Below are 57,671 nucleotides of genomic sequence, written 5' to 3'. Positions count from 1 at the left end.
TAATGGGTTTACCCGTGGACTCATTGTTGGCAAATTACCCTCAGCTTAAGCATTGGGTTAATCAGCTAAGCCAAAATGCGCCGGAAATCTTTGAGAGAAGTCCGGAGAACAGGAAAACTTGGGATGAGCAAATACAGGTAATGTATGGTGACATTATTTTGTCGTCAACTTGTGATTTAATCATCCGAAATTACCAATCTGCTCAAATTATTGATTGGACAGTTTACCCAATTCACCAAGAGTATCTAGAAAACAGTTGGCATACACAGCTTAAACTCTATCTTTTAGCTGACACTGACACCTATTTAGCTGAAGAGATTTCATTAACCTATTGGCTCCTCACAGATGAAGTGTCACCCAAATGTCTGAGATTTGGCTACAGTCAGGAACAACACGATGCATTTAAAGACCGGCTTGAAGCAACCCTGAGCCAACTGAGGGAGCCAAGTGGAATCAATACGTCTACCCCAACCGACCAAGACCCTCTCACCGCGTTTCTTCAAGGTCAACTATCTGCAAAAGATTATGTAGTTTCCATTCCAGAAGTTGAACTCTAATCCATGACTCAAAACTCAATAACCGTCAAACGAATTGATTTGACTCCTGATGGGTGGCGATTTAACATCCTCTCGAAAAGAATTGCCACCATTACCGCCCCAGATGGTTCCAGAAAGGTTTCCTATTTTGGCTTTGAAACAGAGACGGAAGCCAAAACCTTCAGGGATGCTATTCTGACTCATTCACTCTGCACCAGTGCTGTTGTTAGACCTTCGGAAAGGCTGACCACAGTTTGGGAATGCAAAGCCTGGGGAATCCCCACCGAACTTATTTGCTACTTAATTAATCGCAGCAATCCCCACGGTTCAAAAACTAACGCTTTGAACTTTATCGCCCAGCCATCCGATTAATTTTTACTTCCTAGTGCTTTTTACACCCAAACAACTCCTGCGATGAGCCAAACTTTACCTCTATTCAACCTAGAAACATCAGCCTCTACTCCCTGTCTCAGTCCAAGTACAATAGCTGCCATTAAAGCCCTTCTAAAAATGGGGATGGATAAGCAATTTTCCGCTTGTTTGCTAGAATTAGCCGGATGCAGCCTTCCTCACCAAAGATACTTAGCCGGACCTATTATTACCCACAATAGCGGTTGGCAAGATACGATTCCCCAGTGGCTACTTGAAGCCATTCCCCTAGCTCGATTTGAATCAATCGCCACCGAAATCGACGCTGGGGAAATCGGTGAACTAGCAACGCCTGAAGAAGCTCTGGCAGTTATGTACCCTGCCACCATGCAAGCTCCGTTATCACATCGCTGGTACGAAGTTTATATGTATCTGGGTAATCAAGTTTTGACCCAACATCAAAAACTGCCACCGGGTCAAACATTCTGGGAATTAATGGGCATAAATCATCCTATTACTTATGCCCAAATTCGTCAAGACTATGAAGAATTAGCACGGGACATCCGCCAGCGAGTGGTACTCCTCGCCGCTGAGCGAGGAGTAGGAAAGCGCCAGCGCAAATCCTTAAGAACAAATCAACACCAGCCAGTCGAACAGGTACAACCCGAACCGACAAGTTTCCAGCAGTTATCCTTGTTTGATTAGCCACATCTAATTTTCAATAGTTACCCAAAATGCAGCCAACCAATAAACCTTCAGTTAATTGGCAGGAATTCTTTGAGACTTTAGGAGCTATATACTGGCATATCGACTACTATCAATTCCTCCAATTAACGGGTTTGGATGAATCTGACTATGCCCTCAACAAATTTAAAACCATCCAGGCAGCCATCAAAGGGTTGTCCTGTCTAGATAATTATTCATGGCAGCGATTAATCCAGGGAATTGAAGGTATTAAAAATGAAAAAATTGCCAGATCCCGTGAGAGACTTTCTCAAACAAACGGGCAGAATACCACTGCTGACTGAGGAAGGTGACTCCGAAGAAACAATAACGCTCATTAACCCATGATTGCAACGACCAGCGCCCTTATCAAAGCGGGGCAATTGCCTCTTTTAGGGCGCATTTCTTCGACCTCAAATATCCCAACCCGCGACGTTATTGCGGTGTACTCTACAACCCCACCCTCACGACAAGAACCCCTCACCAACTCAGGGGGATTTGAGCTAGGCGATATGGTAACCCAAGGAACCCATTATGGAGTGGTAACTAAATTGGATAACTCCTATCGCCCCGTTACCATTACTTGGGATATTGTTAAAGGTGAAACCCAGCCCTTCTCCTTCGCCTATACCCTAGATGAAATTCAAGTTCTCAACATATCAAGAGTTCCCAAATACGTTGCCAATGAAACGCTTGTAGAACTACCACATTACACCACAATACAACTTACTTCTGGAGAACGGGTACAATTTAGGACATCAGCTTACTTCTTAGTTAAATTGGATTCAGAACAAAAGCGTTAGCTAAAGCCTGGATGCGTCCCGTTAAAAGATTAGTGGGATATCTGGGGCATCTGGTTGAATGCTATTGTCCCCAATTGCAACATACTGGCAAAAAATACGAATATTGGGTTGAGAAGCCCCGGCACAAAACCCTCAAAAAGAGGTTTGAGTATTTGCAAAAAGTGGCTGAACTTGACTTGGAAAAGATGCCCACAGATTAATGTGACGTACCCAGCACCGCCTGTTCCTTCGCAACTCTGGCGGAGGACAGCGTGGGGCTTCCGGCGTATCATATTTACCAGACTGTCCCAGTTTCTGACAGCTTGTGGAACTGAGATGAACTGCCCAGCTCAAACATCAACTGATGACCGACCCCAAGGATTACGACGTCGTTATGGGTGGGCAAACACCCAATCCTATCGGCTCCTTAGTTTTAGGAGGAATTGACGGAGTTCAACAACAACTTGCCAGTTCTAGTGAGGAAACCCGATGTGCTGCTCTTTTCAAAGCATTGCAATACCCAGACCAAGGGAAAACCCTTGTCATCAAAGCATTGCACGATTCGGCGTGGCAGGTACGGTGGACAGCGTATCGCTTGCTGATGCGCCTGGAGGAAGTCGATGGCATTAGCCAAGCGGATGCAAACGAAGCCAAATATCGCCAGCACTACCCAGATTTTAGGCGTTCTGAATCAACTGAAGTACATTCACTTGCCAAAAATCACCTGAAGTCCTATTTGGAGGAAGAACTGGGGCAGTACAGCGGTGCTATTGTCGGTACTGATTTCCCCCTGCGTGTAGCGCCTAACCACGATAGGATTGCCGATGTTGTTGCTATATTCCCAACCGGGTATATGGTTGCGTTAATGGTAGCAACAGAACCCATCAAACCCCAAGAATTAAACTATCAATCAACGGCATTGTTTAATGCTGGAGTTGATGTCATCTGGTGGTTAGGCGAAAAAGCGGATACCTTGAGGAATAGGCAATGGTCATTCCAATACTGTGATTGGACTTATATTTTGAATTTCTCAACCTGTCCGATTACCGACAACAGAAAACAATCTGAGGTAGAGTTTAAGGAATTAAGTCAATATAGTTTTAATCATTTAACTGACAAAATTAAAAGAATTAATTGGCTCCTCCAGTATATGGATTTTGGGAGTTATCCGGAGGAGTTGATGGAAGAAAAAGAATCCTTACAAAATTTATTACAAAGTGGTCAAAGCACCAACGGGCTGGGTCACTCAATTTTTATCCGAGCCATTCGGCAAACTTTCCACACTTGGAGACGGCTGAACAATGCCCAGTTAAAACGAGGGTTGCTGATTCAGAATAAAGGGATAAGAAGTTTTGGCGGCGTGCTGGGTTCACTCAACAGTCATAACCATCATACCAGAGTAACAGCGATCGCTAAGATGAATGATGGATATTGGCAAGTCACAGACGACGAGCAACTGATGAATTCTTATTTGGGGTTCCCGCGCAAGTTATTCCCTCCAAGTGGTGTTCAAGCCATGAAACACAGAGCGCATACTATTGCCAAAATTAAAGCAGCATCCCAGGCTTTGATGGCTAAGGATTGATTGTTAGTAAGTCTATTTTTACTTTCCCAATCGGCGAGGGCGCTGTCGCGCTGCTACTTGTGAACAGAACCCAAGGAAAAATGATTCTTTCTACAGTAGATGTCAGTGAACCCCCAGAAACTGGCGAACTAACCCTCACTGAATTAGAAGCCCAATTCCGTACCTTTACCCTGAGAGAACTCTGCTTTGAAGCGGCAAACCTAGCCGAACTAATTGTAGCAACTCCCGATGACCAGTTACTCAACCAGATTCAATCTTGGATAGCCGAGGCTACCGAATCCAAGGTGGATGGGTATTGCTTTGCTGCTGATTCTATTAAGAATGATATCGAACTCTGGAAGCTTAAGAAAGAGCATCTAATAAAAATGTGCGACCAGATAATTGAGCGCAAAGAGTCAGAGTTGGATGCTATGAAACAGGGTTTAATCCAACTTGAGCAAATAGGTCTGGTTGATAGTTATCTGGTTGGCAAAACTCGCACTATTGAAATCCGCGATAACAGCCGACCCAAAGTGACGCTCAAACTGTCGCCCGATAACCCACTGTTTCCCGACCAGTTCAAAGCTACTCGTACCCGCACAGTTGCCCTCACAGATGAGATTGCGGCTGCTTATGCAGCCGGAGTAGACGTTAGCGCCATCGCAGATGTCACCCTTGGCAAACAAGTGCGATTCAAGCTGCGACCCAAACGAATCAAGAACAAGCGGTGAAGTCAACACCCAAGTGTTCCTGTATCCGAAATTGACTTAAACAGGAGCTATATTCATGATTAAATCCATTAGTTATCAAGAGGGCTATCAGCAAGCCTTACATGATTTTGGCATATCAGACTTACTGGGGAAATTAAGCACTTTTTTGGAAAAAATTAACAAGACTCAGTGGCAACAAATTCAGGAAGATGAACCGGATTCAATCGCCGCTTTGTTGATTGAACAGTTAACCTCTAGTCTCCAAGATAGCGTAATCTCTGCCTACCTGAATGCAATTCGGCAAGGAGATAGTCGGGGAATTTCTGATTTACCTTTAGTTGACAGAACCTTTCGGATAGCAAGCCCGAATCTCACCAATTTTAGTATCCCCCAGTTTGAATACGGTGAGTCTCTTCGCTGGAAGCCATTGCAAGGGTTAGCGGAAACAGACTTTGGTGTGGTCATTGGTCGTTTTATAAAGCCCGCACCTCACCAGGGTTTTCAGTGGAATTGGAAATATCTGATTCTCCTGGATAAAGGCTCAATCAGTTCAGCCATTGTTACTGCTGATACGGCTTGGGAAGAGGATCTAGAGCGTCGCTTGGTGTAACCCCAGTTGGCGTATCTTCTGCCTTTTGACTTTTGACTTTTGACTTATTATGACCCGAAACCGTCCTTTAACTCAACGAGAGCGAGATCTGATTCAATTCTACAGCAATTGCCAACTCGGAATGACACCTCAGCGGTTTTATGCCAAATGGCCCGTGACTCAAGAGATACTCGCTGCTGTATGCTCTCGCTCAATTTCTACTGTTCAGTGTTGGTTTAGTCGAGGTCGCAGCTATCGCCGTCCTCAACCTGCTGATTTGCGCCATCTTGCCCTAATGGATTTCGTCTTGGAGCATTTTGAGGAGATTCCCACCGAACTGATCAATTTACTCTGTTTTCCCAATCAGGAGCCATGAAAGGCTTTATGCACAAATTGAACCAAATTTCCACCTCGATCCAAGGTGTTTTTTTATTGCCATTCTTAATACGTTGAAAAAAGACCATCAACCAGAAGCAACGGAGTTCGTTGCTTGTGTGTGAAAGCCTGAGTCGAGTTCAAAGATGCCTATGCAACATTGAGTGTGTGATTTAAATATCTAATCTATAGGGTCACCAGCATCGGGCGATCGCGTTTATGGGATTTCAGGAATAGTGCTAGCGATCGCCTTGGGGATCACGAACAGTAACCCACTTACTCATTTACTTTTTTTACTGACTATGAAGCATCGAGACTGGCTTCGCCTTCGGGAGGAAGGCGAGAACCTTTGTGCTGTCCTCCGGCAGCAAGGCTATCAATGCCTTAAACAAAGCCGTCGCCTATCTTGGCAAGTCATCAAAGAAGGCAAACCTTACATTTTGACTTGGTTACCCGCACCCGTGGAAGATTGGACTATCCTTCCTAATGATACTAGCCCAGCATGGCAGCGGCTGGTATCGATTGTGCAAAATGGTTTGACATTGAGGAAGGGAGAAACAACATCCCAGCGAACTCAACCTCTAGTAAACTTGACTCGTCCTTGGGCAATTGTTCGACTCCTACCCAATTGTCAAAGGTGTACCATAGCTCGGTTCTTTAATCGTCAAGATGCCCAGGATCACGTCAGAGCTTTGAATCGGTTTATCCCCAATTCTTGTTTTGAAGTTGTCTTTGAGGCTCCGGAAGTTCAGGATGATGAACCGGATGAAGAGCAGCTATAGCCCTGATACTCTTACTTTGACAAAGTAGGCAGTTCCAGGGAAATCACTTGGTCTGCTTTCTTCTAGAGGACATATTCCTAGACTATCCTAGGCATAACCTCACCCTTGGGTGAGACGGAACATCAGCCTTCATCGCCAGTAGACATGGAAACGGGTGAGGAAAGCAAATCCTCATCAATCACCGAAGGGTGAGGTTAGACCAGATGGTAATGTCCAGCTTTATCTAGGTTTTTAGAAGCTGTTTCCCAGTAGTGAACATTGAAAAATGCAAATCTACAAACGAGTGAGTTACGTGCAAGTCGCTCAGGGGTGGCAAACCTATGTCTATCCAGTCAATGGTGGTTTCATTCGCTACAAATTGCTGACTTCTACTGAAGCCTTAGCTGACGCGATCGCACAATGCCAAAAATCCGGCTGGATTGTCAACAATGCCACTACCTTGGTTCGGCAATTGAACGCCAAAACCCAATGCGTGAAGACGTGAATGATTTCGTTTTTCTGCGCTATCGCGCCGATAACCCAGTAATTATCGGAGCAACTTACAACTATTATGTCGCAGAAAACCATCAAAAAAAAGCATCAGGTCAAGCCCAATATTCCTCAAACCCATCCACAACAAACAGCATCAGACTCGCCCTCGTTCGCCTGTACGCTCACCTCAAACGTCGGCGATACCGTATCAACCGACGATGAATCAACGCTACTTCAACTAGAAGAAGCTTGGGACTATTCCCACTTGGGGTTTGCGGACTACGACCTCCATTATTGAGCAAACTTTCTTTCCTCAAAAACTATGGCTAAACAAACAACAGCAACCCCTCAAGAAGTTGAGGTACAAACCTCTGTCAACAATCCCGCAGAAGATATTCCTTCTACCACCGAACCCGTAGCCGAACCCGCAATCGAACGGGACGAATTTGCCTCTCCCGAATACCTCGACCCCAACGCCCGATTGCCGAAAATCCAGGCATTGCGTGGCACTACACCAAAACTTTGCGGCTATTTCGTTCCCGCTGCCCAGATGGCAAAAGCCGGATGGATTGATTTTGATGAATCAAAACTCATCACCTACACCTTCGAGTCCTCTGGGGAAGAAGAACAAGGAATTCTCATTCCCCACCCCCGGATGCTGGTTTGCCCCCGCACGCCTTGCCTCGCCTATGACAAGGAAGCCTCCAAAGCCGCGAACCAGCCCGTGATTTTGGGCGTTTACACCTCCGAACACAAGAATGACGATAACATCGGCAATACTCAATACTTCGAGGTCATCGTGCTGGACGACAAGAACCAGCCTCTCCACCAAGTCCCCCTCTCCTACCGCGCCTCTGGTGCAAACCAAGCCACCTTCTCATCTGAATGGCAACAATTCATTGATGAGATTACAGCCTGCCACGCTATTACCAATGGTATTGCAGCACGGGGCAAAGATGCTCGGTTCAAATCCCTGTGTGTCTTTGCCTTCAAGACGGCTCGTGAACAAGTGGGCAAGAAGCAAAAATCCTTTGCTTGCCGAGTAGTCAGCCACAAAAAGCCGACATTGGAGAACTGGCGCAATTACTTCGTGGGCTTCGACGGAGCCATGAAACATTTGGTCTGGGAGAATCTGCAACCGACCTTACCTTTAATGATTCCTGGCGCGTCCGAGTTACCAACGCTTTCGGGTAATACTCAGTCTACCACAGCGCTTCCAGCTCAGTAACTTCTCCAACTATCAGCTATTAGCGATTGATTAATAGCTGATAGCTCTGTTCACCATTGCTTCTTCTGCTTAACAACCATGAAATTTCACGCCCCAACTTCTGCCTTAAACACCAGCCTTTCTCTAGTAACGCGAGCCGTTCCCTCCAAGCCTACCTATCCCATATTAGGCAACGTCTTACTAACCGCTTCGTCAGAAGCTCAACAGGTACGGTTAACTGCCTTTGACCTAACACTGGGAATTGAAACTAGCTTTGAGGCACAGGTCGATGCTCCTGGCAAAATTACTCTACCTGCCAAACTTTTAACCAATACTGTCTCCCACCTCCCCGCAGGCGAACTCACCTTGGACGTTGGGCAGGAGTTCAGTGATAATCATCAGGATAATCAGGGTGATCATCACCAATTATTTATTGCCACGATTACCAGTGAATCCGGGCGTTACCAAATCCGGGGAATGGATGCCCAAGAGTTTCCCCAACTCCCAGCCATTGAAGGGGGGACGCAGATAACCGTGCCAGCTTTCGCCCTCAAAGAAGGATTGAGCGGCACGTTATTCGCTGCCAGTGACAACGAAACCAAACAGGTACTCTGTGGCGTTCACCTAACCCTTGAAAACAATACCCTAGAATTTGCTAGCACGGACGGTCACCGTTTGGCTGTGATTAAAACCAGCAATCAGGTCGAGCCAAATATTGAGGTAACAACTGACCCAAACGAAGACTCAACTGACCTGAAATTCGAGGTAACTGTACCCGCTAAAGCGCTACAAGAACTGGAGAAACTGCTAGGAAACACCGCCCCTGATACAGTAATTGCACTCTGGGTTCAAGATAACCAAGTGCTATTTCAAGGGAACTCAACCTTGACAACACGCACCTTAGAAGGTCAGTATCCCGCCTATCACCAGCTCATTCCCCGCCAATTCAATCGCCAAATGAATGTCAGTCGCCTTCAATTCTTGGCGGCTGTGGAACGGGTCGCTGTCATGGCTTCTCAGAAGAATAATATTATCAAACTCGACCTCGATAGTGAAAACCAACAACTTACCCTATCGATTGATGCAGCCGATGTGGGGAGTAGCTTAGAAGTCCTCCCGGTTCAACTATCAGGAGAAAGCCTGTCTATTGCCTTTAATGTCAAGTATTTAAAAGAAGCTATCAAGGCTATTCCCGCATCGGAAGTGAAGGTGCAACTCAATACTAATACCTCTCCTGTGGTTTTGTCTCCGGTGGTTCTTTCTCAGAACATTATGGCAGCATCCATGCTACTCATGCCCGTACAAATTAAAAGCGAACAACCCCTCAATGAGCCACAAAAAACGCCAGCCAAACAGCAATCAAAGACCAAGACTTCTCCGAATAAAAAGCAACGAGAACCCGAATTAGCGGCAGTTTAACCAGAAAGGTAGAAGGCTCCAGGGCAATTGGGCATAAAAATAAATTTTCTGCCTTCTGCCTTCATTCTTCTGCCTTCTTCAACCGCCCGTACAACCAAGGATGCGTGAATAACCATGTATAATCCTCTACATCACAAATATCGTCCCCAAACCTTTGCTGACTTGGTGGGACAAGACGCGATCGCACAAACTCTGACCAACGCCATTACCTCCAACCGCATCGTTCCTGCCTACCTGTTCGCCGGTCCGAGAGGGACTGGCAAAACCTCCAGCGCCCGAATTCTCGCCAAGTCCCTCAACTGTCTTGCCAGCAACCAGCCTACTTCTGCGCCTTGTGGGGAGTGCCACGTTTGCCAGGGGATTACCCACGGTTCTCTTCTGGATATCATAGAAATCGACGCCGCCAGTAACTCTGGAGTTGAGAACATTCGAGAACTGATAGAAAAAGCTCAGTTTGCCCCGGTGCAGTGTCGGTATAAAGTCTATGTGGTCGATGAATGCCATTCGTTAAGTGGTAGCGCTGCCCAAGCACTGCTGAAAACCCTTGAGGAACCCCCTCAGAACGTTATCTTTGTGCTTTGTACCACCGAACCGCAAAAGCTGCCCAACACAATCATCTCCCGGTGTCAGCGTCACAACTTCCGCTGCATCGCCATTGAACCCATGGTGCAGCACTTGAGAGCGATCGCCAATTCTGAAAACATCGATATTACCGATGAGGCAGTCTGGGTCATCGCTCAACTTGCTCAAGGCGGACTGCGGGATGCCGAGACGCTTTTGGAGCAACTCTCCTTATTGTCGGGGCAGATTACTCAAGAGCAGGTGTGGGATTTAGTGGGTGCTGTGCCAGAACAGGAATTGATGGAGTTACTGGATGCGATCGCCCGCAAAGAACCCCAGTCCGTTCTCAACCTGACCCGAGCAATTCTCGACCGGGGGAAAGAACCCATGGTGATTCTCCAGAATCTTATCGAATTCTACACCCATTTGGTCATTGCCAAAACCTCTCCCCAGAGCCATGAGTTGGCACAGGTAACTCCGTTGACCTGGGATTCTTTGGTAAAACTAGCCAACTCTTGGGATACGCAGGAAATTCTTAGCGGACAGCAACAGTTGAGAACCTGTGCCGTCCAGGTGAAATCCGCCAGTCAACCGCGTCTGTGGTTGGAGGTGACTCTGTTGGGACTGCTATCAGAAGCCCCACCCACTACTGCACCTTCTTGTGCACCAGCCGCAGGTTCTGCCTCTCTCTGGGAAGCCGTGGTTGCCATGCAGCCTCCAGCCATCAGAGCCTTACTAACCCAACACGGCACTCTCGCGGCTTTCGACGGCACCAATGCCTGTATCCGGATGAGGAGCGCTCCCCTGCAACAGAGAGTAGCCGGAGACGTTGCAGCGCTGGAAGCGGCGTTCGGTAAAGTCGCCAGCAAAAAAGTCAAAGTCACTGTAACATCTTGACACTCCCCGGTCTCGCATACGCGGGGATTTTGCTGACAGAGTAGACTGTGGCAAAGCCCACAATCTGGCTCTCGCTACGGTCGTATTAAACTCAGCGGGGATGTCACCATCCTCGCTGGTCTTCAAAACCGTGCATGAGACTTTCGCCGAAAAACGGGGTTGGTAAGGGGAAAACTGGAAGCCCTTGTCGTTCACGATATGGAGGAAGTTTTCCCCTTACATAAACAACTGAGCGTAAGCGAATCATTGTTGATATGAATATCCATCGCTCCTATGAATAAATGAACAGTATTTGTTATTGATTCCAGCTACTCGACCTGTAACTGTGGTGATATCAAAACTACCTGTTGCTCGGCACAAAACTCTACCAACATAAGTTCCAACTTTCTTGCCTTTAGTAACAACAGCCTTAACAATATCGCCAGTCTGAAAACCAAAGTGCTTCTTGGTGTTCGAGCGATGTCGTATTGGAAAACCGTATTTGTCAGTACCACACATTTTGCGATTGCCGTGTCCTGTCGCTTTAATAATCAAGGGTGAGGATACCAAGATTTTTAAGCCTAGGGGAGTTGAAGCCCCTACATTCGCCGCATCTAACCAATGAGTTTTACCCAAAGATTGACGACAACGATTATATTTAGTTCTACCACCTGTTCCCGTTTCAACAGGTAAACCCAATCCTTCAAGAGAGTTAAACAGTTTCCACCGAGTAGCATTGACGGCAGCAGTATCGGCTAGTGGCTTCTTGGCTTGAGCGAGGATTGACTTAAGCAAGTCGGGTTTCTTTTTCAGAAATTCCTCAACGGGTTTATTCCCTTTCTTCTGGTTACATTTGGTACAACTTAAAGTTAAATTAGAGACTCGATTAGAACCTCCTTTTGACCTAGGAATAATATGCTCAATCTCTAATTGAGTATCAGTAACACCGCAATAAGCACACTTACGATGCCATTTTTCGAGCATATATTCCCTTAGCTCGTATCCAGCCAGTACACCTTGTTGGTACTCAATGCCAGAGATTTCAGGGTTCTGCATTAACTGAGTGTCGAATCGTACCAATTCAGTTGAGATAGACGTGATTGAAGATAGCCGCAATAAACGCTTGACCCAAGTCAAGATGTTATCGACTCGACTGATAAAGGAAGGTGGCAACCATCCCTCATTGCGCTTTCGATTGTTGAATCTCGGTTGGCGATAGCGAGTCTTGCGATTTCTGCGAGAACGCCTTGACTGTCTTCTAGAGGTTAGAGCATCTCGAATCTGGAATCCTCTATGGGTTAGTTCAGCAGCCCACAAAACTACCTCATTTCTCAAGATTGCTATCCCTGTAGTTTTTGCACCCGGGTCAATCTTAATTCTTAGAGGTTGATTGTCCGGTTTTTTGACTTCCTCCTTCAAGATGATGGTACAAGGATATCTCTTAAACACAGCAGCTTTACCTGTTTTGAGCAATTTCCTTGCTCTTGCCGGATGAGTCGGGTTTAAGGGTTCCTTGTTACTGTTTAAGACGAATACAAACATGAGTTTTAATCTTCCTTACGGAGTAAAGTGAACCTCGCCAATGTTTAGAGTCGGTACTTTCCAAGCGGCACTTCCTTAACCCTTGTACAGATGTTTAACCGACTTGGTTCTAGAGCTACAAACTGGTTCATGCATTCGTAGGTAGGAACGTTAACTCTTCCTCTAAACGTAGACCTCGTGAGTCTTAGGCTGGTCATGTAGGCTTGAAAAAATATTCGAGCATAGCAAGAATAAAGTCTTACAAGCCTCTGCCTTTAGGCATGGGGTTCATGACCAAAGCAGAAATCCTGGCAGTATCTTGGGATAGGGGTTTATCTGAGGGCGATGATGCCTCCCCAAGCGCTGATTGTTTGCGTTGTTTGCGGATTTTTGCCTTGCGTCCCATCTGCCCTATCTCACACTCTCAAATCAATTTTAGAGATTGCTGAAGAAAAACTGCTTCAATTTTCTCCTACGGTTAGCATCAGACCAATTGTTATCCGTCCAACTATCACTCCCTCCTGCGGGAAGAGGGAACCCGCCTCACCCCCTAAATTAACAGCAATGCTTGAATCTCATCAATACTCCCTTCTTCTTTTCCCCCAAGAAGCACTCTCACCCAACATTATTACAATCAACCAACCCCGATTCAGTACCGCACTCAAAACTTGGAAAACCTGCTCTCAGTTTGGCTTTGACATCGAGACATTCTCGAAAACCAATGATGCAGATGGCGCACTCAACCCAGAAACCGGAGAAATCCGATTAATTCAAATTGCCATTCCCCAGAACCCAAACATCAACGTACTTGTCATTGACCTCGGCTGGACTTCAAAAGAACGCTCACTCATTCATCAAAAACTAGAAACCCTTGGCTTCTGGGACATCTTGAAAGAAAAACTCGCTTCTCACCCTGTAGAAGTCGTTGGACATAGCTTAGACTTTGAGCAACGCTGGATGCTTTCCAAATACAACTATCCCATCCGCAACATCCGGGATACAAAGCTCATGTCCCAGGTATACTGGGCAGGACTCGACCCCTGGCTCGACAAACGGCATGGGAAACCCCATTCCCTCGAAAGCATCTGCCTACGCCTGGGTTTAGATATTGACAAAACCCAACAGACTTCAGACTGGGGTTGGGGAGAACTGGGGAATGGACAACTCAGTAATAGCCAACTCAACTATGCCGGCTATGACGCAGAAGTTGTTCTCAAAATACACGAACGCTTAGAACCCCTACTCAAAGACATTGGCGTTTGGGACAGCTACTTAATCGAGTGTGGGGCTTCACCCGCATTTGCCCAAATGTCTCACTACGGAATGCCCGTAGATGAAGCCGTGCTAGCTGATGTCACCTGCCAATACGAAGCCGCCTATCAGTCTTTGCTGGATCAACTCAAATGTACTTTTGATGAATGCATTCCCCATCTTTACTCGCCCAAAAAGTTAGCTGCGCTTATCAATCGCCAATTTGAACTCAATCTCACATCAGCCAAAGTTGACGACTTAAGTAAATTTTGGACTATTCCCGAACTCCGATTAATTAGCATCATTAAGACGACAAAAGTCTATGTGGACTACCTACAAAATATTAAAGCCAATGTCACAAATGGGTACACTCAAGGCAATTATACCCAAATCAATCGTAAGGGATTCGGTCGCAGTAGCTGTTCAGATCCCAACCTACAAAACCCTCCCTCCCCTTCCACATTTCCCCCAGAGTTAAAACCCTATAACCTACCACCGATTCGGTCAGTCTTTCGCACCCATCCCGGACGTGTTGGCATCTGGTGCGATGCTTCTAAACTTCACGCCAGAGTAGCCACCCAAGCCTCCCTCGACCCAGAGTTAATGACCCGATTCAATAGCGCTCACGGCGATATCTTTTGCTCGATAGCCGAGAAAATCGCCCAATTAGAAACCATGGGTTCTGAGTGGATAGAAGAGAATATCCGGGTATGGGATAAAGACAAAAATCACCCCAACCATCCCCTAGCGGCTCGCTTGAGAGCAATGTCCAAGTCCGTCCACTACGGCAGCCAAAACTTGCAAGGATTCCGCACCTTGCAAAATACAATCCGCACCAAATCAGGAATTATTCTATCAGATAGCAGTGCCAAAAACTCTATCACCGCCTGGAAAACTACCTACAAAGTCCTGGCTAAATTCCAACGGCAAATTATCCAAGACGCTAACAATTGCCTACCAACAGTGCTGGGAATTGAGTCAATTTGTCCGCGCACTAAATTTGGCTTAGGCTATGTCCGTTGCCTAACGGGTCGCGGCGTATTCCTGCCTAAATGGCCACAAAAATATTCCGCCCATCGGGAGCTATCAGTCAGAGGACCCGATGCCAATGCCGCTTACTGGACAATGTGCGAAGCTGACATCATCAAAACCTTTTTGGCGTACTGTATAGCTGCCTTTGATACTCATCCGGAATGGGAAGCATGGGTAGGAAATTGCTGTCATGATGAAGGGGATTTATTTGGAAAAGAAGAATTTGGAATTGAGATAGCTAGCGCCGTACAAAATGCCATGCGCCAAGCGATGCGGACAGTTATTAAAGATATTCCAGTAGATGAGGAAGAAAACCCAAAGAGTCTGTTGGGAAACTCTTGGATAGACAAATAATTAACTTTTTTAGGGGGTGATTTAGCCACTGATGTATGCCGGGTTTGGTGCTAACGCACTCCTTAAGTGACTCATTAGCAAAAAGCGAAACTATGCCAACTGACCAAACCCCCAATACTCCCCTTTTTGTCAACTACATAGGCTGTCAATGCCGAGTTGTAAAAGAACATTACGAACACGGAGGAGGAGTCTGCTTGAGACTTGTATCAACCGAAGGGGAACCCATAGCAACGGCTACAGTCAATGTTCCCAAATCCAATATCCCCCAAGACTTCGTGTTGATTAAAAACTACAGCGAAAACCAAGGGATTCTAGAGATTTTAGCCCAAGCCAATATCGTAACACCAACTCCCATCAAAGTTACAGTTGGTTATTGTCAAGCTGATCTCTGCCAGCTCAACATTTAACCATTTCCATTATTCCCTACCCGAAGGCAAACTGCCCGCCTCCGGGTGTGGGATTTGGAATTGGAGTGATAATGGACAAACAACAACTATTTTCCGGAAAAATTTGCCCTTATTTAAATCGCCTCTTATTAAATTAGAAAAATGCCAATTCACATCTATTTTGGCGATGATGAATTCCGAATGGAACGCGCCATCAAACAGCTTCGCACCCAAATCATCTCTCCCCCATGGGAATCGTTCAACGTTACTCACTATCCTCCAGGACTCCAAAGCCTTCCCCAAGCGCTTTCGGACATCATGACTCCACCTTTTGGCAACGGCAATCGCTTAGTGGTCTTGCCCAATTCCAGTATGCTAGAGGCAATGGATGACCAGATGCTAGGGCAGTTAGAGCAAATTCTGCCAGCTATCCCGGAGTCTAATACCCTGGTGCTGACTCGTATCAAGAAGCCTAATGGTAGGCTAAAATCCACCAAACTCCTGCAAAAATATGCCCAAATTCAGGAATTCTCCCTGATTCCAGCTTGGAAAACTGACCCGTTAGTGCAGCAGGTGAAAACTGCCGCTGAAGAATTAGGAGTAGATATCACCTCCACGGCTGCCAAAGAATTGGCGTCGGCGGTGGGTAACGATACTCGACTTTTGTACAGCGAATTGGAAAAACTGGCAACTTGGAGCAACGGTTCTTCCATAGATGCGAACCAGGTAAAAGAGGTTGTGGAGATTACTACCCAAACAGCCATAGCCTTAGCCGCAGCTATCCGCACTGAGGATACCACACAAGCCTTGCAGTTGCTTTCTGGGTTAAGGAGTCGCAATGAGCCAATGCTAAAAGTTGTTGCGACTCTCATCACCTTATTCCGCCAATGGCTGTGGGTAAAACTCCTGACATTAGAAGGAGAAACCGACAACCAAATACTTGCCAAATACACAGAAATTGGTAATCCCAATCGAGTCTATTATTTGTGCCAGGAAGTTAGTCGTATTTCTCTGCCTCGGTTGCAGCGAATCATGGCGCAGTTGTTGGAACTTGATGTGACGCTCAAAAGTTCCTCTAACTTCTGTGCCGTTCAAAGCCAAATCGTTGAACTCTGCTTTTCTTAAGTCAAGCAAGAGCGGCTCTCTTGGATGAACGATTGAATGACAAGGAAACACCAATGCCTTGGATTAAAAACTGGTTTTCCAATATGTTGCCGTTAGATACTCCCTTTGAGTATCAGGGAATTCTGTTATCCACGGTTGAAAACTTTTATGTGGCAATGAAAACTCAGAAGCATGAGGTTGAATTACGAAAGCAGATTGCTGCTATGCCTCCCCATGTCGCCAAACGCTTTGGACGCCAACTGCAACGGCGTCCTGACTGGGAAGATATTAAACTCCCAGTTATGGAATTTGCCTTGCGGATTAAGTTTGCACCGGGTACGAATTGGCATAAAAAGTTGATAGCAACTGGGGATACAGAGATTGTAGAATACAACAATTGGGTGGACAAATTTTGGGGCCCACGGGGTTTTAACGGATTAGCGGCGGTCGTAAAACTGGATTTCAATGAGCCTCTTTTTTGGAGCTGGCGTCGGGTACTCATGACCACCTCTGCTGTCGATGAAGTCGGAAGTACTTTCAATAATAGATGAGACCGAGCGCTCGCACCCTGGTTTATCAAAAAACTTGACAATTAATGGACTCAAGTTTTGTCCCTAGGGAAGTTTATCAATTATGAATCCTGAGTTACAGAGGCTTTTGCAGCATAATCAACGTCTCGTAATAGTTATCGAGCGAACGCGGACGAGCATTCCGATTACACTTATCCAACTGAATATCGTGAAGCGCATCGACCTCAAATCCAACCCGTTGTGCTTCATCAGCGAGGATCTCAGCAACGTTAACAACATAGAGTGGCTTACGGGTTTTAAATTGATAAAATGTGCTAGTTTTTCCACTAATGACTACCGCTTTTGCCCCAGGACGTAAAACCCGGTACATCTCGGCAAACGCTTGGCGCATATCCAGAAAATATCTGCCTGTCGGCTCTGCCTTTATTTGCCGTAGTTTATCTCTGTGCAGCCACTCCACCAGGTCACGTTCATTATTCGTCAACGCCCCAACATCTATGCCATTGCCGTTCATCGAACCGATAGAATTGTCAATTAAATCCTCTACATTATCAAGACCCAATGCAATTAATGACAAAGCTCGCGCCTTCGCATAACTCTCCCGTCCACTCGACGCCGGAAGGTAAGGTGGTGATGTTACTAAAATGTCGAACTGTCCTAAATTACTAGGCAAATGCTTACTATCAGCCGCTATCACCTGGGCATCAGCCAACCGTAAATGAATCCTTTGCTTTAACCATTCACACATTGCCGCCACCTTGACATATTGCCTTAAAGAATCCGTAAAAATAGTAAACAGCGGCTTCTGCGCCAACGTGAGAGAAAACCGTCCCACCCCCGTCCCCATAAAACGCATCCGAATCTTGCGGGATATCGCATCTGACATCAGTACACAAAGCAACTTATAAAGTCGTGGATCAGATCCAGTAATAGCCGACTGAACTCGATTAATTTCTCCGCTTAACTCAGTGGCAATTTCCCCAGTCATTTTCCGATTTTTCATCAGCCAATCCGGAAAAATCATCGTCATTTCATCGGAGTCACACCGCCCACCGAATCGAGTTTCGATTATCTTATTCTCTATTGCCTGGATAATACGTGCCGCTTCCGTGGCTAACAACTCGCTATCCATGTCCACAGCATCCAGTTTTGCTTGGGCAATCATGGTCGAGAGTGGATCAATATCGAGTCCTAGACTAGGAATTCCTAAAATAGAGGCTTCTAAAAGCGTTGTCCCACTGCCCACAAAATTATCAAGGACATGACAACCTTCCCCTAACTCTGGCGTACAACTATTGAGGATAGAGCGCACCATCCGGGGAAAAAACTTGGCTTTGTAATAGTGGATATCATGGGTTAAATGAGACGTCGTAGACCGTGCGGATAAGGCAAGGGTGGTCAATTTTATCACTGATTTATTAACCGTTCTGTCCAACAGTGCATCAACCAATCCGTCTAAATTCCGCTTCGTATCATCAACTCCCTGGGAATGATTAGCGACGACTTTAGATAACTCAATCAGGGTATAATGAGGGATGGCTTGAATAATCAGGCGATTGTCCACCACCTGGTTCTTAATAATCGAGCCAACTTGGTGTACAGTATCAACTAAAAAAGCTTTGGTGCTTGGGGAAACTTGAGTAACACAATAAATTCGTTGAATAAATGAAACCCGCCGAATCAGGTGAGGCAATAGCTCCAGTGAACCCTTAGCGACATAGGCTTGTTTTCCATTTTGCCGAACATGAGCATCTAACCGTCCCAACCCTTCAATCTCCGACAATTCAGGTATGTTTGGGATAATGCTTTTAATCTCCATTAAATCCTGAACGCTATCTGGCAAAAACGAATCCAGCTCCATCTTGGCGAGTAACAAATCACCTTCAAGAGCTATATTTTGACGTAACTTAAAAACGAAAATAGCCGTTGACTCACTCATCAGACATCTCATCGATTAACCGGGTTAAACTTAATAGTCTATACAAATCAGCATCCCGGTATATAGAACGGGTTAAGCACAGCAGTGCATCATATAAGTTGAAAATGCTATCTGCCTCAAAAGCAACAATGTTATCGAATCCAATATCTCCGGGTAGAGACACAGAATACTTATCCTTCGTCCAAATGACATCTTGTACTTCAGCCAGGTAACTAGCATACCCATGTTCCGGTAAAAAATTAGATGCCAGGACAGCGCGAATCCGACGACGTGGACATTTCTCTTTATAGTAGGTGCCAAACTTTAAAACTTGGTATGTTCCTTTTTTGATATCATCAGTACGCTCCATACCTGGTGCATTCTTAGAATCATCAACCGAACTGCCACAACCACACATTATCCACCGACGCGAATCCACCGATTTTCTCTTAGTTCTCTGGCGGCTATTGATATACAACTCGTAAAGTTGCTTCCAGGCTAAAAGAATAGTCGCTAAGTTCTGAGGATCGCAAATAAACTCAGTAAGCGGTGTATAGGGCCAATTGTCTGGCGTATAGTGATTTAATGGAATTCGTAAGTCAATGTGAGGGATATAAAATGACAAATTGGATTCACTTATCAACGCCGTTGCCATAGAATGATCTCGTTTAGAGACAAGCTCACCCTCTCGAACCTCAGTCATCGGTTTCGTGAGTCTAATTTCCAGAGGATAGACCACTAAGGGTGACGACTTAATTTCTACTAAGGCGAGCATATCCCGATCATAAATTACAGCATCTATATCTCCTTGACGAACTGTAGATTTACCAATCTTGGCATCGGGGGCAATTCGACGGGCGACTTCAGATAAAATTAAAATTGTCGTATCAGCCGCCATTCGTCCAATAGCATCCGAACCCGGTTTGTTTGACTTGGCTGATGGCTTGATCCCACGCTTAACACTACAGCGAGGACAAGTCTTGAGAAATGGAAAATATAAAGAGGGATGCTCATCTAATTCACTACCAGCACAGTAAATCCATCCCCCATCTGCAACCATTCGTTCTACGTATTTAGCCGATAACACCAAATCAAAAAGCGCCGGGAGAGCTATACTGGGAGGATAATTTTCAACTCCATCCCGGGATGAGCGACACAAGTCCTGATAAGTGTCAATAAACGTGCTGGTTAATTGAGTGGCTCCATCTGCGGGTAAAAGAGTTAGGGAATTTTGCAACGAGATCATCTTACTACGAATCTCACAGCGAGTCTCGCAGGATAATCCACAAGGTAAGTCAGTAAAATTAGAATTCATGCTTAAGTGTTTGTCTACAACCTGGATTTATTAGGACTACTGAATCGGTGTTATCGAACCCCAGTCCAGTAATCAAATTATCTACTTAAATCCCCAAAAATGGTAACATAAATATACCAAATATCCCCTCTTTTTAGTTTCTTCTTGAATAAGAGCGGGTTTTGTTGAAGGGCTATCAGTAACCAACTCTCCTAAGATACTTGCGCCAGCCCCTAAGATCCTTCACAACCTTCGAGGGCATATTATGACCACTAACTGCTATTACACCGACTGACGCTCTAGGCGCTTTCGCGCTACCCGAGTGACGAATAGCCTGAGCAAAACTCACCAATGCTAAAACTAAAACTAACAAAAAGTGGAATTATTTGCCTAAACAAGCAGACAGCTTTAGCCATTCAAAACGTCCTCCACATTATACCCCAAAAAGTAGGACGAAGCGGACAACAAATCATTAAATGTGACCGAAAAAACTACCAAAAGCTAGTGCTTAATCTCTATAAAGCTGGGTTTGCTATTAGTCTTGTCCCCCCCGCAATGAGCCGCCAACACCACCAAGCTACACCCGCTATTTAATGACTCACGGAGCGACCTGACCCAGTTCTTGGGGTAGAACTGGGTAGTTCACTATCCAACCTCAGACCAGATAAGCTGTCGTGCCTTCGAGTTGATTGAATAGCGAAGCTCGGCGTTAGCCCAAGCGTGAATTTCTTACCATGAGCATTCTTCAATTTTTTCCCGACCCCGGAGACCCCGACGAATCGCTAATTGACCCTTTCGACCCAATCGTCGGACAAGACCAAGCCATCGCCCTATTACAAGGAGCAATTACCACCAACCGCATCGCCCCCGCCTACCTCTTTGCCGGACCCGCCGGCGTCGGTAAGCGCCTAGTCGCCCAATGCTTTGCCATCGCTCTGTCTAATGGCTTCCCCACCACCAACTTCCTCAACGAACGTTTACACAAAAGCAACCACCCCGACCTGCTGTGGGTAGAACCGACCTACCTGCATCAAGGCAACCTGGTAACCACAACAGAAGCCCATACCCAAAAATTGGAGTTCAAAAAACCTCCCCAAATTAGAATCGAGCAAGTCCGGGAAATTGTCAAATTCCTCTCCCGACCGCCCTTAGAAGCCTCCCGGTCTATTGTGGTCATTGAGCAAGCTGACACCCTGGCTGACTCAGCGGCTAATGCCCTGCTCAAAACCCTAGAAGAACCGGGTCGTGCCACCTTAATTCTGACAGCTTCCTCGACTCACTCCTTACTGCCCACAATTGTTTCCCGCTGCACCCACGTCCCCTTCCGCTCCCTATCCCGAGGCGATACCAAACGGGTCTTGCAGCAGACTGGCCATGGGGAGATTTTGGCAGACAATACGCTATTGCAACTCTCCTGGGGGAGTCCTGGAAAAGCCATCGCATCTTTCAATCAACTCAATTGCATTCCCCAAGATTTGCGACGCGCCCTCACCGAATTGCCCTTAACCACCCGTCAAGCCTTAGAACTAGCTTTTTTTATCGACAAAACCCTGGATGCACAGACCCAACTTTGGTTAATCGATTACTTACAACACTGCTACTGGGAACTCCACCATCAACCCAGTATCATCCAACACCTAGAGAACGCCCGAAACTATCTCCTTAAGCTAGCGCAATCCAGACTGGTTTGGGAAGTTACCCTCATGCAGGGGTTTGATACAGCGCCTTCACAGGCGTATTCAGTGAAATATGTATCAAAAAATGAGGTAAAAAACTCATGACCTACACCCAATCACTTCCCACCTTTACTGTTGAATTTAGCCAACTCAACGACCTAGCCAAACAGCTCAGACAGCTTGGTGCCAAATTCAATACCCACACAGACCGCGCCACCCAGCGGTCTGTTCTGAGTTTCAAAGTATTGCCAAAAACAGCTTTGAAACTGCTGGTCAAGCCCCCTGCTGAAGCACCCGCTATTGCTGACCCTTGGGACGAACCACTGAAAGAAGCTGATGTCCCCGTCGCCCCAGTTGTCACAGCCTCTGCCCCTAGCAAAGCAACACCCATGCTACTGCTACCCCCAGGAACTCCCACACAGACGTGGGCATCCACAGAGCAACTCCAAGGCTTGAGCAAAACTCGCCTGAAAAAGTTGGCTAAACGTTTCCGCATTCAGGGTCGCAGCCAAATGGATACCGAGCAGTTGGTCGCCGCCCTGGTAGGACAAGTAAGTGCCGCAGAGCTCTAGGAATTCAATACCCATCCCATCAACTGTATCTAGCCGTTGGGGGATGGGACAAGTTGAACTTCGCCCTATCGGGCGGCAGGCAGTGACAAAAAAGTTAGGAGATTTAACCCATGTCTCTCATCAATTCAGTTAGCTTAGTCGGTCGCCTCGGACAAGACCCCGAAACCCGCTACTTTCCCTCTGGCAGCGTGTTGGTCAAACTGTCTCTGGCAGTAGATCGCCAGACCGCGCGGGATGAACAGCCCGATTGGTTTACTTGCGAACTCTGGGGCAAAACAGCCGAAGTCGCTGCCAACTATACCAGCAAGGGCAGCTTGATTGGTGTTACTGGGTCTTTGAAGCTGGAGACTTGGAGCGATCGCAACTCTGGCGAACAACGCACTAAGCCCATTATCAAAGTAGATCGGCTGCAACTATTAAGTGCCAAGTCTCAAGATGCTGACTCATCAGCCTCCCCTAGTGATGACTATTATAACGGCACTGACTTCTAACCTTCACCCATCCTGTTTCCCACAACGCCACGGGATTGCGGGATGGGTGTCACCGCTTTGGGGAATTCCAAATGTGGTGCTACGCACCGCTTTCGTGACCAAAAACACAGCAAAAGGAAACGCACAATGAACCACACGACCCAAAAAATCCGCATCGATTCTCTCAATGCCAGCCATACGCAAGAGGGGACACTTCACGTTTGGGGCAAGTGTACGTTTCAGTTTTATGATCGCGGCTCAATTCAAATGGCTCCACTTCAGTTTACCAGCTACGGTAACTGTGCTGTGGCTTTAAATGAAGCCGGAGTGGGTGCAGTTGTCTTGGGCTTGGGACGACTCAATATGAATGTGGTTGAGAAAGCAGACTACAAACAAAAAGTAGTCGCTTTCACCATCACCAATGCCGAAATCATTCGCCAAGGCAGCACCCAGACCCAACCCGTTCAACCTGTGTCCCCCACTCCACCCCAACTGACAGCAATTGCTGGCGGTAATAGCAACAGCACTAATGGTAACGGCAAAGGGCAAGTCGCTGACTTATTGGACATTCCCTTTTAAATTGTTCAATTAATAACTAATCAATCAACCCCTGTGCCAACGGCATGGGGGTTATTTTTTTTAAGCGAATTCCCTTCCCTGAATAATAGAGCGCTATGCGCCTGATTAATGACACAATTCAGGGCAATCAACGTGAATAATACTACAACCATCTGTGGTTTAGCTGGAGAAAATTTATTCAACCAGCTCGTTGCGGCTTGTCACAAACTTAAACGAGTGAAATTCAGCTCCCAAAAACTCATTCAAGTTGCCAATAATTCGGCTATCGGACGCCAGCGTTTGGCGCTCTCCCTGCCGTATCTTTTGGCAGAATACGGAATTCCTGTACGCCAGGAAAATCGCTATTACCTTCATCTTAACTGGAAATCGGTTCCGGCGGAGGTTATCCTCGATTACGTCTACGGAATCGACTCCTGCGTGCAGCTATTTGGCTGGATTGTCGCCTTGGATATCACCACCAACCCCAAGGCCGTTGAAGCCAAACAAAACAAACTTCAACACCTTGCACCATTATGGCAAGCGCTCGGCATTGACCGCACAGCGGTCTTTTTGATGGACAAACCGTGTCCGCACGACCGAACCACCGACTTGGTCACTGCCCTGCGACAGGTGATTAAAGGGCAAACGTCCATACTTGTGGGTTCGCGCATTTAGCTTATTCGGCGATAGGTTCCCCATCCTATCCCTATTCTTAGCCGCCCTTAAGGCGAGTCAAATCGGGGTATTCCATGTCCCCGATTTGACATTTATCAAACTGTAGTTAGCACTACCCAATCATTTAATTTTCTAATAGTTATCTAGTTTATCTGATAGTTTGATGCAAGTAAGATAATGTTTCGTTATTTGACATGGTGGGGGTAGCTTCTGGGGGACAATAGAAACGGCGCTCTCCTTCGATTTCCCATGCCGGCTCAACCCGATTCGTCTTTCCCTAATCCTCAAGCACCAGCATCGGTAAAGAGTGCTGGTCTGATTGATTTGCGGTATGTGCGGGTTGAGGAATTTTTGAGAGCGCGATCGCTAACTGCCAACAGCCAAAAAGCTTACCGTCGGGAACTGCGACGCTTTTTGGTGTGGACGGAGCGCCCGATTAGTCAAATTACGCCCCGGCAAATTGTTCAGTATAAGGAGTATTTGGAAAAGTCTTTGGCTCCTAGTTCGGTGAATCGAGCCCTTTGTGCTCTGAAAAGTTTTTTTAGTTGGTTGGTTAAGGCGTATCCCGACACGATGAATAGCAATCCCACCTCCTCGGTTGCACTGCTTAAGTTGTCTTCGCCACCAGCGTTTGACCTGAGTGATACGGAAGTTGATGCACTTTGGCAGGGGATTAAACGGCTGCCGCTAGCTAGTCAATGCCGAGAGGCGGCGCTGTTGGCGGTTCTGCTGCACGGGCTGCGAGCGGGAGAGGTGGCGGCGCTTTCTCTGGGAGATTATGATGGGATACGCTTGACGATTCGCCAAGGGAAAGATGACAGTGGTGGGACGGTTCCCCTCAACCGACAAGCCCGCGACTGTTTGAATGCTTACCTAAAGGAGCGACGGCACGCCGGAGAGCGCTTTTCGGGATACCGACCCCTGTTTTTGTCCTGCTCTCCGATTCCTTCAAAGGGAGAACGGCTGGGATATCAGGGGATATATTATACGATTAAGGAGTTGGGGGAATTGGCGGGTATTGCGAACCTGACGCCCCATCGCTTGAGGCACACTTATGCGACAAAGCTCCTGCTTTCTGGTATTGATAGCCTTCATGCTCGTACCCTGACTCGTCATAAGTCTGAGGCTAATTTTAAGCGTTACGCTAAACGTGCTCTGGCGTCAGCGGCGGAGCGGGCTTTTTATGAGGCGATTGGGGAAGAACCGCCGACTGTTTGACCGAACCGTCGCAGATAGCGTGGATGTCGGCTATGAGGTATCCCAACGTCAAATTGAAATTGACGGGTTACTATTTTGGGTCTTCCGTACTTAGCGTGCTAAACTGTTAGTTTGATTTGCCGGAATATTGGACAGCATAGGCACGCCTACTTAACTCGCTCTCACTGGTTATGCAAGGCGGAAGCAACCAGTTGGTAAAGCAGGCAAAGCAAGTTTTGTTTCTCGTCACACTGGCATGACTTCGACCTTTAAAGCCAACTTCATTGCCTGCTCAAGGCAAACCTTAAGCCGTTCTGCTAAAACTCGCACATGAGGCTCCTTGACAAGGGTGTAGTGATTGCCAGAAATTGTATGAACCTTCACTCCACCGTCCGTTAACTGATTCCAACCCATTGCCGGGTCTGAATTCTCTAACCAAAACGATTCCTCCGCACGAAAGAGAGTAATCTGGTTTGGATAAACAACTGGCGTGTAGCTGCGTTCAGCTTGACGATTTGCCAAAACAACCTCTAGCAAACGGCGAATTTCAACCACTCCAGCATCAGGAAGCACAACGTTAGCCGCCCTCGCCCGCTTCAGCACATAGCTCAACTGCTCATCCGGCGCAAGAGACTGGAGAGCGCTAACCGATACATCAAGCTCCTTCCCAAAATAACTGCCCAAATCCTTAGCAAACCAAGCTAGTGTGGCAGCAGTATCAACCTCCATCGCTTGACTGTTGTGGTGGGGTGCTGAACTATCTATCAAAGCAAGCAGCGCTACTTGCTCACCAGATGAGTGCAACTGTTGAGCCATCTCAAACGCTACCACTCCACCAAATGACCAACCTCCCAGCAAATAGGGACCTTGTGGTTGAATCTCGCGGATTGCCTCGATATAATAACTAGCCATATCTTCAATCCGGCTGTTTGGCTCTGCTTCCCCATCAATCCCCGATGCTTGCAAACCGTAAAAGGGCTGGTCTTCACCCAGATGACGAGCTAAATTTAGGTAACAAAGCACATTGCCCCCAATGGGATGAACGCAGAAAAAGGGAGGCTTTGTACCATCTGGCTGAATCGGTACTAAAGGAGAACTCAAGCGAGAATCGGTCGCCTGACGCAAAATGCTTGCCAGATGCTCAATCGTCGAATTGGGAAAAAGCGTCGCTAGCGATAACTTCTGTCCAAAATGCTGCTCAATCTCCAGCATCAGGCGTACTGCTGATAGAGAGTCACCGCCCAGGTTAAAGAAGTCGTCTTTCACGCTGATGGGGTGAATACCCAGCACGTTTTCCCAAATATGAGTCAACTGAAGTTCCCAAGTATCGCGGGGAGCTATAAATGCAGTTGGTTCTATGCGTCTGCTGTCCCTGGGAGTGGGTAGTGCTTTGCGGTCAACTTTCCCGTTAGGATTCAGCGGTAGGGACTCCAAGAACGTAAACCCTCCAGGGAGCATATAAGCTGGTAAGCGCTCTTTCAAGTAGGCGCTTAGGCTTTTATCGCATAGCTCTACAGGAGTCGGTTGCTCGTTTAATACTACCTCTGGAGCGAATAGGCGATCGTAAAATAAGTTGCTCTTTGAGGGAGTTTTGTAGAGAAAAGAATCGTATTCAAATTCAAGGCGTTCTCCACTCTGTTTAAATAAATAGCCTCGAATGTGATAATCAGGATTTAACTGGTCTTCACTCAACCGAGCGCTACAAACGGCTTCAATTTTGTCTCCAGCCGCCACTTCAATCCCTGGATAAAACACTGGAAAATAAACAGGTAGCCAGTTGCCGACGTAAGCTAGACTGTCAATGACTTCATTCTCAACCGTGTGTAAATTAAGCCATAACAAAAATCCATCAATTTTGCCACTATGAGTGATAGTAAGACTTATCTGTCGGTCATATTCGGGATTAGAGACTTGATTGAAATCCAAATCCTCAAAAACATCTACTGTGGAGATGATATTTGATTGAGGAAAATTTCGGAAAGAGACCCTTAAGGGTATTTTCCCTCCGAGCTGGTTGAAAATCTGCTGAGTGTAATAACCGGATAGTTCCGAAAAGTGAGGCTGACTGGCAAACGTTTCAGGAAGATAAACAGCAGCGATGTTAGTCACGCAGCGCTGGGGAATCATTATCCCATCTTCCTTGAGAAACCTTCTCGCATCATTGAGAATCGAAACCGCCCCTTCTGAATTGCCGATCGCGCCAATCAGTTCTGAAACACAGAGATCGACTTTCTCAGGGAGTTGCACTTGGGTGGCATCCCCATGAATTACCGATATTTTGTCTGACAACCCCAGAGATTTCACATAACTCGTTGCCTGTTTGTAAGCTTCAAGTTGCATCTCAATGGCGTAAACTTTCTTAGCGCCATGTTCGGCACAGAATTTCGCCCAAACAACATCCTTACCCGTGCCAATATCTACAACAACTTTGTCCTTAACAACTTTTTTAAGTGCCGCCTCATAACTGTGATTTCTCACATGGTCATAGGTCATGGCATAGTACATGATGGCATCATAAACTCGGTAGTCTCCCGGACAAGGCCATAGTTCTACCTGAGTGTTTTTGGGTTTGGGAATGACATAGGCGACGAGGCGTTGCTTGCCTGATTTTTCTTCGTGAGCCACTACCACACTGTCTTGCACCAGTGGGTGCTGGTTGAGAGTTGCTTCGATTTCCTCCGTTTGGATGCGGAAGCCGCGTACTTTCACTTGGTTATCAATGCGCCCCAGGATTTCGATGTTACCGTCGCTCCCGATACGGGCTAAGTCTCCAGTCTTGTAGAGGTGAGAATCGGCTTCATCACTAAAAGGATTGCGGATAAACCGCGCTGCCGTCAATTCGGGACGATTGAGATAGCCTCTTGCTAAACCAAGACCGCTAATATATAATTCAGCCGTCATCCCTTTAGGCACAGGCTTTTTGTTTTCATCCAACAAGTAAATCTGGGTGTTGGCAATGGGACAACCTATAGGTACAGAGTTGACATCCGGCAATTCTTTCCAGATATCTGGTTCGTAGAGCGTGGATGTGATAGTGGTTTCAGTCAGTCCATAGGCATTAAGCCAGCGGATGCGATTACCCGCGATTTTCTGCCAACTCATCAATCGCTCTGGTAAAACCTTTTCATTGCCAACCACAACCAAGCGCAGCGTGGAAGGTAATTGCGCCTGTGAACTAGACAAAGCAGATACCCATTCATGCCAGTAAGAAGCAGGCAGGTTGAGAACAGTCAGCTTTTCCCGCTCTATCAGTGCTTGAAACTCTGCAACAGTTGGAGTCACAGAACCAGGACGGAGAACGACAGTACCTCCGCTTAACCAGGTGGGGAATAACTCTTCTGCTGCAACATCGAAACTAATCGAAGCAAACTGTAAAACCCGATCCGTTGTCTGCAAATTATAGTGCTTGGCAATGGAAACACTGTGGTTGGCTAGAGCTTGATGCGGAATCAGAACTCCTTTTGGTTGCCCTGTAGACCCTGAAGTGTAGATGACATAAGCTAGATTGTCAGATGTCATGCGGGTGTCAGGGTTCTGCTCGCTGTATTGGGCAATCTCCTCCCAATCAGCATCTAAACAGACTACTTTTGCCTCGTGTGAGGGAAGATTTTCTAGCCACCGTTTTTGAGTTAACAGCACTGGTGGTTGAGCATCCTCTAGCATCAAGGACAGTCGCTGTTGCGGGTAGGTTGGATCTAGGGGGACGTAGGCACCACCTGCTTTGAGAATACCCAGCAGTGCGATCGCCATTTCTAAGGAGCGTTCCACACCAATCCCAACGAGAACTTCCGGTTCCACTCCTAAAGAAATTAGGTAATGCGCTACCTTGTTGGCTCGATGGTTTAATTCCCGATAAGTGAGGCTTTTCCCCTCAAAAATCACGGCGATGTTGTCAGGAGTTTGTTCTACTTGAAACTCAAATAACTGAGGAATGCACAATAGTTGAGGCGTTGATGAATCAATATTATTTGCCATTTGTTCTCTTGGTAGTCGCCGTTAATCCCTGCAATACACTGTTTGTCTAAAATTGAAAGAAGAGCGCAGTTGAGTTTTCTCGCATTCCCCTTGCTTTTGTTTCTATTTCTATGATGTTTTACTTATTTAGCATAGTTTATAAACTTTTTGCTCGGCTTGCTTGAATTAAAATAATTTACTCCTCACAGATGAACCTATATTCTTTCCTTGTGAGAGAATGCTCCTCTAAAAATCTCTTCATTTTACGTTTGCCCTCTGCCATATTTTGAGAGCAAACCGCTACAGAAGCATAGGGAACTTCATATTTTTCTTCAGCGGGTATTTCTTTCTCTAGAACAATTACATAGAAATCTGACTCGGATGACAATTCTTTCAGCTTTGCTGCATCTATCACATGCTTATGCAATGAGGCGTAACAGAGAAAACCATTGTGGTATATACGGGGTAAGCTGTTTTTATTAACAAACGGTTTGATACCGCAAGCAATCAGGTAGGAATACAGGATAAGGTTAATATCCCATACATTAAATACCCATTTAGGAAAATAAAAACCAGCCATCCTAGCATTGATTTCTAAAATTTTTACTCCCAGCGGTGTGTAGATTGACTCTACGTTAAAAACACCCTGTTTTAAGCCAACGCTGCGGCAGGCTTTCCAGGCGATGTGAATCAAATTCTCTTGCTTTTCTTTGTCCAGTAAACTAGGCATAATAGCCGTCATCTCCTTACAGAGAGTAGGCAGAGTGGGTCCATTATCAGTTACATAACCAGCTACCAACTCACCATCAAACATGATTAGGTCAACATCATGTTCAGACCCTTGCAGGTATGGCGTGACAAATATTTGATACTTAAAACTTAACCCAGCACCATACTGTGTGGCGGTTTGAATATAGTTTTTATAGTCTTCAAACTTAGCTAATAATTCTTCTTCTGTTTTAATTACCTCTACACCAAAGGAAGCACTTCCAGTATCTAACTTAATTACTAAAGGATAGTAATGTTGTGGAATATTTTGGACATCGGCTACATTATTTAAGACCCGAAAATCTACGCCATTGGAAAATCCCCTGGATTCAAAAAATAATTTATTGGACTCATCAGCTAGGATTTTTTTATGAGTCAATAATTTGCTTTTAGCGATGCTTGCACTCTGATAATCGTTGGCTGGTTTACCTAAAAAGCTAGCGACTAAAGAGGACAAAGGTACATTATCTTCCCAAAACGTAACTACGCCGTCCACGCTGATGCAATGATTGCGGACAACTTCCACAATTGCTAAAGCATTTTCAATATCTTTGCTATGGTCGTCAATGTCAATATTGAAAAACTGGCTGCTGTAACTAGCAGCAAAATGTTGAGAGTCGCCATCAATTAAAATAATATTGATACCTACTTTATTGGCAAATTCAAAAATATTCAGCTTTGAGTAGCCTCCACCTCCAATCATCAATATATTCTTGCCTTTTAGCATATATTGATAGGAACGGTACAACATCGTTTCCACCCATTTTTCGAGGATATTAGTCCTGTTGGGGGAATGTTGCACTTCGTATAGCTGCAAAGTGCTAATGCAATCGTCATCGTTGACTTCAATTAGAAACGGTTCTAATTGATTATTGTGATTCCTTAAAAAAATATCTAAACCAATGAAATCCGTTTGTTTGTTTTGTTGGGTGACATGGGTTGAATATTGCGTTTCGTAGCCAATAATAGACTCTAGTACCGCTTCACCTAATCGGTTAATTTTTTCAACAAGCTGATTCTTATCCTCGTTTGTCAACTGGAGCAAGTTACACAGATAGTCGATTGAAAAACTTTCGGAAGTATCTCCATTAATGGGTTGGTCAATATAACCTAGATTGCAGATAATTCCAGATGTTTCAACCACATTATTGGGGCGGCGGGTTACAAACACCCTCAGTCTCGCACCCAGGTTACTATTCTCAGTAATGCTTGAATCGATAAATTCCTCCACAAACAGACAATCATTGTCCTGGAGGGAATCTATACATTTCTTAAAGTTTTCAACAGCCCTATCCAGATTATCTTTTGATTCGATAGTGCATAGTCGGCTTCCCATCCACCTTGCTCCAGAAGGCTTAATCACAAATTTAGAAGCGGGAAATGCCGTCAGATGTTCTCGGATTTCATCACTAGAAAGATTTCTGGATAGGGAAATCAATTGAACTTTTGGAGTGATGGGATGATGGCTATATTTTTCTAAAGAAAAGCCAAAAGCCATCAGTTGGGGTACATTGACATTTCTTGCAGCAGCAAGTAAGCGAGTATGCAATTTGTCATTGGTATATTCTTCCAGTTCTATACCACTTGACATCGGGCAGTCCGCCAGTCCTTCATAGAACTGAAATTTTTGAGCCTTCTCTTGGTGGACTGGTTCATAAAAACTGAAACCTGCTTCGGTGCAAAAATTACATAAAAAAGTTATCCTCTGAGGCGTTTTGAATTTGGTGTGAAAACATTGACCAAATTCATTCATGGTAATCCCTTCAAGGATGTATAATACAGATTTATCGCCTTCTTGAATAACTTTTACCCAAGTCGGTTCAGTTACTATAAAAGCACTTTCAGGTAAAATTCTACTTGCAGCTAACAGTAATGTAAGCCTTTCGTCAGCTAAAGTAAAGAAAACAATACAGGGTTTGCTTTCATCTGATTCTAGTTCCGCCTCAGCTTCTTTAATCGGCTTCAGCTTATAAGCTTGGAGAACTGAGTTGAGTGTCTCAAACATATTTGACTATACTTTTCTGAAATGGCTGTTAGCTAATCAAATCGAGGAATTCTTGGGAATTTTAAAAAGTTGGTTAAAACTCCCTATATTATTCCAGAGTTGCTAATTCTATTGTTTCGGACTGCCGATGCTATGCTCAAAGCAGTTCTTCAAATCAAAGCTGGCGCTTTCACTATCACTCTTAACTGTAAGGGCTTGCGAAGGGTCGAATAGAATTTTGTTCTCGTAAGGGGTCAAGGTTTGGTGGAAAAATTCTTTACAGCGATTTTGCTCATCTGCAACAATAACCCGCGCTGTATGCCCTGTGCGTAAAATATCAGTGCGATCGCACCACTCATAGGAGAATATAATTAGGATGTCTCCAGGCTGGCACAAAAGCGCTCCCCCACCATTGGGACAGACGCAGCCTGTTCCTGCCTCTCCTGGCAGAGCATAAGTTGACCAACGGTTGCCGTTGCTGATGTTGACTATCTCCACCTCTTCGAGGGGCAGTATTCCGACTTTCTCCAATAACTCTTGGTCAATGGTGATACTGCCCACATAATCGCGCTTGGCATCGGTCACACGTACTCGATGAAGTTTAGCGTGCATCAGTCTGATTGTCGCCATATTACTCCTTTTGGTAGTCATCTTCTTTTATCTGAAATGCGATCGCACTGATTGAGAGTTTGGGTGGGTACTGGGTTGCTGTCAAATGCGAAAATTGGAGAGAAGCAAGTCTACCGTAAGCTTGCTTTATAATTCAGGGTGTTGTTAACCACTTCCTTTCCAAGTTTCAAAACTACATCAAGAGTCTCCATCATGGCTCCCAAACTCCGCCCGCGTTAGTCGGACAAGTCGGAGCGTTGCGTAAACTTTTATACATTACGAAGATAACTTATGTCTTAAGGAGGATGTCAATCAAAATATAGCTGTAATATGTAAATCTTCCGTGAATACCTTTTTTGAAGAGAAAATAAATTGAACGATTCAAGGATTAAAGAGGCGAACGCTTGACGGATAAGTAGTGCGATCACGCTCCGGTTAAAAGGGTTTGATTCAAGATGAGTCGGCGATCACTAAGGAACCTGTTGCTCCTTCATCTGGCTGGTGGCAAAAATTTATTTATCAAATGCCACACTCCTTCAGCAAAAATGTCGCAAGCGACGAACTGACGGAATAGGGGATTGGGGATTACTCGTTCCGAGCAATCCCCTTCACTTGACTTCCGTGATGGATGGCTTTCTGGCGATACCCGTGGCTTTATAGCATTGCTAGCACTTGTTGGTAGTTAGCGGCAAGTGACTGATTGTATTTTAGGTCTAGTATAAGACTATCGCCGTCCAATTTTGCTGTGAGAACGCCCTTGTTCATTCCGCTGGGAAACTTGACTTCTAGGGGACCTGCTATGACATTGCTGGAGATGACCGTTCCCAATTCCAAATCATTAAAGAGACCGACATAGTAAGTAGGAGTGACTTTGAACTGAGCACTGGAACCATCTAGAACCTTCTGTTTGTAAACTGCTGGACTCCCAGACATACCGACACCAGGATTGGCTTGCACCTTCGATTTGTTTACGATCGTTATATATCCATCTTGCCCCGCTCCAGCTTCTTTAAGCTGCTGCACACCTTCCTCGTATACAATCTCCCACTTGCTTCCCAGCTTAGCTGGTAACTTTTGGCTGGACTTGTAAACCCCTATTCCCCCGTCTTGCTTGTAATCAGCAATCGAAACCAGGTAATCAATCTCCCATTTGACTCCACTAGATCCGCCTTTAGGGGTGGTTGTTTTTTTCCATGCTACACTGTCCAAGCCTATGGAATCGGGTAGTGTTTGGTAAACCACCATTGTCCAGGTACGGTCAGTTTCGTTTTCAAAGTCAATGTAGTAATTTGCCATGATTGTAACTTCCTTTCTATTTCTAGTTGATCTGCTTAGTTCATAAATTTGTCATTTGTAAGACGATTCCAGTAATCAATTTCTGAATTTTTCGACTTAGAGGATTTTTTTCTGACTCGATGTACTCCACGAAACGATCACCATAACCAGAAAAGGGGGCAATGCCCCCTCATCCTCAAACTCCACCAGCCGCGATCGCACCCCTTCGTCTCCAACTCAACCAAAAAGCGATCGCCTTCCATAAGAAAGAGAAGCGATCGCCCCTCATCCCCAAATTCTACCAAGTGCGATCACACCCCTTCGTCTTAAGCTCAATTAAAAAGCGATCGCCTTTCACAAATAAGAGAAGCGATCGCTTCATGTCGATTTACCTACTGATGATACAATACGACTGCCCCCACTCCTCCGCCTCCATTCTGGTCGATTAGCTCCAGTGTTTGTTCGTCCTGCGCCAAGATCGCATCGTAGGTGTGTCCGTTTGTAAACCATCCCTGTTGATATCTGTATACTTTTTTCTCTCCTCCTGGCGTATTTTTTTCTACTTGGATTTGTCCCCACAGGGCTTGTGCATTTTTTGGGGCTACCTGGGGAACTTCGATATTATCATTTCCCCAAAAAATCAATATCCACGACCCACCCTCCTGCGGATCATAGGCTGATATGTTGAATTGCGGGTCTATTTTTTGTACCAAGCTAATATTCATTATTGTCTTTTATCTCTACATTTTTAAGACGATTGCTAGAGACAATTTCTGAAGGTTGCGAGTTAGAGGCGTTTTTCTAACTTGATGAACTACAAGACACAAGCGCGAGAACCAGAAAAGGGGGCGATCGCCCATGATCCTCAAACTCCACCAGCCGCGATCCCACCCCTCCGCCTCAAACTCAACGAAAAAGCGCTCTGCTTCCTGTATTTCCTATATGTTTCTCATGTTATGTTGTAGCCGTTCGGATAGTCGTTCGTATTTATTAACGCTGTAGTCGTTGTAGGTGTGGCCCATGCAAAATATTGCTTTAAGTATCCAACGTTTTGGTATGGCTTGAGTTCTGTTCCTCGATCCGTTACGATTTGTATTGTAGGACTGAAATTTTGGTCGTCTGTAAAATAAACCCAGACTGAGACATTTTTGCGATTTTCTACACGTTTTGACATTGGTTGTTTTCCACTGAATTTTTGTGTTTTTTGTTACGTTATTTTTCGTTTTGGGCTGTCGGGAGACTGCATTGATTGACGACTAAGTACTGCTCTGACTTTGGCAATAAGATATGTTAGGTACTTGCCGAAACCAATAAAAGTTATCTTTTCATCAATCCGCATTTTGTTTGGAGTTAGCTTTTACTTGTTGTTACATCTTTACATTTCTTTTCTTCGCATTTACATCCTTGCGTAACAAATCCGCAATCCGAGTCCTGCTCACACTTTTCACCTACATTACAATTACCTCCATTAGCGACACAGGTTGTTAAAATACTGTTTCCAATCTGCATTTTAGGAGTTGATGTGATCGTCTCAAGCTTATTTAGGGATTCTAGTTGTATGCTAGGGAATTTTTCTGTTGCATTAGCCTGCGAATAGCCAGAAAAAATTATCACTAAAGATGTAATTAGTGCTATTAAGTTCGTAAGCATTTTGATGGACTCCTTTTGTTTCTACACACTTACTAACGCTTCCAAATATCTATAGCAGCCCTAAATAGGTCGCAACAGATATAATAGTAATAATAACCCCCTAGAAAAAACACAAATGAACATTATAGATGAACTAGCGGATTTTATCAAGGAAACAAAAGAGTCAAAAGAAATCAAGAGAGCTTTGGCGGTAAAAATGATTTTGGAAGGAAAATCTTATCAGGAAGTCAAAGAACTATTAAAAGTTTCTCACAGTTTTATCAGCCAATGGAAAAATCAAGCGCTTTTTCAAGGCGTAGAAAGTTTAAAACTTCAATATAAAGGAAGGCAAGGTTACTTAAAACCAGAAGAAAAAGACCAAACAATTCAGTGGTTGAGGGAACAAGAACATCTAAGATTGTCAGACTTACAAAACTATTTACAGGAGCAGTATGATGTAGTTTTTGAGTCGAATCAAAGTTATTATAGCTTATTTAAAGAGGCTCAAATAAGTTGGAAAAAGACTCAAAAAAAGAATCCGGCTAAAAATGATGAATTAGTCAAAGCTAAAAAAAAAGAAATAGAGGTAAGGCTAGAAAAATGGAAACCGGAAATAGAAGCTGGAAGCCGGACGGTGCTTATGCTTGACGAATGTCATCTGCTGTGGGGTGATTTGTTAGGTTATGCGTGGGGAAGAACAGATGTAAGAATAGAAGTTCCTCTCAAAAATGAAAAAGAAAGACAGACTTATTATGGGGCTTTAGATTATCAAACCAAAGAGTTTATAGTCAAAGAATATAAAAGTGGAAACAGCGAAAATACAATCGATTTCATCGAGTATTTACAAAGGAAACGACCCGGAAAAAAATTATCGATATTTTGGGATGGTGCAACTTACCATGATTCTAAGCAGTTTCGAGAATACTTAAAGACAATTAATCAAGATTTATCAGAGGAAGACTGGTTGATAAGTTGTACGAAATTTGCTCCGAACGCTCCCGAACAAAATCCAGTCGAAGATATTTGGTTGCAAGTTAAAACTTTCATTAGACAATTTTATCATCTTTGCAGCTCTTTTAAAATAGTTAAGTGGTTATTTAAGTTTTTTGCTGATGGTCAAATATTCGATTTTCCAAAAATATTTCAGTATGGAAAATTGCCACAATCTATTTAGGATTGCTATATTACTGAATTCTCAGTTTTCCAACAGCTTGCAAAAATACACAACAATCGCCAAAAGATAAGCTTGGGATAAGGCAGATTTGAAGAAGTTTGACTCAAAAGAAACGAACCATCATCCCCGACAGACTCTTGGCTAGGGATTGAAAATTGGGAAAACAATACCAAGGAGGAGAGCGGGACGAGCGTACAAATTTTCCCGCAACTTTCCCCACAAGAAACTGTTGTTGCCTCCTCAACACCACCAAACAGGAATTTCCCCAACGTCCAGCTTCTTCCTCAAATTGTGCCAACGCCAAAATCGGTGCAAGCACCCTTTCACCCAGCGCCGCCTCAACACACCGACAATCATCACTCTTTACTTCTAACTTCCCATCATTAGTCGTTGCACTCATCACCGACTCAGACTGCTGCACATCACACACTACCTCCTGCGCTTCCTCATCCCCAACACTCTCCACTTCCTCCACCGCTTCCGGTAATGTCACCGTCTCCCCTCCTCCCGCTTCAACTGGCGCATTCCCCTGGGACATTTCCTCAATTGCCGACTCAGTTGCTATCGGTGGAACAGATTTATCCCTATCCGTCCCCTCCTCCTTGATAAAATATCCCCTCAACTCCTCTTGTAAAATCTTCCGTGCCTGCGAAATACGCTTGCAGACATTCTGGTAGGAAATCTCTTGCTGTTGGGCAATCTCTGGATAAGACAGTTCTTGATAAAAATGCAGGATAAACGTCTCGCGCAATCTTGTTGGTAAATTATCAATCGCACGACGAATCACAATCTTTTTCTCGTCAGTCTCCATTGCACAATAAGGCGTATCCTCACTCCGTACCAGTCCTTGCTCCTCACAAGAAGCGTAACCTTCTATATCCTCAACTCGATTCGCCCCCCGACTGCGTTCACGATAAATGTCCACGCACAGATTGCGAGTCAGCGTCGTCAGCCATGCCTTAAAATTAGAAATTTCCCCCGCCGCGTACTTTTGCACCTTCTCCCAAGCTTTCAGCATCGCCCGACTCAGGGCATCTTCAGCATCAGTCGGGTTCCCCCCCATCCACTTAATGCAGCAACGGTAAAGATAATCTTGATACTGCTGCCATTGCTGCCAAAACCCTTTCCCTAACTCTTCAGAGCAACTCCGCAGGTATGACTCACTAACTGTTTGAGAATTTGACATAAATCAATAACTGGTAGCGTACCCAATTGAGGCAAGATAAAACTATTGAAACAACCGTCCCCACTCGAATCCAAATGTCAGCAAAAACCGCGCCAGCGCACAGCAAATATTGCCGAAGATACATCGAATAGACCAACGAGTTTGTTCATCAAACAATCCGCTCATCTATTATGAGTCTTCAAAGGCTTGGTGGTCTTCCGTAAAATTACGTAAAATCAGCTTATTAGTGATCCAGAACTGTTTTGTTCACCACGAGTCTAACCTCTGCCTCAAGGGGGGTGTCAATAGTAATACGCTGGTAATACTAAAATTTTCTGTTTGGGTTTCGTACTACAATGCTTTAAGCATATACTAGACAAAGGCTCCAGATAGAACGAAAGGGAATTTTAACTGTTTGTAAAGGTTTAGGAAGAAGTCAGTTTGGACTGGGCGAGTTGCAGGTTGTATCTGGGGGTGACGTTTCAAGCGATCGCTTTGCCGTGTCCCTTTTGGGCGATCGCGCACAGTGTGGCTCTCTCATGCTCACGCGATAGCGCAAGCGCTGCCGCCTACGGCAGCGCACTATAGCCGCAACAATGCACCCTCTCCCCAACGCGATCGCTCTTTCCTTCTCATTCGTCTCCCTTGAGCCTATTTTCCTCCAAAAATCGTCTCATTTTACGCCCTGCCTCTGTACCATTACTGGCACAGGTAGCAACAGAGATATAAGGTTTCTCGCCTGTTTCAGCTTCGGATATCTCTTTATCAAAAAGGACTACACACAAATCCTGCTCTTCTGACAACGTTTTTAGCTTAGCCTCATTTATCACATCTTTATGCAACGAGGCATGACACAACAAGCCACTCTAGTGGATTCGAGGTAAACTGCTTTTATTGATGAATGGCTTGATACCAAAGGCTATCAGGTACTTATAGAGGATAAGATTTACATCCCATACATTAAACAGCCGTTCATCAACATAAGATGCAGAAATATGGGGATGAATTTTTAGAATTTTCACTCCCAACAGGGTGTGGATGGCTTCTACCTGAAAAACGCCATCCTTTAAATCAATCTTGTGACAAGCATTCCAGGCTGATTGAACCAGATTTTCTTGCAGTTCTTTGTCTACCGAACTCGGCATTATGGCTGTTGTTTCGCGACTAATGTCAGGCGTATTTAGTCCCTTATCGGCTACATAACCAGCTAGCAATTTCCCATCAGAAATGATTAGAGTAATATCGTGTTGAGAGCCTTCAAAGTAAGGGGTGACGATTATCTCGGAGTTAACCCCTACCGAATCCCCTTGAGGTGTCAGAGTTTGGAGGGAGGTTTTATAGTCTTCAAATTTAGCTCTTAATTCTTCTTCTGTTTGAATGACTTTTACCCCAGAGGCACAAGCTCCACTATCTGACTGGATTACCAAAGGATAGTAGTGTGGCGGAATATTAGGAATATCCGTTACATCCTTCAAAGCAAAAACTTCAACAAAATCGGACTTGACTAAAGCTTCATAAGCTGGATTATCCGGATTATAAAATAAACTTTGTTTATGAGTGAGAAACTTACTTTGAGCAATGCTTGCCGAGAGGTAGTCATTCACGGGTTTCTCTAAAAAGTTAGCTGCCAAAGTGGATAAAGGAACATAGGCTTCACAAAATGTAATTACACCATCTACAGGGATGCCATGTTTACGAACAACTTCCACAATTGCTAAGGCATTTTTTAGGTCTTTGGTAGAGGGGTTGATATCAATATTGAAAAATTGGCTACTATAACTAACAGCAAAATGGTTAGGATTGCCATCTATCAGGATGATATTAATACCTACTTGTTTGGCAAATTCAAAATCATTCCGTTTTGAGTAGTCTCCCCCGTTGATAATCAATATATTCTTGCCTTTGAGCATATATTGGTATGAACGATACAACATCGTTTCTACCCATTTATCGAGAATGTCAGTTCTGTTAGGGGAATGCTGTACTTCATAGACCTGTAAATTCCCTTCGCAGTTATGGCTATTGACTTCAATGAGAAATGGTTCTAATTGACCCTCCTGTTTTTTTACAAAAACATCTAAGCCAATGAAATCTGTTTGTTTATTTGGGGGGACATGGGTTAAATGCTGTGTTTCATAGTCAATAATAGACTCCAGTACTGCTTCACCTAATCGCTTGATTTTGTCAATCAGTTGATTTTTCTGGTCGTTGGTTAATTGGAGTACATTACACAGATAGTCGATTGAAAAACTTTTAGAGGTAGCTCCACTGATTGGTTTGTCAAGATATCCTAGATTACAGATAATGCCGGAAGTTTCGACAACATTATTGGGGCGGCGGGTTACCAATACTCTCAACCTTGCACCAAGGTTGCAGTTATCGTTAATGCTTGAATCGATAAACTCGTCTACAAGCAAAGAATCATTGTCCTGAAGTGAATCCAGGCATTTTTTAAAGTTTTCAACAGCCCGATCTAAGTTATCCTTTGACTCAATCGTGCATAGCATACTTCCCATTAGATTTGAAGGCTTTATCACAAACCTATATGCGGGAAATGCTGTCAGATAGTCTCGGATTTCATCATCGGAGATATTTTTTGATAGGGGAATTAACTTAACTTTTGAATTAATAGGATGATGGTTATATTTTTCTAGAGAGAAGCCAAAAACCATCGTCTGGGGTACATTGACACCTCTGGCAGCCGCAAGTAAGCGGGTATGTAATTTGTCATCGGTATATTCTTCTAGTTCTATACCACTTGATATCGGGCAATCCGCCAGGGTTTCATAAAACTGAAATTTTTTAGCCCTTTCTTGGAGGATGGGGGGGTCAAACTTGTAAGATTCCTCGGTGTAAAAGTTACAGATAAAAGTTATTTTTTTAGGAGTTTTGAATTTAGTGTGAAAACATTGACCAAATTCATTCATGCCAATCCCTTCAAGGAGATATAAAACAGAGTTATCGCCTTCTTGCTCGACTCTTACCCAAGTGGGTTCAGTGACGATAAATGCACATTCAGGCAAAATTTTACTTGTTGCCCACAATAAAGAAACTCTGTCTTCCTCGGAAAAGAAAACTATACAGGGTTTCCGTTCATCTGATTCTTGTTCGATTTGATATTCTTTAATAGGCTTCAGTTTATAAACTTGAAGAGCTGAATTTAGCATTTCTAACATATCCAAATCCTCCTAGTATGAATTTTTTCTTCAGGTTATGACCGTAAATATCGGTACAAGTTCACGCTGCTTTGTTTACCGAGCGCGACTTGGTAGAATGCCGAGCAAAAGCCTCCGTGATGATTTCTGACATCAGTTGTGCAAACGGAATACCAGCCAAATGCAAGATAGTGCCAAGGGAGGTTTGGTTTAGATCAGAGAAGTCAGTCAGAGGTATAGAAGAAATGGCACAGTTAGCATTAACTTCCAGAACAAAAAGCTCTTGAGAATCTTTGTCCATGCGGATATCTACTCGCGCATATCCGTTGCCACCAACCGCACAATACGCACGTTTGCTGAGATTGCAGAGTCTTTCACTCAAATCCGAAGCTATCGGTTGGCAACGGTAAAACGGTTCCGAGGATGACGATGCAGATTCTTCAAGGTGTTCTCCCCAGAAGTTATCGTAAGACCGAAATTGTTCGGTTTCAGGTAAGCTAGACTGAAAAACCAGTTCAATTGGCGGATAGATTTTCAGGCTTTCCGGTTGCTGGGAATCACCTAGCAGGAAAACTGTAAATTCACGACCGCTGATAAATCGTTCTACAAAGATGCTGTCCGGTGGAAACTGCATCTCGTGTACCCCTTGCAGCAATCGCTGAACCTGTTTACTTACCTGTTCATCACTTTCGACAACCGACTCCAGTGAAATACCGATACTGCCATAGGCAAGTGCTGGTTTAACTAATAGAGGTGTGCCAAGGCGATCGCAAACTCCCTGAACTCGGCTGGGGTTTGAAATAACTTCGTAAGGAGCAGTAGCTACACTCGCCTCCCTAAAAGCACGTTTCATCCAAATTTTGGATGTGGTGAGATGGAAAAAATTAGAATCTGCACCCGTAAAAATGATCTCTTTTTGTTCCAGCAGTTTGATAACAGAAGTACCAGGGTAGCCATCAATCTCATCATTACCATCACAATAGTTCAGTACCACTGGTATATACTCATTGCTGGAAGCCGCTACCTCTTCTACAACCACTTGCCTATTTTCCAAAGTGATCGGTTGCCACTTCCACTTCAAGCTGAGTTCGGCAAAAACATCTACTAGTCCCTGACGATACCCAGGATTGTCGTATTCGCTGATCAACTCTTGTCCTTGAATGCGGTAGGGAATAAACACCCAGACAAACAGCTCACTGCTAGGTACAGGTAATCCTTGTAACATTGATATTTTCTCTATTAATTGGTTGCCAAAATGTGACATAAATTACTCCTTATTGAATCATTTTTCAGGTTAACCACTAACAACGAGACACCCTTTATTCATCACAAAAACTGTGTCCGCACGCAACGCATGAGCCATGCGGTGGGTAATGACAATCACCGTACACTTCTTGGCAATACGCTCTAACGTTGTCATGATTTCCGCTTCCGTCGCAGGGTCTAATGCTGATGTAGCTTCATCCAGAATTAGAATGGCTGGATTTCTTACCAAGGCTCTAGCTAGAGCCATTCTTTGCCGTTGTCCCCCTGATAACTGTCCCCCCCTGTCGCCAACAGGTGTGTCATAACCTTGAGGTAAAGTCAAAATAAAATTGTGAATTTCTGCGGCTTTAGCGGCGGCTTCTACCTCTTCATCACTGGCATCCAGATACCCCATGCGGATGTTTTCCCGCACCGAGCCATTAAACAAAATCACCTCTTGAGAAACCAGTCCGATTTGAGAACGGAGGGAGCGTACAGTGCAGTCGCGTAAATCAACGCCATCAAACAGAATACGTCCCTTATCCGGGTCATAAAATCGCGTCAGCAAATTGACAATTGTACTTTTGCCCGCGCCACTCTGACCGACAAATACCACAAAATCACCTTGGCGAATCTTCAGCGATAGATTTTTCACCCCGCCTCTATCAGAGGAGTAGCTAAAGCTGACATTATCAAAGTAAATATCACTCTGAAAATGTGGCAAATCAATCGCATCCGGTGCCTCATGAACTTGAGGAATTTCCGCCAAAATATCGCCGATACGTTGCAGTCCTGTTACTCCATCGATTAAATAAGGCAATCCCCAAGTAAAGTTGAGGATAGTTGAATGCAAACCCAGCAGTAGAACCTGATACGAGACGAGTGTCCCGACTGAAATCCAATTCCAGTAGGTCATCACGGCGCTAAGACTCAAAATAACCAACTGCACTAAGACAAAAGCGAGACTGGGAATTCGTTGCACTAAGCTAGATAGAAATTTCGCCCGGACGTAAACCCGCTTCAAGTCATTCAACTGGGCAGAAAAATCTTTTGACACTCGTTTTTCTAGACCGAATATCTTGACAACGGATTGGGAGAGCAGATTCTCTTCGATTACGCTGGCAATGTGTCCTTCCTTTTGCCGCAGATGATAGCCTTCTTTGGTGGCGCGACGCGCAATATTTACTGGTGCAATTGCACAGACAGTCAAACCGATGCAACTTAGAACCGCTAACTGCCAGTTAAGGGAAAACATAAAAATTCCCGAAAAAACGATGTTACTCAGGCAAAAAATAACAACTGGCAGACCAAGAATAAGACTATTTTCTACCTTCTCTGCATCCGCCTGGAAACAGTTAATTATATCTCCGGCTGAACGTCGCCCAAAAAACTCCATTGAAAGGATCTGGATGCGCTCAAATAGAGAACAGCGGATGTTGTTGAGTAACAAAATGCCCAATTTGGCTGAGAAAAAGTCACCCAGTAAACCGACAACGACAAATACAATCGCTCCGCCTCCTAGGAGCAAGAGAATCAAAACCAGAAGACTATAATTTTGGGGAACAATGGCTGCATCGATAATAAACTTGAAGCTTATCCTCATCCCTGATTCAAATAAAGCCTCAAAAATCTGACTGCTACAAAGGAAAATAACTAGCCATCTACCAGCAGCGATATATTTATTAATTTGTTTGAGAAACCCAAGACTATTCATCTAGATTATCGAGAAAATGGAAATTACTAGGAGAATTACCTGATTAAGAAGAATTAGCTAGGTAACTCAAACAGCTTCACCAGGCTCTAAATCAAAAGAGATTTGAGAGGATTAAGTAGCGCATCACATGAAGTATTTACTCATGCCTCCCTGAAAAATTATGACATTACTTGTGCAAACGGAATGCCAACAAGGTGCAAGATAGTGCCAACAGAGATAGCGTTCGGAAAAGTTGTCATAGGTGTGTATCCTGATATCAAGGAATCATGTCAACTAAGTCTCCAGTTATTTTCAAGAATTGCTATAATCAAGCTTTTCAGCTAATCTAACCCAGGCTTACTAGCTATGGCTTCAGTAAATTTCCTGATCTAACACTGATGTACGCGCTCCATCTGCAAATCACGAGCGAAAAAATATCCGTACTCTCACTCAGATGTACAGTCGCGCACCCTCTAGACAATGTGGTAGTAACTCGGTAGAAGTCCCTTATGTAGGGTTAAACCCTGATTACAACCGTGTCATTGAGAAGCTATGTGACTCTGTTAATTACTTCAAAATGTTTTGAGACTGCATCTTATCTCTATGATGCTTCATCTCCCCCGCCCCTGTCAGTCGGAAAAGTCGGATGTTGCATAAACTATCGAACTCAGGTTACACGAATACGGCAAAAAAATAGTTAGCACGGCGAAATCAAAACTTCTGTTCCAGTAGCCTGATATCTCTAAATTACCAACTTTTCCTTCTGCTAATCGTTGCTCAATGAGCGTGAAGACAATCAACTTCATATCAATTGGACTCAACATTTAATTTGCTCTTAAATTAAAGAGCATTTCTTTAAAAGTCGAATCATGAGTTGGTTATCTACGCTACGAATCTAACATCCACCTTATGGGGGTGTCAATAAAAATACACCTGTAATACGTGTTTTTTTCGCCAATTATAGTTTTGATCAGAGCATAAATTGAACCGGATGGAAGTGACCATGCGTAAATTTTGCATTCAAAAAAGGTTAGTATCGCTGTCTTGGCTGAGGAGTCTGAGTACTCAGTCAATAACCTTCAAAACGCTCAAAAACCAAAAACTTGAATGGCGAGAGGGGCTAGCGTCTATTGCTGACCCGACATAACAACTGAATTTATTCCCATCTTAGAGGTGAACCTATGCCAATTCGGGAAATTGATGGTCAGGGCGATCACATTGGCTGATTTCCCCTTGGCTAAAAAGAAGACTTCGTTGGCGGCTTAATCCAAATAGCACAACGCCCTTTAAGTTCCTTCGAGTTAGCCTTACACACCGCGATCGCTCCCCGATTCCACTCCCATAATTTCTTGGCTTCCCTCCCCTCAGAGGAAAGCGCCCAGTCCAATGCCTTGGCTTCTTCCAAAGATAACTGCCTTGGACCGGTTGGATCTAATTCTGGTGGCGAAGCCAATTGGAAACCACCCCATCCCCCCACTAGCAAACAACCCAGCACCGCCGCCCCACCAACCACCACAAAGAGCCAATTATCCGACAATGTTGCCCAAAATTGGCGGGATTTCTGCTTTTCGATTTGCTTGAGCGCATCTTCTACCGATTTCACAAACGCCCGCCGCTGCACTGCCATCATCGACTCTTCATAATTCTTCAGCGCTTCAGCTACTGCCAAAAACTCTTCGTGCAACGCCTGGAGTTTGGTCTCGAACAATTCCTTAATCGCTTTGGGAGACTCATCCAATAGTACCTCTAGAGAACCCGTTGCCGCCAACAGCACAAACAGCGGGTCTTCTGGCTCAATGCCCGATTGATAGGCAATTTCCAACACTCGCGCCTTGACTGACTCTGGCTTGCCCTCAAAGATAATATCTGGAACTGTTGCACCTTTATGGATTCCCCCGGCTTGTGAGATATCTGGCTGACCCACCATAATTCAAAATTCTTACATTCAAACTACTCTTTGAGAAGGGCTTGCCCTAGCTGCTAAAATTCGGAAATCGCGGGGTTATTGAGCAACCCCAACTGCGACAGGGTGCTTTTGGCTTGTTTGAAGTAGGTGGCAACTCGCTGTCGGGAGAGAATTCGCCATTCTTTTTGCCATTTTTTGCCCACAATGGCATCGGAGAAGCTCATTTTATGGGTAGAAAAGAATTGACGCTCTTTTTCAGAGAGAATCATTTTGGGTAAGGTAATCTCCTCAACCTCGTACTCCTCAATTAATTCTTTGATACTGGGAGTTTCGAGAATGGAGAAGTCTTTTGTCCAATACTCGTTTTTGACTAAGATATGGGGAATCTTATCTCCCCAATCGGCTAAAGACTGAACGAATAAATCCACCGAATCCGGCTGTCCCGTACAGACAAACCACTTGTAAAACTCAACCTTGCCATCAAATTGGATTGGGTTCACCTCTCCCTGATCCGCCTGATGAGAATCATCCTCGATATCCGACTTTCCTGGTGATTGTTCGACCTCTCCCAAAACTTCCATTTCTGATTGCGCTGGTGACTCGGATTCTTCCGCCGATGTTTCACAGGCGGCGGCTTCTGAGGTCAATTCAGATTCAACTTCGGTACTGGCTAACAAGGCGCTGGCAAATTCTTCGGAGAGAATTCCCGTCCGCTCAAACCATTCACTGACAAAGGTATAGATTTGAGACGGGAGATTGACAATGACATGATTTCCTTCCATCGCCCGGTATAAAATGGGGTCGGCGGAGTCTACATTCTCCTCATTCTCGGAAAAGAAGCATTTATAAGCTGGGCATTTGTCTGCATAAACCTCTAAGACATCGGGATTAGTTCGGTCGGTGTCAATGAGAACAAAGGGGAGTTTCTGCCCTAAACAATATTCCACCATGGTTTTGCACAAGAAGGACTTGCCTGTCCCTCCTTTCTCTCCATCGACTAGATGTACTCGCATCGGTTTTCTCCGGGTTAGTTGTTAATGATTGGGGGCTGATAAAAAGGGAGGCTCTAATTGAATGGGTCGTGCCATTTCCCTTTTCCTAAAAAAGCAGTTTCGGGATTAGCCAGCCTCGCTTCGTCCAACATTTCTTGTATCCGTTGGTCTCGTTCTGGTTCTTTTTCATCTGCTTCATCCCCATCCTCCAATTCATCCCTGACTGACACGGCTGGTGCGGTATTAGCAGAAGCGGGTGGCTGTTTTGGGGAAGCTGATTGAAATTGACCGACCCCAGAAGATTGCGGCGTACCCCCCCAAATAACGGGAGATAGGGAAAGTCCAAACTCGGAATTGAGCATCATCGCGTAATCGATGAGTCTTCGCGCCGCCTGATCCGCAATTTGCCGCACTTGGTTGACAGGTAAATCCGCTTCAGCCGCCGCGAAGGGACTGTAAAGGTAACTGAATGCTTGTCGCATTCGTTCGCGCAGTTCGGGAATGCCATCTTTTTTGCAGTATTTGATTACCATGGCGTCATAGTCGGTGAAAGCGCGATAGGTAACTTGAACTTCGGCTTTGGCTACTGCTTTTTTCTTTTGCCTGGTTTTCGATGGTTTCTTTGTATTTGCTGTTGTTGTATCCACGACCCCTTACTCCTGCGATTGAGTTCAAAATTGCCTTGTTGAAGGTGAAAAAATTCCCCAGTTAATCCTCAGTCAGTTCTGGGTTAGTCCCCGGTAAGTCCTGGGTAAGTCTCCAGTTAATCAACGGTTGAGGGGTATTTTGAGATAAAATGCGATCCATTGGGGAATAGGCTAAGGGTATGAATCCTCAGTCAGTCCTCAGTCATTGTCTAGTAAGTCCCTGGTAAGTCCTCAGGATGTCATGTCCCTGTTGCTGCCAGTTCCTTGAGTCTCTCTCCTACCGTGACTTTCCACCCCCAGTTTCTCGGTAGAGCAAGATATGGTTTTGGGGACACAGTTTGCTGCTTAAACCTGCGATCGCAAGGGTGATTAGCTGTAATCAAAAAGCACCGAAACCCCCTTGTTTAGCCAAACCCCAATTCAAGAAGCGCTGAGGATATGGAGTGTGACGGGTTCGGAGGAGGATGACTCCGTGGGTGAGGTTTCTGGTTGCTGCATCTCCAGCCAACCCATGACCTCGTTCATTACCTTGTCTCGGAAAAACAGAAAGACTCCGTAAACATCAGACAAGCGATCAGGAGTTAGGCGATCGCACAACAGGCGTTTGGGAATGACCATGTTGGCATTCCAGTACAGCTCAATTCCCTTGGTACTGTAGTAATCAGTAAGTTGGGATTTCAGATAAGCGGCTGTACCTCCGCAAAAGACGATCTCACTAACCCCATCCGCGAGTTGATTATCGATCCAATTGGTTAAAGCTGTGACATAGTCGCCGCGACAGAGTTTAATCGCCTTAACCAGATTCTCCACATCAGCGGCGCGGTGACTGGGTTCGCTACTGCGAGCCAAGTGAGCCAAAGCCTCGGGGTTCACCGGATCAGCAGCGGCGACAATGGCGGGCGTTAGACGCTCGGCATTTTGTCCAGAGGTAGAGTCTTTGACCGATTCCACCATCTTGACAAAGCCCAAGTCACAGGTGACGCCCTTGCCCACTTCCCCATATTGGGCAGACAGAATCGAGGCATTGCGATAGCCAACCATGACCACGGCTATGGACTTATTCAGCAAAGACTCTCCTCTGATGCGAGAATGGACGAGATAGATACCCGCTCCTTCCGGTCGGCACTGAAACGTCAGCAGCTTGACCCGGCAGCGTCCTGTGGGTGTCTCGAAGTGACGCAAGGCTTGGGTTAACAACGGCTCGAACCGCTGTTTATCGGCATATTCACTGTATGGAAGTAATGCCGACAACGCGATATTGAATTTGTTGGGTAGTGCCAAACGTTGCTGAACCACCCAAACGGCGGCTAAGGTTTTGGCGATCGCTCTTTCGTATTTGAGTTCCCCGAGTCCTGGATTGCCGTGAAAGCGATGCTTTGCTAGATGTCCCACGGCGGTATAGGTATCGTGACTGCCTACCCATGCCGAATACTCCGGGGAGGCATTGCCAATCCTTGAGTTTGTATAGTCTCGTAAAGACTCTGCCGAAACCACAGAAACTTCTGGAGACATGGCAAAGGAGAAGCTGTGGGATTTGCCGAGAACATCCTTGGCATTTTCAACAGGTACTTTCTCCGCAATTACCTTCGTATCTGACCCGCCAAAGTCGATGGAAATCACCACCTGGGGCATAACAGTTTTTGGAGTTGTTGTTGCTTTAGCCATAACTTTTAAGGATGGAACTCTCTTGCATCAACGCTGTTCTCACCCTAGCCAACCCTTTAGACAAGGCACATCGACCAAGTGGCTAAACTGAATTAGCCTAAAGGCTAATGGGCAAAACCGTCCAGAAACTTGTAAAGTGAAAACGATGGCTTTTGTGAGACTTAAAGAAACAATGTCACCCAAATCACGTCGCACAGAACTCGTAAAAATTCGTCTGACCAGTGAAGAGAAAGTGCTAATTCAACAACGAGCCGCCAGCCACAATCTGAGAATCTCGGCTTACCTGCGACATCAGGGACTCAATCGCCATACTCCCCGGCGGATTAGTGAGGTGGCTTTGCTCACCTATGAGGAACTTGGTCGCATTGGTAAGAAACTCGACCAGTTAGCCACGGCGACGGATGAACCCGATTTACTTGAGCAACTTAAGCAACTGATTAAGCAAGTGCGTCTGGAAATTACTGGGGCAAATTTTTAATTTTTTGAATGTTGAAATGATTGGCAAATTGGTCAAGGGGAATAACTTTACAAAATGCCTCAATTATGTTCTCAATAAACAGGGGGCAACGCTCATTGGTGGGAATATGGCTGGAGAGAACCCCAGTGAATTAAGTGGAGAATTCAGCATCTGCCACTTTCTCAACCAGCGAGTGACTAAACCCGTTTGTCATATATCGCTGTCGCTACCCCAACGCGACCATCTGGATGACCGAACCTGGTGTGAAATTGCCGGACGTTACCTCCAAGCCATGGGGTTTACCCGCAACCAATATATCGTGGCACGGCATACCGACACGACACACGACCACGTCCATATCGTTGCCAGTCGGGTTAGGCTTGATGGCACTTGTGTTCAGGATTCTTGGGACTATAAGCGCACTCAGCAGGTACTGTCTCAAATTGAAGCTGAATATAGGCTAACACCGACAAGAGCAGACCGAGAACGCCGCGCTCCTACGACGGGACAAATGCGGCGATACCGGAAAGAACAAGTTAACTATGCCAATGGTAAGCGCTACCAACCCCCAGAGTTACCTGTTATCCGACAGCTACAACGGCTCATTGATGACAATACTCGGGACTGTCCCACCCTGACGCAGCTAGTATCTAGACTCCAGCAATCTGATGTCACGGTGCGTCCGGCGATGACCCCTGAGGGTGAGGTTATGGGCATTAGTTTTGGACTCAATGGTATCAATTTTCCCGGTTATAAGCTGGGGAACGCCTATTCTTTAACGGGACTGCAAAACTATCGGGGAGTGGAGTGGGATGCCAAACGGGACGTAGTGGCTCTATCCCCAATCTCCTATGCTAATTCTGAATCGATAGCAGGGCAACCCGACTCTGTTCAACAGCAGTTTACTCAGACTGTTGCTCCAATTGTCGCTCAGATGCTCTATTCGCTGTCCACCCTCCAACATCGGGGAGATATTTATACCGCCTATTGGCAAACGCAGGAGGAAACGCGGGTGCTGGTGTTAGAGCGCAATGCTGACGGGGAGCGGTTGATGAAAGCTAAGTATGAGTCAAAGCCAGGGTTAGAAGCCGGACAATGGACGCAGGTGGAGCAATCTCGACTCACTGCTGCAGATGTTGAGCAGTTTATGCTGATAAGTAGAGCCATTCACAATCCAAAATACTCGGCGAGAAGGGCTTCACTTTCTAAATAATGATAAAGCTCAAGAGAATTAATTTGTCAGTTCAATCTGATTACTGTACCGATGTTATTGGAGAGTGAAGAAGGGTTAAAAGGTTATGAGGCAAAATTAACATGAAATCATTTGAACAAGGGTTCATTGAACAGCAACCGATTAATCAAAGACTGCTGCAAACGATTCGCTTGATTGGAGAGTATAAGGGTAAGCAGGAGTTGTTTAAGGAACAAGCGCCCCAAGTTCTGGAAACGTTGCGCCAAGCGGCGGTGATTCAGAGTACGGAGTCTTCTAACCGGATTGAAGGAATTACGGTACCGTTGGAGCGGATTAAAAAGCTGGTAACGGAAAAAACAACACCACGCGTGAAGCGAAGCTATCGCGTAAGCGAATCGCTCGGAACAGGAAATTGCTGGGTATCGGGATGTCCTAACAACGATTCACACTAGCTATGTCCATATTCCGTTTACGCCGAATATTATTTTACAACTTCATCGTGACCTTTACCAGTTTGCTGTTAATACAGGGGGGCGCTGGAAAACGGTGGATAATGAAATTAGTGCCACCTATCCGGATGGGACTAAGGTGGTCAGGTTTCGACCGACTCCCGCTTATGCGACGCCTGTGGCAATGGAACGTTTGCATGACCAGTTTAATCGCCTTTGGCAGTCGAGTGAGATAGAGCCGTTATTGCTTATTCCGACCTATGTTCTGGATTTTTTATGTATTCACCCGTTTTTAGATGGAAATGGGCGAATGGCAAGGTTGATTACCCTATTGCTACTTTATAAAGCGGGTTATGAGGTGGGGCGGTTTATTAGTTTGGAGCGGATCGTCGAGAGAACTAAGGAAAGTTACTATGATACGCTGTATCAGTCTTCCCAAGGTTGGCATGAAGGAGAGCATAACTTATTACCATGGTGGGAATATTTTTTGGGAGTGATGGTGCTGTCGGCGTATCGGGAGTTTGAGACAAGGGTAGGGGTGGTTACGTCTACGAGGGGAACGAAAACGGCAATGGTTTTGGATGTGATTAACAATTTACCTAGGGAATTTTCGATTCGAGAGTTGCAGGAGCGATGTCCAACGGTGGGGATTGATTTGATTCGTCGTATCTTGCGTCGGGAGCGAGATGCTGGACGTTTGACTTGTCAGGGACGTGGGGTGGATGCACGTTGGCAGAAGCAATAAATTATTCCTAATTTATAATTCATCCTTAAAACAATGAACTTCAATTAACCTGATTTTGAGGAGCGTTTATTTTATGAATCAAAAGCTGGAGGAGGTATGGAATTGACGAAAACTTATAAGGTCTTGATTGTCGAAGACCATGAGTTTACTCGCATGGGGATCGGGCTAGTCTTGAAAAAAGAAAAAGCGAAAAGTCATAATGCTAATATTAATCTTGAGCTGGTGGGGGAATGCGGGACAGCCGCTCAATGCCTGCAATTAAATCGCTCGGTTCAACCGGATATAATTATTGTAGATATTGGGTTGCCCGATATGAATGGCATTCAATTAACTAAAGCGTTGAAGACTGGCGATTGTCAGGGAAAGAGTGACTATGGGATTCCTAAGGTTCTTATTCTCACGTCTTGGAATAGTCAGGAGGTTGTTTTAGCCGCGTTCGAGGCAGGAGCAGATTCTTATTGCCGGAAAACGCTAGACCCATCTCTACTTTACCCGGCAGTTAAGGCTACGGCGCTTGGTGAGAATTTTATCGACCCAGCTATTGCTAGTGTGGTGCTAAGTTATTGCCAAAGTTATCAGTCTACTCAAGGGGAATCACGAGCAAGTTCTCATCAAGGTGAGCAAAAAAGTGCTAATGGAGATTATAATTTAAGTCCCAGAGAGTACGAGGTTTTGGAATTGATTGTCAATGGCTATAATAATTCAGAAATTGCCCAGCAACTGTACCTGAGTGTGGCATCTGTCAAGGTATATGTGCGGAATCTGTTTAGAAAGTTGGCTTGCGAACGCCGCACGCAAATTGCTGTCCAAGCGTTACGGGAAGGGATACTATCTTGAGAGCGCTTGCCCATCACCGTATCCGTATTTTAGTGGTGGATGATACACCGATTAATGTTGAGTTGATTAAACTCATTCTCAAGCGGCAAGGCTATTCTGTAAAGAAAGCGAGTTCGGGTGAGGAATGTTTGCAACGGCTCAAAGGTTTTTACCCCGATTTGATTTTAATGGATGTGCGTTTGCCAGGGATAGATGGGATTGAGGTCACTCGGCGAATTCGCCGTAATCCTCACTTACGCAACCTGCCAATTCTGTTGATGACGAGTCAGGTGGAAGAGGATTCACCGAACTCGCTGGTTGTTCAGGGGTTAGACGCGGGGGCTGAGGATTTTATTCATCGTCCCATTGCTGAGGCGGAAATGCTAGCGCGAGTGAGGTCATTACTGCGGTTGAAAAAAAGCCTGGAAGCGAGAGATGAGTTGATGGCGTGTTTAACCCATGATTTAAATACGCCGTTGGTTGCTAATCAGGGGATGTTGAATTTTTTGTGCGAGGGGGGATGTGGAGAATTATCGGCGGAAGCGATAAAAGTGCTGCGGTTGATGCAGGAAAGTAACCAAGGGCTGCAAGATTTGGTGCAGAAGTTTTTAGCAGTTTCTAAGTTTGAAGCGGGCGATAAAAAGTTGAATTTATCCCCGGTGAATTTACAGAAGTTGCTCAAGGATGTAGTGGAACAACTCCAGTTTCTGGTGGCTGAAGGGGTGAGTCTATCACTGGAAGCGAGTCGTGAATTTCAGGGAGATGTCTGGATTGAGGGCGACCGCGTGGAATTGCACCGAGTTTTTACTAATTTGGTGCGTAATGCGATTAAGTTTACTAGCAAGGGGTTTATAAAGATACGATACCGCAAATCGCGGTCGATTGATGGGATAGTTATTGTTATCCAAGATACGGGGTGTGGTATTCCTTCGGTAAAGCAACGGGAATTATTCCGGCGGTTTCGGAGTGGGCAACATAGAATTGATTCTCTGCCCTCTGCGGGTATGAATCCTCGTTCGGGTAGTGGGTTGGGATTGTATTTAACTCAACTTATTGTTAATGCTCATTCTGGGCAGATTGGTTGCCAATCTATTGTGGGCAAAGGTACGATTTTTACGATTCGTTTGCCGGTTAAGCAGTGATTTGAAACCTCTCCCGGTTCCGCTACGCTAAAACCGGGAGATTCCTCAGAAGCTTATATCTAGCTTTTCACTCGTCCCAGAGGAAGCTATCTGGCTAGACTTTTCTGAGTCGCTACGAATCGGCTCAACGGGGCTATGACTGCACCGACTTTCAGACGCGCTTACTCGATTTGCCGATTGTTGATATTGTTGCCATGCCCGTAGCAGGGCGGTTTCCATCCCTGGATACTCGGATTGAGCATTCTGCAATGACAACACATCGTCATAAACGTGACGACTTAAAAACGCACTCATCAAGTCACGGTGCATTACTACGCCTGACTTATCGTAATGAACTCGTTCTGACAGGGATTTTTTGATACGTTCCCCTGTTAAATGAGTTTGAGAGAGTGCCGTTTTCGTAGTCGAAAACTGGTAGAACGAACCGCCAGCTTTCTCAGCTTTGCGTTTCAGTTCTGACTGAAAAAAACCAGGGGACTTAGCACCAATCGCTTTTCCCCAATTCTTTTGCCATCCTTTTACAGAAACCTTTTCAGCCTTAATTTGGTTTCCGTTTCTGAGAATGTCATTAACTAGGCGACGATTTTGAGACTTGCAATACTCAGCTTTGCGCCGCTCTAATTCTCGCTTTTGACGCGCAAGAGCCTGATAACGTTTGGATTTATTCCACGAAGAGCAACCTTTTTTCGGCTTCCCTTTTTTCAGGATATCCTTACGTCCCTTCCTTCCTAAGAAGTCAGGTTCGTAGTTGTCAGGATTGGACTGCCGTTGTGACCGTTGCATCTTTCGCTGCAAGCTGCTAATTTCACGCTCAAAGCTTGGAACCTTCTCGGCAAAGGGTAACAAGCCAGCATTGCTGTCAGCCACATAAGCCACATTGGAAATATTCAGGTCTAATCCAACAACTCCAGGATTAACAAAATTAGCAGCTTTTCGATAAGGCTCTCCTTTGTTGATTAACTGAGCATACCAGCGACGTTTACCGTTAATCTCTTTCCAGAGAATCCGGACGTATTTGATAGAGCTGTTGATGCCATGCATCATTACAGGGTTATTGGGGCAAATCAGGGCGTTGAGTCTGAGCTTTCCCCAAAGAAGGTGCTCCCCAGTCCAACGGATACCCTGCTTGTTGGTCTTGCCCTCCATGCTGCGGAACCGAGAAGGAACCTTGAATCGTACTTTCTTAGCACGACCAAACATTACCTTTTCTGTTGATTGGAAGGCACGAGTCGCTAACTTTTGCTGAGTATTGGAATCGACTTTTTGAGCAATCCACTTAGAGGTATTGGCGACTACCGTTGCATAAGCCTGAAGCTCATACTCGGAATACCGATATTGCCTCCTTGCTTCACTAAATGCCTTTGTTCTGACTTTCCCTTTTGGTAGCTTTTTAGCTGATTGGTAATGGGAGGATTTCTGCACTAACCGCATCCGAACCATTGCTTCGTTCAAACAAGCATTATAGAGTTGCCGACCCGCTTGGAAGCGAGAAAGCAACTCTGACTCTGATTGACTGGTTACAACAAGGGGGATGGTTGTAATGAATGAAGGGGTAGTGCTTTTAACCATACTGGAGAAATCGAGAAGGTTAGTTACCTAAAATGATTGACATCGACCTTTTGATGAGGATAGCTTTAATTTAGACAAATGTCAACAAACGACAATAATCAACATGACGGTTAATTTAGCTGATAGACAATATCGTAGATATCCTCACAGCGTAGGTTGTGCATCGGTAATTTAGGCTTACATAAATGACCCTCACCACTCTAAAAAATAGGCGGCAAATAAAGAAAGCCGTGTCGCGTTAGATGGTGTAGAATGGATGATAGATCGCATTTTCCCAGAAACCGACTTGATGAAAGCCTGCTACTCGCTCAGTTGGGGGAATGGGTGGGGGTAATGGCGTTCCTCACGGCTTACACTCGTTGCTTCACCCGCCGGGAGGTTCAAACTCCTAGATAGTAGCCATGGTCTACTGAAAGGTTGCCTACCGAATCAGCTAAAATAATTAAAAAGCACAAAGCAGGTGTAATTATCATGCAGGCTATTTTTTGGACTGTAGAAGAAGTTGCCCACAGAGCTAAACAGTTTTACGAAAATGGCATTCGTCAACAGGTTGAGTGTGATGATAACATTGGCAGGATGATTGTGATTGATGCGGAAACGGGCGAATACGGTATTGATAAAACTGGCGTAGAAACAGCCTTAAAGTTAAAGCAGAAAAAACCAAATGCCAGGTTATTTACGATGCGGATTGGTTATGATGTTGCTGTCAGCTTTGGGGGGGCGATTGAGCGTACTGTCAAATGATTTACGGGAGATTGATTGACGGCAAAGCGATAGTGCCAGTAATTTTTCGTTTACCAACACAACCTGATTTTTCTATCGATTTTATTATCGATACTGGATTCAACGACCATCTTACCTTACCACCGCAAGCAGTCAGTGCGATGAATCTCCCGTTATATTCGAGTACGCTTGCCAGATTAGCCGATGGTAGGGAGGCGTTGTTATCTATACATTTAGCAACAATTGTTTGGGACAATCGAGAAAAAGTAGTCCCTATTTTAGCGTCTGGTTATAAGCCTTTATTGGGAACGGCATTGATGGAAGGATATCATCTGGAGATTGATTTTGAAGACAATGGTTTAGTTTCCTTAGAACAAATTCCACCCTCGACTTCATAGATTCTGAACGACAAACGTCAGTCACCTCACCTGAATGCTAGACCAAAATCGGCAGCGTTCGGATTCTCTATCTAGCTGTACCCACTCTAATCTATAACAGCTTATTTCAACTTGATTTCCCAGCCTCAATGCTGCAAGAAAATACCGTAAAAATGATGGTTTACGACATTGAATTGGAGAAAATTTCACGAGGAATCATTGTCACTAATAAATATCATCCACTTGAGGTTGAGCATAGACCGAACTATCCGGCGAAGACGCAGGTAACGATACCCGTTGCGCGTTGCGACGCATCGCCGTAATCCGCTCCGCATCACGTAACGCCAATGGGTTAATTGTAGACCGCTCGGACAACAAATCTGCTACATCAATCCGACCAGGATGACCCTCACAATATGCCTTAGTTGCTGCCTTGGAAACAATAGTGGCAACTTCTGAATTCGAGCATTTGTGGGTTCGTTTCAAAACACTCATCCACTGCTCAAAACTGTAAGCATCTCCGGCGACAAACCGGGAATCATATTTAGCTAAATGCTTGACAAATACATCTTTCCGCTGGGAGCATCCCATTTTGGAAAAGAGAGAAAAATTATTCGCGACTTATAATCGCGAATAATTTTTTAACCTAAATATTTAGATATCTTCTTGCTCAGAGTCAAAAGAAATATCTAGTAAACTATTTTTAAGAGAATCAATGGTTTTTTGTAATTCGGACACTATCGTTCTTCTGGCAACAGACATCACAGAAGCGACATGGGCTTCACTTCCAGCCTTGCCTAAATGCTTATATTTACTTAACTTGGGTGGGTCACTTGTG

55 protein-coding genes and 2 pseudogenes (1 of these 57 running past the window's edge) are annotated in these 57,671 nt (G+C 45.1%); 38 read left to right on the top strand and 19 right to left on the bottom strand.

Annotated features, from left to right (window positions below; genetic code table 11):
• The 16 genes and pseudogenes from RIC07_RS11605 to RIC07_RS11530 form a co-directional block, all read left to right on the top strand.
• Positions 1-557 carry the 3' portion of a PD-(D/E)XK nuclease family protein gene (locus RIC07_RS11605; RefSeq protein ID WP_446394662.1) on the top strand. The gene continues 160 nt to the left of window position 1, outside the view, so only the last 557 of its 717 coding nucleotides appear in the window; its start codon lies beyond the left edge, outside the window; its stop codon occupies positions 555-557.
• A gap of 3 nt (positions 558-560) precedes the next feature.
• Positions 561-908: a hypothetical protein gene (locus RIC07_RS11600; RefSeq protein ID WP_446394661.1), complete on the top strand. Its 348-nt coding sequence runs from the start codon at positions 561-563 to the stop codon at positions 906-908.
• A gap of 42 nt (positions 909-950) precedes the next feature.
• Positions 951-1,610 (top strand): hypothetical protein, encoded by a 660-nt coding sequence (locus RIC07_RS11595; RefSeq protein WP_446394660.1) that lies wholly within the window; start codon positions 951-953, stop codon positions 1,608-1,610.
• A gap of 255 nt (positions 1,611-1,865) precedes the next feature.
• Complete coding sequence (locus tag RIC07_RS11590) at positions 1,866-1,976, top strand: sigma-70 factor domain-containing protein (protein WP_446394659.1); 111 nt, start codon at positions 1,866-1,868, stop codon at positions 1,974-1,976.
• Entirely contained in the window at positions 1,973-2,431 is a 459-nt protein-coding gene (locus RIC07_RS11585; protein WP_446394658.1) for a hypothetical protein, read from the top strand. Before RIC07_RS11590 ends, RIC07_RS11585 begins: the two co-directional genes overlap by 4 nt.
• An 11-nt stretch (positions 2,432-2,442) precedes the next feature.
• Positions 2,443-2,631 (top strand): hypothetical protein, encoded by a 189-nt coding sequence (locus RIC07_RS11580; RefSeq protein ID WP_446394657.1) that lies wholly within the window; start codon positions 2,443-2,445, stop codon positions 2,629-2,631.
• Positions 2,632-2,804: 173 nt separating this feature from the next.
• Entirely contained in the window at positions 2,805-3,995 is a 1,191-nt protein-coding gene (locus RIC07_RS11575; RefSeq protein WP_446394656.1) for a hypothetical protein, read from the top strand.
• A gap of 80 nt (positions 3,996-4,075) precedes the next feature.
• Entirely contained in the window at positions 4,076-4,705 is a 630-nt protein-coding gene (locus tag RIC07_RS11570; RefSeq protein WP_446394655.1) for a siphovirus Gp157 family protein, read from the top strand.
• Between the two features lie 55 nt (positions 4,706-4,760).
• Positions 4,761-5,294 (top strand): hypothetical protein, encoded by a 534-nt coding sequence (locus RIC07_RS11565; RefSeq protein ID WP_446394654.1) that lies wholly within the window; start codon positions 4,761-4,763, stop codon positions 5,292-5,294.
• 49 nt (positions 5,295-5,343) lie between these two features.
• Entirely contained in the window at positions 5,344-5,649 is a 306-nt protein-coding gene (locus tag RIC07_RS11560) for a helix-turn-helix domain-containing protein (protein ID WP_446394653.1), read from the top strand.
• A gap of 301 nt (positions 5,650-5,950) precedes the next feature.
• Positions 5,951-6,430, top strand: a complete 480-nt coding sequence (locus tag RIC07_RS11555) for a hypothetical protein (RefSeq protein WP_446394652.1) — start codon at positions 5,951-5,953, stop codon at positions 6,428-6,430.
• A gap of 265 nt (positions 6,431-6,695) precedes the next feature.
• Positions 6,696-6,914: a hypothetical protein gene (locus RIC07_RS11550; RefSeq protein WP_446394651.1), complete on the top strand. Its 219-nt coding sequence runs from the start codon at positions 6,696-6,698 to the stop codon at positions 6,912-6,914.
• Positions 6,899-7,123, top strand: a complete 225-nt coding sequence (locus RIC07_RS11545) for a hypothetical protein (RefSeq protein WP_446394650.1) — start codon at positions 6,899-6,901, stop codon at positions 7,121-7,123. Before RIC07_RS11550 ends, RIC07_RS11545 begins: the two co-directional genes overlap by 16 nt.
• Positions 7,124-7,223: 100 nt before the next feature.
• Positions 7,224-8,129: a DUF5895 domain-containing protein gene (locus RIC07_RS11540; RefSeq protein ID WP_446394649.1), complete on the top strand. Its 906-nt coding sequence runs from the start codon at positions 7,224-7,226 to the stop codon at positions 8,127-8,129.
• Positions 8,130-8,207: 78 nt separating this feature from the next.
• Positions 8,208-9,527, top strand: a complete 1,320-nt coding sequence (gene dnaN / locus RIC07_RS11535; RefSeq protein WP_446394648.1) for a DNA polymerase III subunit beta — start codon at positions 8,208-8,210, stop codon at positions 9,525-9,527.
• Between the two features lie 114 nt (positions 9,528-9,641).
• Positions 9,642-10,982: pseudogene (locus tag RIC07_RS11530) on the top strand (DNA polymerase III subunit gamma/tau); the annotation flags it as partial.
• Positions 10,983-11,228: 246 nt separating this feature from the next.
• Here RIC07_RS11530 and iscB read toward each other — a convergent pair.
• Positions 11,229-12,506 (bottom strand): RNA-guided endonuclease IscB, encoded by a 1,278-nt coding sequence (gene iscB / locus RIC07_RS11525; RefSeq protein ID WP_446394647.1) that lies wholly within the window; start codon positions 12,504-12,506, stop codon positions 11,229-11,231.
• A gap of 543 nt (positions 12,507-13,049) precedes the next feature.
• On the opposite strand from iscB, the gene RIC07_RS11520 reads away from it, so the two are divergent.
• From RIC07_RS11520 to RIC07_RS11505, 4 genes are all read left to right on the top strand, one after another.
• On the top strand, positions 13,050-15,122 hold the full coding sequence (locus RIC07_RS11520) for a DNA polymerase (protein ID WP_446394646.1): 2,073 nt from the start codon (positions 13,050-13,052) through the stop codon (positions 15,120-15,122).
• A 194-nt stretch (positions 15,123-15,316) separates the two neighbouring features.
• Positions 15,317-15,529, top strand: a complete 213-nt coding sequence (locus RIC07_RS11515; protein ID WP_446394645.1) for a hypothetical protein — start codon at positions 15,317-15,319, stop codon at positions 15,527-15,529.
• A gap of 141 nt (positions 15,530-15,670) precedes the next feature.
• Entirely contained in the window at positions 15,671-16,633 is a 963-nt protein-coding gene (holA, locus tag RIC07_RS11510) for a DNA polymerase III subunit delta (protein ID WP_446394644.1), read from the top strand.
• Between the two features lie 53 nt (positions 16,634-16,686).
• Positions 16,687-17,163, top strand: a complete 477-nt coding sequence (locus tag RIC07_RS11505; RefSeq protein ID WP_446394643.1) for an NADAR family protein — start codon at positions 16,687-16,689, stop codon at positions 17,161-17,163.
• Positions 17,164-17,257: 94 nt separating this feature from the next.
• Here RIC07_RS11505 and RIC07_RS11500 read toward each other — a convergent pair whose 3' ends face one another.
• Entirely contained in the window at positions 17,258-19,081 is a 1,824-nt protein-coding gene (locus RIC07_RS11500) for a hypothetical protein (protein WP_446394642.1), read from the bottom strand.
• Positions 19,074-20,375: a hypothetical protein gene (locus tag RIC07_RS11495; protein WP_446394641.1), complete on the bottom strand. Its 1,302-nt coding sequence runs from the start codon at positions 20,373-20,375 to the stop codon at positions 19,074-19,076. The genes RIC07_RS11500 and RIC07_RS11495 overlap by 8 nt, the downstream gene beginning before the upstream one ends.
• 713 nt (positions 20,376-21,088) lie before the next feature.
• Here RIC07_RS11495 and RIC07_RS11490 point away from each other — a divergent pair.
• The 6 genes from RIC07_RS11490 to RIC07_RS11465 all read left to right on the top strand — a co-directional run bounded on the left by RIC07_RS11490 (position 21,089) and on the right by RIC07_RS11465 (position 25,523).
• Entirely contained in the window at positions 21,089-22,135 is a 1,047-nt protein-coding gene (locus RIC07_RS11490; protein ID WP_446394640.1) for a DNA polymerase III subunit delta', read from the top strand.
• Entirely contained in the window at positions 22,132-22,602 is a 471-nt protein-coding gene (locus RIC07_RS11485) for a hypothetical protein (protein ID WP_446394639.1), read from the top strand. Before RIC07_RS11490 ends, RIC07_RS11485 begins: the two co-directional genes overlap by 4 nt.
• Positions 22,603-22,712: 110 nt before the next feature.
• Entirely contained in the window at positions 22,713-23,093 is a 381-nt protein-coding gene (locus RIC07_RS11480; protein WP_446394638.1) for a single-stranded DNA-binding protein, read from the top strand.
• Positions 23,094-23,219: 126 nt separating this feature from the next.
• The gene (locus RIC07_RS11475) at positions 23,220-23,651 is read left to right on the top strand and encodes a hypothetical protein (protein WP_446394637.1); all 432 of its coding nucleotides are present in this window, start codon (positions 23,220-23,222) and stop codon (positions 23,649-23,651) included.
• 132 nt (positions 23,652-23,783) lie between these two features.
• The gene (locus tag RIC07_RS11470; protein WP_446394636.1) at positions 23,784-24,305 is read left to right on the top strand and encodes a hypothetical protein; all 522 of its coding nucleotides are present in this window, start codon (positions 23,784-23,786) and stop codon (positions 24,303-24,305) included.
• A 249-nt stretch (positions 24,306-24,554) separates the two neighbouring features.
• A complete protein-coding gene (locus tag RIC07_RS11465; RefSeq protein ID WP_446394635.1) occupies positions 24,555-25,523 on the top strand; it encodes a tyrosine-type recombinase/integrase in 969 nt (322 codons plus the stop codon).
• 225 nt (positions 25,524-25,748) lie between these two features.
• On the opposite strand, the gene RIC07_RS11460 is transcribed toward RIC07_RS11465, so the two are convergent.
• The 4 genes from RIC07_RS11460 to RIC07_RS11445 all read right to left on the bottom strand — a co-directional run bounded on the left by RIC07_RS11460 (position 25,749) and on the right by RIC07_RS11445 (position 34,113).
• On the bottom strand, positions 25,749-29,477 hold the full coding sequence (locus tag RIC07_RS11460) for an amino acid adenylation domain-containing protein (RefSeq protein ID WP_446394634.1): 3,729 nt from the start codon (positions 29,475-29,477) through the stop codon (positions 25,749-25,751).
• Between the two features lie 175 nt (positions 29,478-29,652).
• Positions 29,653-32,229, bottom strand: coding sequence for an ATP-grasp domain-containing protein (locus RIC07_RS11455; protein ID WP_446394633.1), 2,577 nt, complete (start codon positions 32,227-32,229; stop codon positions 29,653-29,655).
• A 108-nt stretch (positions 32,230-32,337) separates the two neighbouring features.
• Positions 32,338-32,838, bottom strand: a complete 501-nt coding sequence (gene panD / locus RIC07_RS11450; protein WP_446394696.1) for an aspartate 1-decarboxylase — start codon at positions 32,836-32,838, stop codon at positions 32,338-32,340.
• A 633-nt stretch (positions 32,839-33,471) separates the two neighbouring features.
• Entirely contained in the window at positions 33,472-34,113 is a 642-nt protein-coding gene (locus tag RIC07_RS11445; RefSeq protein ID WP_446394632.1) for a hypothetical protein, read from the bottom strand.
• 161 nt (positions 34,114-34,274) lie between these two features.
• Here RIC07_RS11445 and RIC07_RS11440 point away from each other — a divergent pair, with 161 nt between their 5' ends.
• From RIC07_RS11440 to RIC07_RS11430, 3 genes are all read left to right on the top strand, one after another.
• The gene (locus RIC07_RS11440; protein ID WP_446394631.1) at positions 34,275-34,541 is read left to right on the top strand and encodes a hypothetical protein; all 267 of its coding nucleotides are present in this window, start codon (positions 34,275-34,277) and stop codon (positions 34,539-34,541) included.
• A gap of 360 nt (positions 34,542-34,901) precedes the next feature.
• Positions 34,902-35,057, top strand: coding sequence for a hypothetical protein (locus RIC07_RS11435; protein WP_446394630.1), 156 nt, complete (start codon positions 34,902-34,904; stop codon positions 35,055-35,057).
• 800 nt (positions 35,058-35,857) lie between these two features.
• Entirely contained in the window at positions 35,858-36,895 is a 1,038-nt protein-coding gene (locus RIC07_RS11430; RefSeq protein ID WP_446394629.1) for an IS630 family transposase, read from the top strand.
• Between the two features lie 103 nt (positions 36,896-36,998).
• Here RIC07_RS11430 and RIC07_RS11425 read toward each other — a convergent pair whose 3' ends face one another.
• The 9 genes from RIC07_RS11425 to RIC07_RS11385 form a co-directional block, all read right to left on the bottom strand.
• Positions 36,999-38,081, bottom strand: a complete 1,083-nt coding sequence (locus RIC07_RS11425) for an RNA polymerase sigma factor (protein WP_446394628.1) — start codon at positions 38,079-38,081, stop codon at positions 36,999-37,001.
• 611 nt (positions 38,082-38,692) lie between these two features.
• Entirely contained in the window at positions 38,693-38,863 is a 171-nt protein-coding gene (locus RIC07_RS11420) for a hypothetical protein (protein WP_446394627.1), read from the bottom strand.
• Positions 38,864-38,926: 63 nt separating this feature from the next.
• Positions 38,927-41,236 (bottom strand): ATP-grasp domain-containing protein, encoded by a 2,310-nt coding sequence (locus RIC07_RS11415; RefSeq protein ID WP_446394626.1) that lies wholly within the window; start codon positions 41,234-41,236, stop codon positions 38,927-38,929.
• Between the two features lie 61 nt (positions 41,237-41,297).
• The gene (locus RIC07_RS11410; RefSeq protein ID WP_446394625.1) at positions 41,298-42,479 is read right to left on the bottom strand and encodes a hypothetical protein; all 1,182 of its coding nucleotides are present in this window, start codon (positions 42,477-42,479) and stop codon (positions 41,298-41,300) included.
• 30 nt (positions 42,480-42,509) lie between these two features.
• Positions 42,510-44,174 (bottom strand): ABC transporter ATP-binding protein, encoded by a 1,665-nt coding sequence (locus RIC07_RS11405; RefSeq protein WP_446394624.1) that lies wholly within the window; start codon positions 44,172-44,174, stop codon positions 42,510-42,512.
• A 1,216-nt stretch (positions 44,175-45,390) separates the two neighbouring features.
• Entirely contained in the window at positions 45,391-46,080 is a 690-nt protein-coding gene (locus RIC07_RS11400; RefSeq protein ID WP_446394623.1) for a DUF6753 family protein, read from the bottom strand.
• Positions 46,081-46,133: 53 nt separating this feature from the next.
• On the bottom strand, positions 46,134-47,072 hold the full coding sequence (locus tag RIC07_RS11395; protein ID WP_446394622.1) for a hypothetical protein: 939 nt from the start codon (positions 47,070-47,072) through the stop codon (positions 46,134-46,136).
• 53 nt (positions 47,073-47,125) lie between these two features.
• Positions 47,126-47,698 (bottom strand): hypothetical protein, encoded by a 573-nt coding sequence (locus tag RIC07_RS11390; protein ID WP_446394621.1) that lies wholly within the window; start codon positions 47,696-47,698, stop codon positions 47,126-47,128.
• A gap of 420 nt (positions 47,699-48,118) precedes the next feature.
• Positions 48,119-49,363, bottom strand: coding sequence for a ParM/StbA family protein (locus RIC07_RS11385; RefSeq protein WP_446394620.1), 1,245 nt, complete (start codon positions 49,361-49,363; stop codon positions 48,119-48,121).
• Positions 49,364-49,535: 172 nt separating this feature from the next.
• On the opposite strand from RIC07_RS11385, the gene RIC07_RS11380 reads away from it, so the two are divergent.
• The 6 genes from RIC07_RS11380 (at position 49,536) to RIC07_RS11355 (ending at position 54,164) form a co-directional block, all read left to right on the top strand.
• Entirely contained in the window at positions 49,536-49,841 is a 306-nt protein-coding gene (locus RIC07_RS11380) for a plasmid mobilization protein (RefSeq protein ID WP_446394619.1), read from the top strand.
• A gap of 16 nt (positions 49,842-49,857) precedes the next feature.
• Positions 49,858-51,033, top strand: coding sequence for a relaxase/mobilization nuclease domain-containing protein (locus RIC07_RS11375; protein ID WP_446394618.1), 1,176 nt, complete (start codon positions 49,858-49,860; stop codon positions 51,031-51,033).
• Positions 51,034-51,134: 101 nt separating this feature from the next.
• A complete protein-coding gene (locus RIC07_RS11370) occupies positions 51,135-51,464 on the top strand; it encodes a hypothetical protein (protein ID WP_446394617.1) in 330 nt (109 codons plus the stop codon).
• Complete coding sequence (locus tag RIC07_RS11365) at positions 51,424-52,206, top strand: Fic family protein (protein ID WP_446394695.1); 783 nt, start codon at positions 51,424-51,426, stop codon at positions 52,204-52,206. The genes RIC07_RS11370 and RIC07_RS11365 overlap by 41 nt, the downstream gene beginning before the upstream one ends.
• Before the next feature lie 96 nt (positions 52,207-52,302).
• Complete coding sequence (locus RIC07_RS11360) at positions 52,303-53,043, top strand: response regulator (RefSeq protein ID WP_446394616.1); 741 nt, start codon at positions 52,303-52,305, stop codon at positions 53,041-53,043.
• Positions 53,040-54,164: a hybrid sensor histidine kinase/response regulator gene (locus tag RIC07_RS11355; protein WP_446394615.1), complete on the top strand. Its 1,125-nt coding sequence runs from the start codon at positions 53,040-53,042 to the stop codon at positions 54,162-54,164. The genes RIC07_RS11360 and RIC07_RS11355 overlap by 4 nt, the downstream gene beginning before the upstream one ends.
• Positions 54,165-54,209: 45 nt before the next feature.
• On the opposite strand, the gene RIC07_RS11350 is transcribed toward RIC07_RS11355, so the two are convergent.
• On the bottom strand, positions 54,210-55,733 hold the full coding sequence (locus RIC07_RS11350) for an RNA-guided endonuclease TnpB family protein (protein WP_446394614.1): 1,524 nt from the start codon (positions 55,731-55,733) through the stop codon (positions 54,210-54,212).
• 471 nt (positions 55,734-56,204) lie between these two features.
• Between RIC07_RS11350 and RIC07_RS11345 the strand changes: the two genes are divergently transcribed.
• Genes RIC07_RS11345 through RIC07_RS11335 form a run of 3 tightly spaced genes read left to right on the top strand, consistent with a single transcriptional unit; the run spans position 56,205 to position 57,156 of the window.
• Entirely contained in the window at positions 56,205-56,477 is a 273-nt protein-coding gene (locus RIC07_RS11345) for a hypothetical protein (protein ID WP_446364489.1), read from the top strand.
• Entirely contained in the window at positions 56,474-56,854 is a 381-nt protein-coding gene (locus tag RIC07_RS11340; protein ID WP_446394613.1) for a clan AA aspartic protease, read from the top strand. Before RIC07_RS11345 ends, RIC07_RS11340 begins: the two co-directional genes overlap by 4 nt.
• Before the next feature lie 47 nt (positions 56,855-56,901).
• On the top strand, positions 56,902-57,156 hold the full coding sequence (locus RIC07_RS11335) for an element excision factor XisH family protein (RefSeq protein ID WP_446394694.1): 255 nt from the start codon (positions 56,902-56,904) through the stop codon (positions 57,154-57,156).
• On the opposite strand, the gene RIC07_RS11330 is transcribed toward RIC07_RS11335, so the two are convergent.
• The gene (locus RIC07_RS11330) at positions 57,059-57,424 is read right to left on the bottom strand and encodes a hypothetical protein (RefSeq protein ID WP_446394612.1); all 366 of its coding nucleotides are present in this window, start codon (positions 57,422-57,424) and stop codon (positions 57,059-57,061) included. The two genes, RIC07_RS11335 and RIC07_RS11330, sit on opposite strands and share 98 nt — an antisense overlap.
• Before the next feature lie 63 nt (positions 57,425-57,487).
• A pseudogene (locus RIC07_RS11325) lies at positions 57,488-57,671 on the bottom strand (transposase); the annotation flags it as partial.

This window comes from Coleofasciculus sp. E1-EBD-02, from assembly GCF_040218245.1.
In the GTDB taxonomy this organism is placed as follows: domain Bacteria; phylum Cyanobacteriota; class Cyanobacteriia; order Cyanobacteriales; family Coleofasciculaceae; genus Coleofasciculus.
Note: the sequence above shows the minus strand (reverse complement) of the source record. Positions and strands in the feature narration are given on the sequence as shown.

Coding starts and splice junctions, on each gene's coding strand:
- RIC07_RS11380 (WP_446394619.1), top strand. CDS start 49,536: ATGTCACCCAAATCACGTCGCACAGAACTCGTAAAAATTCGTCTGACC.
- RIC07_RS11580 (WP_446394657.1), top strand. CDS start 2,443: ATGCGTCCCGTTAAAAGATTAGTGGGATATCTGGGGCATCTGGTTGAA.
- RIC07_RS11375 (WP_446394618.1), top strand. CDS start 49,858: ATGATTGGCAAATTGGTCAAGGGGAATAACTTTACAAAATGCCTCAAT.
- RIC07_RS11590 (WP_446394659.1), top strand. CDS start 1,866: ATGAAAAAATTGCCAGATCCCGTGAGAGACTTTCTCAAACAAACGGGC.
- RIC07_RS11490 (WP_446394640.1), top strand. CDS start 21,089: ATGAGCATTCTTCAATTTTTTCCCGACCCCGGAGACCCCGACGAATCG.
- RIC07_RS11395 (WP_446394622.1), bottom strand. CDS start 47,072: ATGCGAGTACATCTAGTCGATGGAGAGAAAGGAGGGACAGGCAAGTCC.
- RIC07_RS11495 (WP_446394641.1), bottom strand. CDS start 20,375: ATGAATTCTAATTTTACTGACTTACCTTGTGGATTATCCTGCGAGACT.
- RIC07_RS11345 (WP_446364489.1), top strand. CDS start 56,205: ATGCAGGCTATTTTTTGGACTGTAGAAGAAGTTGCCCACAGAGCTAAA.
- RIC07_RS11400 (WP_446394623.1), bottom strand. CDS start 46,080: ATGGTGGGTCAGCCAGATATCTCACAAGCCGGGGGAATCCATAAAGGT.
- RIC07_RS11425 (WP_446394628.1), bottom strand. CDS start 38,081: ATGTCAAATTCTCAAACAGTTAGTGAGTCATACCTGCGGAGTTGCTCT.
- panD (WP_446394696.1), bottom strand. CDS start 32,838: ATGGCGACAATCAGACTGATGCACGCTAAACTTCATCGAGTACGTGTG.
- RIC07_RS11545 (WP_446394650.1), top strand. CDS start 6,899: ATGCGTGAAGACGTGAATGATTTCGTTTTTCTGCGCTATCGCGCCGAT.
- RIC07_RS11500 (WP_446394642.1), bottom strand. CDS start 19,081: ATGAGTGAGTCAACGGCTATTTTCGTTTTTAAGTTACGTCAAAATATA.
- RIC07_RS11520 (WP_446394646.1), top strand. CDS start 13,050: ATGCTTGAATCTCATCAATACTCCCTTCTTCTTTTCCCCCAAGAAGCA.
- RIC07_RS11385 (WP_446394620.1), bottom strand. CDS start 49,363: ATGGCTAAAGCAACAACAACTCCAAAAACTGTTATGCCCCAGGTGGTG.
- RIC07_RS11475 (WP_446394637.1), top strand. CDS start 23,220: ATGAACCACACGACCCAAAAAATCCGCATCGATTCTCTCAATGCCAGC.
- RIC07_RS11360 (WP_446394616.1), top strand. CDS start 52,303: ATGGAATTGACGAAAACTTATAAGGTCTTGATTGTCGAAGACCATGAG.
- dnaN (WP_446394648.1), top strand. CDS start 8,208: ATGAAATTTCACGCCCCAACTTCTGCCTTAAACACCAGCCTTTCTCTA.
- RIC07_RS11485 (WP_446394639.1), top strand. CDS start 22,132: ATGACCTACACCCAATCACTTCCCACCTTTACTGTTGAATTTAGCCAA.
- RIC07_RS11565 (WP_446394654.1), top strand. CDS start 4,761: ATGATTAAATCCATTAGTTATCAAGAGGGCTATCAGCAAGCCTTACAT.
- RIC07_RS11540 (WP_446394649.1), top strand. CDS start 7,224: ATGGCTAAACAAACAACAGCAACCCCTCAAGAAGTTGAGGTACAAACC.
- RIC07_RS11480 (WP_446394638.1), top strand. CDS start 22,713: ATGTCTCTCATCAATTCAGTTAGCTTAGTCGGTCGCCTCGGACAAGAC.
- RIC07_RS11370 (WP_446394617.1), top strand. CDS start 51,135: ATGAAATCATTTGAACAAGGGTTCATTGAACAGCAACCGATTAATCAA.
- RIC07_RS11600 (WP_446394661.1), top strand. CDS start 561: ATGACTCAAAACTCAATAACCGTCAAACGAATTGATTTGACTCCTGAT.
- RIC07_RS11455 (WP_446394633.1), bottom strand. CDS start 32,229: ATGTTTGAGACACTCAACTCAGTTCTCCAAGCTTATAAGCTGAAGCCG.
- RIC07_RS11435 (WP_446394630.1), top strand. CDS start 34,902: ATGAACTACAAGACACAAGCGCGAGAACCAGAAAAGGGGGCGATCGCC.
- holA (WP_446394644.1), top strand. CDS start 15,671: ATGCCAATTCACATCTATTTTGGCGATGATGAATTCCGAATGGAACGC.
- RIC07_RS11340 (WP_446394613.1), top strand. CDS start 56,474: ATGATTTACGGGAGATTGATTGACGGCAAAGCGATAGTGCCAGTAATT.
- RIC07_RS11405 (WP_446394624.1), bottom strand. CDS start 44,174: ATGAATAGTCTTGGGTTTCTCAAACAAATTAATAAATATATCGCTGCT.
- RIC07_RS11410 (WP_446394625.1), bottom strand. CDS start 42,479: ATGTCACATTTTGGCAACCAATTAATAGAGAAAATATCAATGTTACAA.
- RIC07_RS11445 (WP_446394632.1), bottom strand. CDS start 34,113: ATGGCAAATTACTACATTGACTTTGAAAACGAAACTGACCGTACCTGG.
- RIC07_RS11595 (WP_446394660.1), top strand. CDS start 951: ATGAGCCAAACTTTACCTCTATTCAACCTAGAAACATCAGCCTCTACT.
- iscB (WP_446394647.1), bottom strand. CDS start 12,506: ATGTTTGTATTCGTCTTAAACAGTAACAAGGAACCCTTAAACCCGACT.
- RIC07_RS11350 (WP_446394614.1), bottom strand. CDS start 55,733: ATGGTTAAAAGCACTACCCCTTCATTCATTACAACCATCCCCCTTGTT.
- RIC07_RS11560 (WP_446394653.1), top strand. CDS start 5,344: ATGACCCGAAACCGTCCTTTAACTCAACGAGAGCGAGATCTGATTCAA.
- RIC07_RS11465 (WP_446394635.1), top strand. CDS start 24,555: ATGCCGGCTCAACCCGATTCGTCTTTCCCTAATCCTCAAGCACCAGCA.
- RIC07_RS11440 (WP_446394631.1), top strand. CDS start 34,275: ATGCCCCCTCATCCTCAAACTCCACCAGCCGCGATCGCACCCCTTCGT.
- RIC07_RS11330 (WP_446394612.1), bottom strand. CDS start 57,424: ATGGGATGCTCCCAGCGGAAAGATGTATTTGTCAAGCATTTAGCTAAA.
- RIC07_RS11505 (WP_446394643.1), top strand. CDS start 16,687: ATGCCTTGGATTAAAAACTGGTTTTCCAATATGTTGCCGTTAGATACT.
- RIC07_RS11575 (WP_446394656.1), top strand. CDS start 2,805: ATGGGTGGGCAAACACCCAATCCTATCGGCTCCTTAGTTTTAGGAGGA.
- RIC07_RS11555 (WP_446394652.1), top strand. CDS start 5,951: ATGAAGCATCGAGACTGGCTTCGCCTTCGGGAGGAAGGCGAGAACCTT.
- RIC07_RS11570 (WP_446394655.1), top strand. CDS start 4,076: ATGATTCTTTCTACAGTAGATGTCAGTGAACCCCCAGAAACTGGCGAA.
- RIC07_RS11585 (WP_446394658.1), top strand. CDS start 1,973: ATGATTGCAACGACCAGCGCCCTTATCAAAGCGGGGCAATTGCCTCTT.
- RIC07_RS11430 (WP_446394629.1), top strand. CDS start 35,858: ATGAACATTATAGATGAACTAGCGGATTTTATCAAGGAAACAAAAGAG.
- RIC07_RS11550 (WP_446394651.1), top strand. CDS start 6,696: ATGCAAATCTACAAACGAGTGAGTTACGTGCAAGTCGCTCAGGGGTGG.
- RIC07_RS11415 (WP_446394626.1), bottom strand. CDS start 41,236: ATGTTAGAAATGCTAAATTCAGCTCTTCAAGTTTATAAACTGAAGCCT.
- RIC07_RS11460 (WP_446394634.1), bottom strand. CDS start 29,477: ATGGCAAATAATATTGATTCATCAACGCCTCAACTATTGTGCATTCCT.